The organism is Spirosoma panaciterrae DSM 21099 (assembly GCF_000374025.1).
Lineage (GTDB): Bacteria > Bacteroidota > Bacteroidia > Cytophagales > Spirosomataceae > Spirosoma > Spirosoma panaciterrae.
The window spans coordinates 115,343-173,013 of sequence record NZ_KB893217.1 but is presented as its reverse complement, the minus strand read 5'-3'; the positions used below and the strand labels follow the sequence as shown (position 1 = coordinate 173,013).

At 47.2% G+C, this 57,671-nt stretch carries 46 protein-coding genes (2 of these 46 running past the window's edge); 25 read left to right on the top strand and 21 right to left on the bottom strand.

The window, feature by feature from the left end; translation table 11 throughout:
* A protein-coding gene (locus B153_RS0128240) for a DoxX family protein (RefSeq protein ID WP_040762280.1) crosses the window boundary here: on the top strand, window positions 1-51 show its 3' portion. Its footprint begins 372 nt before the window's first position; 51 of the gene's 423 nt are visible here — the last part of the coding sequence; its start codon lies off the left edge, out of view; the stop codon is at window positions 49-51.
* A 322-nt stretch (window positions 52-373) separates the two neighbouring features.
* Here the strand turns inward: B153_RS0128240 and B153_RS0128235 are convergent, their stop codons facing one another.
* Window positions 374-4,096: an RICIN domain-containing protein gene (locus B153_RS0128235; RefSeq protein ID WP_020600114.1), complete on the bottom strand. Its 3,723-nt coding sequence runs from the start codon at window positions 4,094-4,096 to the stop codon at window positions 374-376.
* Window positions 4,097-4,186: 90 nt separating this feature from the next.
* Entirely contained in the window at window positions 4,187-4,846 is a 660-nt protein-coding gene (locus B153_RS0128230; protein WP_020600113.1) for an ABC transporter ATP-binding protein, read from the bottom strand.
* Window positions 4,847-4,994: 148 nt separating this feature from the next.
* Between B153_RS0128230 and sucC the strand changes: the two genes are divergently transcribed.
* On the top strand, window positions 4,995-6,212 hold the full coding sequence (gene sucC, locus B153_RS0128225; protein ID WP_020600112.1) for an ADP-forming succinate--CoA ligase subunit beta: 1,218 nt from the start codon (window positions 4,995-4,997) through the stop codon (window positions 6,210-6,212).
* Between the two features lie 68 nt (window positions 6,213-6,280).
* Here sucC and B153_RS0128220 read toward each other — a convergent pair whose 3' ends face one another.
* Window positions 6,281-7,114: a M48 family metallopeptidase gene (locus B153_RS0128220; protein WP_020600111.1), complete on the bottom strand. Its 834-nt coding sequence runs from the start codon at window positions 7,112-7,114 to the stop codon at window positions 6,281-6,283.
* A 209-nt stretch (window positions 7,115-7,323) separates the two neighbouring features.
* Between B153_RS0128220 and B153_RS0128215 the strand changes: the two genes are divergently transcribed.
* The 10 genes from B153_RS0128215 (at window position 7,324) to B153_RS0128170 (ending at window position 15,804) form a co-directional block, all read left to right on the top strand.
* Entirely contained in the window at window positions 7,324-7,935 is a 612-nt protein-coding gene (locus tag B153_RS0128215; protein ID WP_020600110.1) for a fumarylacetoacetate hydrolase family protein, read from the top strand.
* 87 nt (window positions 7,936-8,022) lie between these two features.
* A complete protein-coding gene (locus B153_RS0128210) occupies window positions 8,023-10,071 on the top strand; it encodes a M23 family metallopeptidase (RefSeq protein WP_020600109.1) in 2,049 nt (682 codons plus the stop codon).
* Window positions 10,072-10,105: 34 nt separating this feature from the next.
* Window positions 10,106-10,555 carry a thioredoxin-dependent thiol peroxidase gene (gene bcp / locus B153_RS0128205; protein ID WP_020600108.1) on the top strand — a complete coding sequence of 150 codons (450 nt, stop codon included), beginning with the start codon at window positions 10,106-10,108 and terminating at the stop codon, window positions 10,553-10,555.
* Window positions 10,556-10,656: 101 nt separating this feature from the next.
* Entirely contained in the window at window positions 10,657-11,514 is an 858-nt protein-coding gene (locus B153_RS0128200; RefSeq protein ID WP_020600107.1) for a transketolase, read from the top strand.
* A 112-nt stretch (window positions 11,515-11,626) separates the two neighbouring features.
* Entirely contained in the window at window positions 11,627-12,580 is a 954-nt protein-coding gene (locus B153_RS0128195; RefSeq protein ID WP_020600106.1) for an AAA family ATPase, read from the top strand.
* On the top strand, window positions 12,574-13,152 hold the full coding sequence (locus tag B153_RS0128190; RefSeq protein ID WP_020600105.1) for a hypothetical protein: 579 nt from the start codon (window positions 12,574-12,576) through the stop codon (window positions 13,150-13,152). Before B153_RS0128195 ends, B153_RS0128190 begins: the two co-directional genes overlap by 7 nt.
* Before the next feature lie 3 nt (window positions 13,153-13,155).
* A complete protein-coding gene (locus B153_RS0128185) occupies window positions 13,156-14,109 on the top strand; it encodes a transketolase family protein (RefSeq protein WP_020600104.1) in 954 nt (317 codons plus the stop codon).
* Between the two features lie 124 nt (window positions 14,110-14,233).
* On the top strand, window positions 14,234-14,806 hold the full coding sequence (locus tag B153_RS0128180; protein ID WP_020600103.1) for an RNA polymerase sigma factor: 573 nt from the start codon (window positions 14,234-14,236) through the stop codon (window positions 14,804-14,806).
* A 75-nt stretch (window positions 14,807-14,881) separates the two neighbouring features.
* The gene (locus B153_RS0128175) at window positions 14,882-15,346 is read left to right on the top strand and encodes a hypothetical protein (RefSeq protein WP_020600102.1); all 465 of its coding nucleotides are present in this window, start codon (window positions 14,882-14,884) and stop codon (window positions 15,344-15,346) included.
* 8 nt (window positions 15,347-15,354) lie between these two features.
* Window positions 15,355-15,804: a hypothetical protein gene (locus B153_RS0128170; protein ID WP_026262516.1), complete on the top strand. Its 450-nt coding sequence runs from the start codon at window positions 15,355-15,357 to the stop codon at window positions 15,802-15,804.
* Window positions 15,805-15,912: 108 nt separating this feature from the next.
* Here the strand turns inward: B153_RS0128170 and B153_RS0128165 are convergent, their stop codons facing one another.
* From B153_RS0128165 to B153_RS0128150, 4 genes are all read right to left on the bottom strand, one after another.
* On the bottom strand, window positions 15,913-16,944 hold the full coding sequence (locus B153_RS0128165) for a LiaI-LiaF-like domain-containing protein (protein WP_020600100.1): 1,032 nt from the start codon (window positions 16,942-16,944) through the stop codon (window positions 15,913-15,915).
* A 106-nt stretch (window positions 16,945-17,050) separates the two neighbouring features.
* Entirely contained in the window at window positions 17,051-17,515 is a 465-nt protein-coding gene (locus B153_RS0128160; protein WP_020600099.1) for a PspC domain-containing protein, read from the bottom strand.
* A gap of 230 nt (window positions 17,516-17,745) precedes the next feature.
* On the bottom strand, window positions 17,746-18,366 hold the full coding sequence (trpF, locus tag B153_RS0128155) for a phosphoribosylanthranilate isomerase (protein WP_020600098.1): 621 nt from the start codon (window positions 18,364-18,366) through the stop codon (window positions 17,746-17,748).
* A gap of 193 nt (window positions 18,367-18,559) precedes the next feature.
* Window positions 18,560-22,753 (bottom strand): ATP-binding protein, encoded by a 4,194-nt coding sequence (locus B153_RS0128150; RefSeq protein WP_020600097.1) that lies wholly within the window; start codon window positions 22,751-22,753, stop codon window positions 18,560-18,562.
* Between the two features lie 233 nt (window positions 22,754-22,986).
* Between B153_RS0128150 and B153_RS0128145 the strand changes: the two genes are divergently transcribed.
* The gene (locus tag B153_RS0128145; RefSeq protein WP_020600096.1) at window positions 22,987-24,870 is read left to right on the top strand and encodes a cytochrome-c peroxidase; all 1,884 of its coding nucleotides are present in this window, start codon (window positions 22,987-22,989) and stop codon (window positions 24,868-24,870) included.
* A 36-nt stretch (window positions 24,871-24,906) separates the two neighbouring features.
* Here B153_RS0128145 and B153_RS36080 read toward each other — a convergent pair whose 3' ends face one another.
* The 3 genes from B153_RS36080 to B153_RS0128130 form a co-directional block, all read right to left on the bottom strand.
* Window positions 24,907-26,679, bottom strand: a complete 1,773-nt coding sequence (locus tag B153_RS36080; protein WP_083928264.1) for a purple acid phosphatase family protein — start codon at window positions 26,677-26,679, stop codon at window positions 24,907-24,909.
* 115 nt (window positions 26,680-26,794) lie between these two features.
* A complete protein-coding gene (locus B153_RS0128135) occupies window positions 26,795-27,592 on the bottom strand; it encodes a queuosine precursor transporter (RefSeq protein ID WP_020600094.1) in 798 nt (265 codons plus the stop codon).
* A 67-nt stretch (window positions 27,593-27,659) separates the two neighbouring features.
* The gene (locus B153_RS0128130) at window positions 27,660-29,072 is read right to left on the bottom strand and encodes a DUF6427 family protein (protein WP_020600093.1); all 1,413 of its coding nucleotides are present in this window, start codon (window positions 29,070-29,072) and stop codon (window positions 27,660-27,662) included.
* 152 nt (window positions 29,073-29,224) lie between these two features.
* On the opposite strand from B153_RS0128130, the gene rbfA reads away from it, so the two are divergent.
* Entirely contained in the window at window positions 29,225-29,599 is a 375-nt protein-coding gene (rbfA, locus tag B153_RS0128125; RefSeq protein WP_020600092.1) for a 30S ribosome-binding factor RbfA, read from the top strand.
* A 79-nt stretch (window positions 29,600-29,678) separates the two neighbouring features.
* Window positions 29,679-30,908 carry an ABC transporter permease gene (locus B153_RS0128120; RefSeq protein WP_020600091.1) on the top strand — a complete coding sequence of 410 codons (1,230 nt, stop codon included), beginning with the start codon at window positions 29,679-29,681 and terminating at the stop codon, window positions 30,906-30,908.
* A gap of 54 nt (window positions 30,909-30,962) precedes the next feature.
* Here the strand turns inward: B153_RS0128120 and B153_RS0128115 are convergent, their stop codons facing one another.
* The 6 genes from B153_RS0128115 to B153_RS0128090 form a co-directional block, all read right to left on the bottom strand.
* Entirely contained in the window at window positions 30,963-32,057 is a 1,095-nt protein-coding gene (locus B153_RS0128115; protein WP_020600090.1) for a mevalonate kinase family protein, read from the bottom strand.
* The gene (locus B153_RS0128110) at window positions 32,054-32,281 is read right to left on the bottom strand and encodes a type II toxin-antitoxin system MqsA family antitoxin (protein WP_020600089.1); all 228 of its coding nucleotides are present in this window, start codon (window positions 32,279-32,281) and stop codon (window positions 32,054-32,056) included. Before B153_RS0128110 ends, B153_RS0128115 begins: the two co-directional genes overlap by 4 nt.
* Window positions 32,278-32,583 (bottom strand): DUF4258 domain-containing protein, encoded by a 306-nt coding sequence (locus B153_RS0128105; protein WP_245564965.1) that lies wholly within the window; start codon window positions 32,581-32,583, stop codon window positions 32,278-32,280. Before B153_RS0128105 ends, B153_RS0128110 begins: the two co-directional genes overlap by 4 nt.
* Before the next feature lie 11 nt (window positions 32,584-32,594).
* Complete coding sequence (locus tag B153_RS0128100; RefSeq protein WP_020600087.1) at window positions 32,595-33,815, bottom strand: sugar MFS transporter; 1,221 nt, start codon at window positions 33,813-33,815, stop codon at window positions 32,595-32,597.
* A 104-nt stretch (window positions 33,816-33,919) separates the two neighbouring features.
* Window positions 33,920-35,281 carry a Gfo/Idh/MocA family protein gene (locus B153_RS0128095; RefSeq protein WP_020600086.1) on the bottom strand — a complete coding sequence of 454 codons (1,362 nt, stop codon included), beginning with the start codon at window positions 35,279-35,281 and terminating at the stop codon, window positions 33,920-33,922.
* A 79-nt stretch (window positions 35,282-35,360) separates the two neighbouring features.
* Window positions 35,361-36,467, bottom strand: coding sequence for an MBL fold metallo-hydrolase (locus B153_RS0128090; RefSeq protein ID WP_026262515.1), 1,107 nt, complete (start codon window positions 36,465-36,467; stop codon window positions 35,361-35,363).
* Window positions 36,468-36,753: 286 nt separating this feature from the next.
* Between B153_RS0128090 and B153_RS0128085 the strand changes: the two genes are divergently transcribed.
* Together B153_RS0128085 and folE are read left to right on the top strand one after the other, a co-directional pair.
* The gene (locus B153_RS0128085; protein ID WP_020600084.1) at window positions 36,754-37,230 is read left to right on the top strand and encodes a 6-pyruvoyl trahydropterin synthase family protein; all 477 of its coding nucleotides are present in this window, start codon (window positions 36,754-36,756) and stop codon (window positions 37,228-37,230) included.
* Complete coding sequence (gene folE, locus B153_RS0128080) at window positions 37,193-37,951, top strand: GTP cyclohydrolase I FolE (RefSeq protein ID WP_020600083.1); 759 nt, start codon at window positions 37,193-37,195, stop codon at window positions 37,949-37,951. The genes B153_RS0128085 and folE overlap by 38 nt, the downstream gene beginning before the upstream one ends.
* 105 nt (window positions 37,952-38,056) lie before the next feature.
* Here the strand turns inward: folE and B153_RS0128075 are convergent, their stop codons facing one another.
* The 4 genes from B153_RS0128075 to B153_RS0128060 all read right to left on the bottom strand — a co-directional run bounded on the left by B153_RS0128075 (window position 38,057) and on the right by B153_RS0128060 (window position 44,057).
* On the bottom strand, window positions 38,057-38,989 hold the full coding sequence (locus tag B153_RS0128075; RefSeq protein WP_020600082.1) for a sugar phosphate isomerase/epimerase family protein: 933 nt from the start codon (window positions 38,987-38,989) through the stop codon (window positions 38,057-38,059).
* Between the two features lie 103 nt (window positions 38,990-39,092).
* Window positions 39,093-39,719, bottom strand: a complete 627-nt coding sequence (locus B153_RS0128070) for a response regulator (protein WP_020600081.1) — start codon at window positions 39,717-39,719, stop codon at window positions 39,093-39,095.
* Window positions 39,682-41,553, bottom strand: coding sequence for a sensor histidine kinase (locus B153_RS36975; RefSeq protein ID WP_157634930.1), 1,872 nt, complete (start codon window positions 41,551-41,553; stop codon window positions 39,682-39,684). The genes B153_RS0128070 and B153_RS36975 overlap by 38 nt, the downstream gene beginning before the upstream one ends.
* Window positions 41,554-42,044: 491 nt before the next feature.
* Window positions 42,045-44,057 carry a tetratricopeptide repeat-containing sensor histidine kinase gene (locus tag B153_RS0128060; protein ID WP_157634928.1) on the bottom strand — a complete coding sequence of 671 codons (2,013 nt, stop codon included), beginning with the start codon at window positions 44,055-44,057 and terminating at the stop codon, window positions 42,045-42,047.
* 480 nt (window positions 44,058-44,537) lie between these two features.
* Here B153_RS0128060 and B153_RS0128055 point away from each other — a divergent pair, with 480 nt between their 5' ends.
* The 7 genes from B153_RS0128055 (at window position 44,538) to B153_RS0128025 (ending at window position 55,449) form a co-directional block, all read left to right on the top strand.
* Complete coding sequence (locus tag B153_RS0128055; RefSeq protein ID WP_020600078.1) at window positions 44,538-45,431, top strand: hypothetical protein; 894 nt, start codon at window positions 44,538-44,540, stop codon at window positions 45,429-45,431.
* A 350-nt stretch (window positions 45,432-45,781) separates the two neighbouring features.
* Complete coding sequence (locus tag B153_RS36970; RefSeq protein ID WP_157634926.1) at window positions 45,782-46,885, top strand: hypothetical protein; 1,104 nt, start codon at window positions 45,782-45,784, stop codon at window positions 46,883-46,885.
* A 58-nt stretch (window positions 46,886-46,943) separates the two neighbouring features.
* On the top strand, window positions 46,944-47,888 hold the full coding sequence (locus B153_RS0128045; protein WP_083928261.1) for a porin family protein: 945 nt from the start codon (window positions 46,944-46,946) through the stop codon (window positions 47,886-47,888).
* 32 nt (window positions 47,889-47,920) lie between these two features.
* On the top strand, window positions 47,921-49,078 hold the full coding sequence (locus tag B153_RS36065; RefSeq protein WP_063672869.1) for a hypothetical protein: 1,158 nt from the start codon (window positions 47,921-47,923) through the stop codon (window positions 49,076-49,078).
* Window positions 49,079-49,091: 13 nt separating this feature from the next.
* On the top strand, window positions 49,092-50,366 hold the full coding sequence (locus tag B153_RS36965) for an OmpA family protein (protein ID WP_157634924.1): 1,275 nt from the start codon (window positions 49,092-49,094) through the stop codon (window positions 50,364-50,366).
* 13 nt (window positions 50,367-50,379) lie between these two features.
* Complete coding sequence (locus tag B153_RS0128030) at window positions 50,380-52,512, top strand: PKD domain-containing protein (protein WP_157634922.1); 2,133 nt, start codon at window positions 50,380-50,382, stop codon at window positions 52,510-52,512.
* 33 nt (window positions 52,513-52,545) lie between these two features.
* A complete protein-coding gene (locus B153_RS0128025; RefSeq protein WP_020600072.1) occupies window positions 52,546-55,449 on the top strand; it encodes a tetratricopeptide repeat protein in 2,904 nt (967 codons plus the stop codon).
* A gap of 12 nt (window positions 55,450-55,461) precedes the next feature.
* On the opposite strand, the gene B153_RS0128020 is transcribed toward B153_RS0128025, so the two are convergent.
* A complete protein-coding gene (locus tag B153_RS0128020) occupies window positions 55,462-57,279 on the bottom strand; it encodes a sensor histidine kinase (RefSeq protein WP_020600071.1) in 1,818 nt (605 codons plus the stop codon).
* Between the two features lie 235 nt (window positions 57,280-57,514).
* Between B153_RS0128020 and B153_RS0128015 the strand changes: the two genes are divergently transcribed.
* On the top strand, window positions 57,515-57,671 hold the 5' end (the start) of the coding sequence (locus B153_RS0128015) for a hypothetical protein (protein WP_026262510.1). Its footprint extends 785 nt past the window's final position; the window shows 157 of its 942 coding nt (coding positions 1-157); the start codon lies at window positions 57,515-57,517; the stop codon falls past the right edge of the window.

Genomic DNA, 57,671 nt, shown 5'->3' with positions numbered 1-57,671 from the left:
GGACGATGGAGTGTCGACGCTGTACTATTTGGTAGGGGCGGAAATCAGTAAGCTGCTTTGGCTTAAATTGGTTCGCTACGACCAGGAAGACGATGCGTATACGTAATAGTATAATAAACAAAAAAGCCAAGCGAGACACTCTCTTGGCTTTCTGATTTACTCAACGTTATGAAAAACTTTTCTTTTCGACACAATTATAAAACAAAATTGGCAAAAACAAATATACTTAACCCAACTTTTTTTTTGCTAGTAGCCTAGGGGCTTGATAATGAAGCCGATAAATAAATTTTATGAGCAAAAATACTTGGTTATTATTACTGATATTACTCAGAAAAGCCATTTGGTAACAGCTTACTTCGAAATGGACTTATCCCTAACGGGCAATGAGAAACCGTTGGGTCAATTGCCATTTGGAACCAGCATCCACCTGAATAACATACATACCATCTGGCAAGTTCGGTAATACTAAACGATACGTAGTTGATTTGTCAAGTGAAACGTTTTGGGAATGCACTTTCTGACCCATGGTAGTATAAACGTCCATTTGTAGAAGAGTAGGTTCAGTAATGGGCACTTGAATGTCCAGGTATTCTTTTGCCGGATTTGGGAATACAGTAAGCGTAGGGTCAAAATTGACGGCAGTTCGACCCGCTTTTGTTGAGCAACCTACCGACTCCAGTTTCCAGTATTGTACATATGAGCCACTGTAGGCATATTGAATAACCAAGCCATCTTCGTCCTGGCTGGCTATATCCAGCAATTTACCGGAATGTACAGCTTTGAGGGTTGAGTAGCCATCAGAGCTTGCCTGGATTATCCATTGCTGATTGGTTGCATTTCTGTTGGTATCCTGGATAATACTGGCTCGGTCTTGCAGAGAAGCGCTTTGTACGGTAAGTATACGACGGCTATGTACAGCGGCCAGTTGGTAAGAGTTGGGTGTATCGGTTGGACGGAGCTCCCATTTTTGCCAGGGGCGGTCGCTATACGTTTGCTGTCGTACCAGAGCACCGCTGGCTGTGGCACCGTTTTCTACGGCCAATACCCTTCCGCTCACTCGATTGGTTAGTTTGTAGCATAGAGTCGTTGAAGTTGGCGAGGTTGTATTTGAGCAACCTGTTGCTTCAATTTTCCAGTACTGTACATACGATCCACTAGCCGAATATTGAATAACCATTCCGCCTTCATCCTGATTGGCTATATCCAGCAATTTGCCAGAATGGTCTGCTTTGAGCGTTGAATACCCATCACTACCTGTCTGAATAGTCCATTGTTGATTACGGGCATTTGTAGGGACATTCTGAACAATGCTTGCCCAGTCTTGTGTAGATGCATTTTCAACGGCAAGAGCCTGGTTGCTGTGCGATGCGATGAGTTGATACGTATTTGATCCCATAGGTTGAAATTTCCACTTTTGCCAGGCTTGATCAGCAAATGCCCGCTGTCGGACTGGGGCTCCATCGATAATGGCCCCTGATTCTACTGACAGTACTTTGCCGCTGATCCGGTTTGTTAGTGTATAACATAAGGCCGGATCGAATTGGGATAGTGTAGAAGAGGCTGGTCCCGTCGTTAGGCTTACCTCAACCCCTCTGGACCAGGTAGTATCTTTTCGGGTGTAAGCCCGGAAGTAATAGGCTGTTTGTGGACTTAAATTCGTAACAATTGTGGTCGTAGCTGTTCCACGGTATACCACTTTTCCACCTTCCAAAGCCGATCCATTGCCCGTTATGGCAGGATTAGCGGTATAAGTTGTACCCGATGGACGGCCAGTAAAACCGCTGGCAGGCCGCACAGCGATTAATACTTCATCAAAGACGGTAATCGGATTAGTCCAGGTCAGACTGGCGCTGGCAGGTCCCGACAGAGCGGCTTTAAAATTCTGTACTGCAAGCGTAAACCAGGCACAATCGGGGTAAAGGATTACCGAATCGCTAGCCGTTAGCCCCTCTTTATCCGTAACGGTCAGTTTTATGAAATAATACGCTTCGGTATCGCAGCCCACTGCAGAGAGGGTTACAATTGGGGAGGCATCAGCTACTATCGTTTCGACCTGCGTCTGATTATTGCGCCGTAACATGACCTGCCATTTGTACGTAAGTGTACTAATTGATTCGTCGGTAACGGCAGCTTTTAACGAGTAGCTGCTGGGTTTAGTGGATAAGAATGGGCTGTTGGCAAGTGGATTGGTGATTTTTACTGTTGGTGCGGTATTCGTCAGCGAAATGGTAAGTTGCTGTTTTGAGGATAGACCTTCTGGATCCGTGACGGTCAATTGAACGGTGAAACTCTGAGTACCACTTGAGGTGAACGTATGACCTGGATTGGGCATTGTTGACGAACTGCCATCACCGAAATTCCAGCTATAGGCTAACAGATCGTCGTCAGGGTCAGTGGAGCTATCTCCTTTAAATCGTACAGTCAGTGGACTATTGCCAGTCGTTTTATCAGCCGATGCAATAGCTGACGGAGGCTGATTTGTAGCGTAAGTAATTTTTCGAATTTCTCCCGAATTGATATTCGTGAAGTAGAGAGCACCGTCGAGGGGATTAAATTCAAGGTCGACCACGCCATTGGTGCCTCCCGTCGGAACAAATTCGTGAACGGATGTAATGTCCCCGGTTGTTCCCAGGCTAGCTGCTTTTATCCAGTTGGCTCCATAATCAGCGAAATAGTAAAGATTGCGGTAGCTTGCCGGATAGACTGTGCCTGAATAATAGGCACCCCCTGTCGAACAGTTTCCCGAGAAGGGTTTTCCTGGTACGGGCGAGTCGGCTGCCCCGATCAAGGCTGTCGTGGTGGAGAAAGCGGTAAGCTTTGGTACGCGAGCGATATTGGTCGAATGATTCCAGTCGAGGGCTGGAACGCTGTGCACATAGCGACGCTGTAAACCAGGTAGCGGCAATCCACTACAGGGGTTGGAAACAGCAATCGCTTCGTCAGATGCCTGTTTTAGCAGGTCGGCAAAAGTCAGAAAAGGCTTGCCACAGGTATTGGATGGGTTAGGTTCATCTTTGTTCTCCAGGGTTTGGGCGGCCAAGGCATAGACACTATTCTCCAGAATACCTTCGTATATGGGCCAGCCTGCATTCTCGCCCCCTTGTCGAATACTATGCATTTCTTCCCAGTTGTTCCAGCCTACATCGCCAACGAGCAATACGCCGGGATTGGCATCGGCCGCTTTGGGACTTCCGGTTCCGGGTTGTAAGCTCATTCGATATGGGTTTCGTAACCCCAAGGCCCAGACCCGGGAGGCTGCCGAACGAGGATTCGCCGGAATATAGAAAGGGTTGCCAGGAACGCCATCGCCCGTGTTGGGATCAAGACGCAGAATTTTTCCACAGAGCGAGGTGGGCATTTGCGCCCGAAAAGCGCCTACATTTTCATTGGTACGCAGAATGCCCTCATTGACAGCCGTTTGCCAATAGGTTTCGGACGAACTACCCAGATCGGCGCTGATATAGCTGGCATTATCGCCTGTTGAGACGAGTAGTGTACCATCTCGGCCAAATAAAAGCGTACCCCCTGCCTGAGATTCGTGTGTAAGCGGAATTCCTGTCGATTTACTTTCGCCCAGAAGCACTTTTCGACTGGTCAGATCAGCCGATAAACCATCGTTGGTTATGAGCAGTTTATATCGGGCAACCCGGCTGATGGTCGCATTGAAGTACTCATCTTTTGTGGTGCTATAGGCATCTGTGCCAAAATAGAGAAGATGATGACGATCAACCACATAAAGCAGGTAGATCAGGCCATTGGTCGCAAAGTTTGGATCGAGGCACAGGCTTAGCAGCCCAAAATCGCGCCAGTTACCAACTTCCGGGCTGAGGTCCAATACGGCGGTTGTTTGCTTGATGTATTGCGTACCATTCCAGGTCGAAACCCAAACCCGCCCGGCCTTGTCCCAGACAAAAAGTTGTTTGGCATCGGCAGAGAAAACGGTGCCCATAGGCGTACTATAGCCGCTCTGTACCAAGTTATTGTGGAAGTTGGGCGGTAGCTGGGCGATCGCTCCATTTGCCCGAAAAAGCAGATAGAAAAGCAAGGAAAAGGCAAATCGACCGAATGGGCGATTTCCAGCCAGATAGGTAGTCATTGGTTAAATAGAAGTCACTTATGGGTATAGCAATATTAACGATTCTTGGCAGATCGTTAAGCTACTCTTTCACTAAAAATTCGAATAGTATTATGTAAGCACTACACCATCACGAATGGTTAACTTTCGGTCGGCAAGGTCTGCTAAATGTTCGTTGTGAGTAACGATGACGAAGGTTTGGCCGAATTCGTCCCGCAGCCGGAAAAATAACTGATGTAGTTCTTCAGCATTATGGGAATCGAGATTTCCGCTGGGCTCATCGGCAAAAACAATGGCTGGCTGATTAATTAAGGCTCTCGCTACGGCTACCCGTTGCTGCTCACCACCCGATAATTGAGACGGGAAATGAGATTGGCGGTCACGAAGCCCTAGCCGATCCAGTAATTCACTAGCTCGCTCGCGCACCTGCTTTTCGTCTTTCCCCGAAATAAACCCGGGTAAGCAGACATTTTCGAGGGCCGTAAACTCGGGCAGAAGATTATTGAACTGAAAAACAAAGCCAATCCGTTCGTTGCGGAACTGAGCGAGTTTTCGATCGTTCAGGTTGAACACGTTTTGCCCGTCAAGTATAAGTTCACCCGTGTCGGGTCGGTCAAGCGTACCCAGTATTTGCAGGAGGGTTGTTTTTCCCGCTCCCGATGCCCCTACAATCGAAACGATTTCGCCAGGCTCAATACAGATATCTATTCCTTTTAGTACAGCCAGATTTTTATAGTTCCGGCGGATGTTAGTGGTTTGGAGAAGCGACACGGGGTTTTCAGTTTTCAGTTTTCGGTTCTCAGTCGGTGGTTACGCGTTCTTTTTGAACTGAAAACCCAAAACTGAAAACTGAAAACTCTTTTTATTGTTAACTTGCCACGCAAAAATACGATTTCCAATCCTCCTTGTTGCAGTTGTCATGAATATACACGAGTATCAGGGTAAAGAAATTCTCAAAAAATACGGTGTCCGCATCCAGGAAGGCATCGTTGCTGAGTCGCCCGAAAAAGCGGTGGAAGCCGCTAAGCAGATTATGGCGCAGACGAATTCTAAGTTTGTCGTCGTAAAATCGCAGATCCATGCAGGTGGACGTGGTAAGGGCAAAGTTGTTGGCAGCGAACAGCGTGGGGTTGCCTTAGCGAAATCGGTCGATGAGGTACGCGATATTGCTAAAAATCTTATTGGCAATGTGCTCGTTACGCACCAAACTGGACCTGAAGGGAAAAAAGTAAATAAGGTTCTGGTGGCACAGGATGTATTTTATCCAGGCGCATCGGAGCCTAAAGAGATGTACATCAGCATCCTGCTCGACCGGAGCAAAGCCTGCAACGTTATTATGGCCAGCACCGAAGGCGGGATGGACATTGAAGAGGTGGCAGAAAAGACGCCTGAGAAAATCGTGAAAGAGTGGATCGATCCAGCCGTTGGTCTGCAGCCGTTCCAGGCTCGGAAAGTAGCGTTTGGGTTGGGTCTGTCGGGCGAAGCCTTCAAAGAGATGGTCAAATTTGTGACCTCGCTCTACAAGGCTTATGTGGATACCGACGCGTCGATGTTTGAAATCAACCCTGTTCTGAAAACATCGGATAATAAGATTCTGGCCGTTGATGCCAAGGTGAATCTGGACGATAACGCGCTGTACCGGCATCCCGATCTGGCCAATCTCCGCGACATCACTGAAGAAGATCCGCTCGAAGTAGAAGCATCGGCTAATGACCTGAACTATGTAAAACTCGACGGTAACGTAGGGTGTATGGTGAATGGGGCAGGGCTGGCGATGGCGACGATGGATATCATCAAACTATCGGGTGGCGAGCCTGCCAACTTCCTGGACGTAGGCGGTGGCGCAAATGCAAAAACAGTAGAGGCCGGTTTCCGTATCATCCTGAAAGACCCGAACGTAAAAGCCATTCTGATCAACATCTTTGGTGGTATCGTTCGCTGCGACCGCGTCGCAACGGGTGTTGTAGAAGCGTATAAAGCGATTGGCGATATTCCGGTGCCGATCATTGTCCGGTTGCAGGGAACCAACGCGGCCGAAGGGGCTAAAATTATTGATGAGTCGGGACTGAAAGTACAGTCGGCAGTTGAGCTGAAAGAAGCCGCTGAGAAAGTACGTCAGGTAGTTTCGGCACTTTAATAGCAAATGGTAGGTAAACAGAAAAGCCGGAGTATGTGCTCCGGCTTTTCTGTTTGTAAGGTAATATACTAACGCCGTGCGCTGGCGTAATACTTTTGCGCATCGGGCAGCAGTTTCTGCAAGTCAGCAATCCGTCGGGCATCGGAAGGGTGATCGGAGAAAAATTCAGCCGGGGCTTTTCCGCCACTGGCTTTAGCCATGCGCTGCCAGAACGTAATGGCTTCGGCCGGATTATATCCCGCCATCGACATAAAAATCAAACCCAGGTGGTCAGCTTCCGATTCCTGGCTTCGGCTATGCGGAAGGCCACGACCAAACTGATAAGCCAAAGGCCCCACTACACCAAAAGCCTGCTGAAACAATGCCTGCGTTTGTGGGCTTTTAGCGGAGGTGGCAATACCAGTAGCCACCTGACCAGCCTGTAGCAGACCATTGGCAAGCAGGCCTTCGCTCATGCGTTCATTCCCGTGTTCGGCAATGGCGTGCGATACTTCATGACCCAGTACGGTAGCTAAACCGGCTTCGTTTTGCGTATACGGTAAAATACCTGAATACACAACGATCTTACCACCCGGCATACACCAGGCATTCACCTGATTGCTTTGCACCAGATGATATTCCCACTGAAAGCCTTCGAGCCGTTTTGAAAATCCATTGCTGTTCATATAACTTTCAACAGCCTGACGGATGCGGTTGCCTACACGGGTTACCATTTCGGCGTCGTTGTTGGACGTAGGCACCACCCGACTGGTGTCCAGAAAGGCTTTATACTGCGTAAAGCTCATCGCCAGCATATCGCTGGGAGGAACCAGAATCAATTGCTTTCGCCCGGTTAAAGGTACTTTTTCACAGGCCGTAACCGCGAAAGCAAGCGATAGCATAAGAATCAATACTTTTTTCATTTGTGTGTGTTTAATGGTAGATGACATTCTGACGTAATAAGACTGGTAAGGTACTGGAATTGTTCAAAATTTCTGTCATTCATGTGGTCTACCCCTCTTTAGTCGTTAGATTTGCGATATTCTTCTTGGTTTAAACCTACTGCGGCCAGACGGACTAGTATTCTGCTCTACAGCCGCATCTGTGCGGGCGGAATGTCCGCGTTACGTCTATGAAAATTATCTGCGTTGGTCGTAATTACGCCGAACACATTAAGGAACTTAACAACGAGCGCCCTGACGATCCGGTTATCTTCATGAAGCCCGAAACGGCTATCCCCCTGAAAAATGAGCCGTTTTTCTACCCTGAATTTTCCACCGATGTTCACCACGAGGTGGAGATTCTGGTAAAAATCAATCGGGTGGGCAAAAACATCGACGAGAAATTCGCGCATAAATATTACGACGAAGTCGGCATCGGTATCGATTTTACGGCTCGTGATGTGCAGAGTAAGTTGAAGGCGAAAGGGCTTCCCTGGGAGCTGGCCAAGGGCTTCAATGGATCGGCACCCATTTCCGGATTTGTGCCTAAGACGGATTATCAAGATTTACAAAACCTTAATTTCCGGTTAGATATCAACGGCGAAACGCGTCAGCAGGGCAATACCAGCCTGATGCTGTACAAAATAGACTACCTGATTTCATTTGTATCCCGGTATTTCCTATTGCAGCAGGGCGATATTCTATTTACGGGTACGCCACACGGCGTTGGGCCTGTACAAGTCGGAGATCGGCTGACCGCCTACATTGAAGATAAACCCATGCTAACGTTCGACGTTAAGTAGTTTAGTTTGGCGAATCGATCCGGCATTTCGGCTCGCTATCAACTTTCCAATCTTTTGCTTTTGACACGATCACTTTTTTATTGGTCCATGCTGCTTCTGATTGCTTCAGGGTCAGTTTATGGACAGCCGACCAAGCCCGTTTTATCGACTCAGTCAGGTCAGCCCCAAACCGGGTACATTCAGCCGGGAACACTCGTTGATGGTTATTTCCTGTTTCCGATTCAGCCCGGAGCAGCTAATTCACTATCGGGTGGGATGGGCGATTTACGACCGAACCACTTCCATGCGGGCCTGGATATTCGCACGGGCGGTCGTGAGGGGCTGGATGTGCATGCGGCTGCGGATGGGTATGTTTCCCGTATTGCCGTATTTACGGGTGGCTATGGAAATGTTGTGTTTATCAAGCATCCCAACGGCTTGACTACGGTATATGGTCACTTAAAATCCCTGAAAGATACCCTTGGACGATACCTGCGCGAACAACAGTATCAGGCCAAGACCTTCGAAATCGACATCCGCCCCCAGCCAGATCAGTTTCCGGTCAAGAAAGGAGATGTCATTGCTGCATCGGGCAACACAGGAGGGTCGGGGGGACCACACCTGCATTTTGAAATTCGGGATGCGCGCGACAACCTCATCAATCCGTTATTGTATGGGTTTTCAGAAATTCAGGATGAGGTTCCGCCTTATTTTGAGCGCGTCGCTCTGAAAACCATGACGGCCAGTTCACGAATCAACGGCGAATATCAACGGGTAAGTTACGTGCCTGTTCGTCGGGCCGATGGGACGTATACGATCACGCAACCGATTACGGCTTCGGGGCTGATTGGTATGGAAGTACTGGCTTACGACAAAACCAGTGGGTCTCCCTATCGAAATGGCATCAGTTGTCTGGAGATACGGCTGGATGGGAAGGAAGTGTTTGCTTATAACATGAACAGTTTTCCGAATGAGCAGACGCGGTTTATGAACGTTCATGAAAATTATGAAGTCGAGCAAACGAGTGGGCAGCGGTATCATCGGGGGTATATTGCCGATGGAAATATTCTGAATTTGTACAAGCTACAGAGCAATGCCGCTTATCGTGGGCGTTTGCCTTTGCTGGATGGGCGTCCACATGAGGTGATGCTGACACTATATGATGCGTTCGATCATGCGACTCAGTTGTCATTTACCATTCAGCCCGAAGTAGCAGCACCAACCTCCTTCCCGTCGATCGATACCATGGATGCTCAGGTAGCGCCCACTGCACCCGAAGTGTTTCGGGGCGACCCTTCGGCAACCATTACGACCGACGAAAATGTGCTTAAATTAAGTGTCAAAAACGTATCGCTTACCAATCCGCCCAAAGCTAAATTAATTACCGGGCGAACTGTAGTCGAGCAATCTGTTAGCTATGTGCGTAGCAATCAAGCCGTTTATCTTATAGATTTGCGTCAGTATTTGCCCGATTCGGTGCAGTTTGACCGGAGTGTTGTGCGCACTAATTTCAAAAAGCGCATTATTCCGGGTCGAAATGATACTTATATTGAGGGAAATACCCGGCTCGACTTTGGAGCCAAAACCCTTTTTGATACACTTCATCTAGCTGTACGGACACTACCGAGTGGCGGTCTGGAAATTAACCAATCGACGATTCCATTAAATGATTACTTAATGGTTCAGTATACACCGATTGTGCCGATGGCCATTGACACCGCCCGAACGAAGGCTTACTGGACAAGTAATGGCAATCAGAGCTTCCTTGGCGGCAAATGGAATAAAGGTCATCTTGAGTTCAGAACTCGCTCGCTGGGACGTTTTCAGCTTATGACCGACATAAACCCGCCAACGGTTCAGATTTTGAGCGCAACTCCGGCCGGAATTACAGCCCGCATTCGTGACGATTTGTCGGGTATTGCCCAGTTCCGGGCTCTGGTCAATGGAGAGTGGGTATTGATGCAGTACGACTATAAACGGGCTTTACTGTGGTCGGATAAGTTAAACCCTGATGAGCCGTTTGAAGCGGGTGACGAGGTAATTGTACAGGTAAAAGATCAGGTCGGGAACATTGGCTCCGACAGCACAACGATAAAGGAACCCCAACGGGCCGTTCGCCGGAAAGTCACTTCGAAAAGCCATCGGAAGCGACGATAGTTTAGTAACCATCAAACTCGGAACAATAAAGCGTATGGAATTAAAAGTTGGTGATCCTGCTCCCGATTTTACAAGTACCGATCAGAACGGTACGCTGATTAAGCTATCCAATTATCGGGGAAAGAAGGTGGTCCTGTATTTCTATCCTAAAGATGACACACCCGGCTGTACGGCCGAAGCCTGTAGCCTGCGCGACAATGAAGATCGGCTTCGGGCGGCTGGCTATGAAGTGCTGGGGGTTAGTGTGGATGACCACAAGTCGCACCAGAAGTTTATTAAGAAGTACAGTCTGCCGTTTCCGCTCGTTGCCGATACCGACAAGCAGATTGTAGAAGCGTATGGGGTCTGGAAAGAAAAATCGATGTATGGGCGCACCCATATGGGTATTGTCCGGACAACGTTCCTGATCGATGAAGCAGGCATCATTACCGATATTATTACCAAAGTAGATACCCAAAACCACGCAGATCAAATTTTAAAATAAGTACGCAGGGGTTTGGAGCGAGGAGTGCGAATGGCTGGTGCAGGAAGAGCGTACCAGGTGAATTCCCACTCCTAACTCCTGACTTCTAACTCCTAACAAGTATGGAACTCGAACAACTCGAACACATTGCTACCGCCGTACGGCGTGATATTGTCCGCATGGTTGCGGCCGTCAACTCTGGTCACCCAGGAGGCTCCTTAGGCTGCACCGACTTCATGGTTGCCCTCTATTTTGAGATTATGAACCGGAAAAAGGACGACAAGGGCAATCCGATTTTCGATATGGATGGTCGTGATGAGGACATTTTCTTCCTCTCGAATGGACACATTTCGCCGGTATTTTATTCGGTACTGGCTCGGGCCGGTTATTTCCCATTATCTGAATTAGCTACGTTCCGTAAGCTGGATAGCCGTCTGCAGGGGCACCCAACCACAGCCGAGCATCTGCCAGGGGTACGCATTGCATCGGGTTCGTTGGGGCAAGGTCTGTCGGTAGCGGCTGGGGCAGCTTACTCGAAAAAACTTAATGGCGATAAAAACCATGTATACGTCCTCATGGGCGATGGCGAGCAGCAGGAAGGTCAGATATGGGAAGCCGCTCAGTTTGCGCCCAACAAAAAACTGGGTAATCTGACGGCTGTAATCGACTTCAACCACGCACAGATCGACGGTAAAACCGACAACGTAAACAATAACCGCGACCTCGGAGCAAAATATGCCGCTTTTGGCTGGCATGTCGACGAAATGCAGGGCAACGACATGGCCGATGTGATCAAAACGCTTCGGAAAGCGCAGGAAAATCCAGACGTACCGACGTTGATTCTGATGCATACCGAAATGGGCTTCGGGGTTGATTACATGGTTGGTAGCTACAAATGGCATGGTGTTGCGCCAAATGCCGAGCAGCTCCAGCAGGCCTTGAATCAATTGCCTTTAACGGTAGGTATGTCGGATTATTAATTTGTTGTAGAGACACGATCCTTCGCGTCTCATGACCGGATGATTTTTGGCTGACGTGAAAAATAGCTGACGCATAGGAGACGCCAGGGATGGCGTCTCTACAATTGACTCCATGCAAATCAAACGCTTAGTCATCGAAAATTTCAAGTCCATTGAACGGATCGAGCTTATAGAGCCGAATCCGTTCACGGTCTTTGTCGGCCCCAACGGGTCGGGCAAGTCGAATATTTTCGAGGCTTTGGAGTTTGTGAATATATCCTATAATTATAAAGGGTCTGCTAGTCTTAGCTTATTTGGAGGTCTTGATAGCCTGCAAAGACGTCAGGATAAGAGCTCTGAGTTTGGCTTTAGAGCTGAAATTGGAGAATATGCATTATTCTCCAATAGTTTTTCTAAAGTTCAATTGGCTGAGCAATCAACAGACATACCCAGGGGGCCTAAAGGGGATGTTTATAGACAGTTCATGGAAAGATTTAGCCGTTTGTTTGTCAAAAACGAAAGTTTAGAAAAGTTTCGATTGAACGACAGCCTGCGTTTATCGCTTTCTGCGAAAAATCTTGAAAAAGTACTTAAGCGCGTTTTAGCAAACGAAAACTTAAGAGATGAAATCTTCGAATGGCTTGATTTATTTGTACCAGGGTTTAAGTCTGTCGAAGTAGATGATCGAGATGAGTTGCATTGGTTTGAAGATTCTGTTCCAAGCTATTTCACAAAAGACCTGATCTCTGATGGTACATACAATATTTTAGCCATGCTGGCGGCTGTTTACCAGAGCGATGAGCCGCAGTTTCTTTGCATTGAAGAACCTGAAAATGGTTTGCACCCACAGGTTCTGATGACCCTGGTTGACTTTTTTCGTAGTCAATGCAACGAAAAAGGACATTTTATCTGGCTTAATACGCATTCCGAATCCTTGGTCCGATGCCTGACAACCGACGAAATTGTTCTAGTTAATAAAAAGGATGGAGCCACTACTGTAAAACAGATTAAGGATCACAATTTCTACGATCTGCCAACTGATGAAGCATGGCTGACAGGCGCCCTAGGAGGGGGCTTACCATGGTGAAAGTAGGCTTTATTGTCGAAGGCGCGTCCGAAAAAATAGTTTTAAAAGCGCGGGAGTTTCAGGATTACTTACGCTCGAAACAAATTGAACAGGTTGGCGATGTGATCGATATGGATGGTAAAGGCAATTTAAAAGCCAGTAGCCAGCGTATGAATACACAGGTTCAGTTACTGCGGGATGCTGGGGCCAACTGGATCATGGTTCTGCGTGATATGGATAATGTCGATTCATTTTCAGTTGTGAAAAGGGAAGTATACCAGGCTCCGGATACCGTAGTTTGTGTGGCTGTTCAGGCGCTGGAAGCCTGGTTTTTGGCCGATTCCCAGACATTGTCGACGGTATTCCAAACGGCTTTTCACCATGATTTGCCGGAGTCGGTCAGCGCTCCATTTGAGTTATTAGTTGCTTTACGTAAGCAGTATACAGGACGAGGCATAGGGGATAAAAAAGTATTTGCCAGAACCATGCTTGGCTGTGGTTTTACGATTGAAAATGCTGCTCAGCATACCAACTGTCCGAGTGCCACTTATTTTCTAACTAAATTGCAAACCCTCGCTTCGGCGAATCAATAGAATATGACAAAATACGAGTTCACCGAGAAAAAAGATACCCGCTCAGGCTTTGGCGCGGGCATTGCCGAACTGGGCAAAACACATCCCAATGTTGTAGCGCTGACCGCCGATCTGGCCGGGTCGCTCAAGCTCGACGCATTTATCAAGGAAAACCCGGATCGATTTATCCAGTGCGGTATCGCCGAGGCCAATATGATTGGGGTTTCGGCAGGGTTGACCATTGGTGGGCATATCCCGTTTGCTACTACGTTTGCCAATTTCGCAACGGGTCGGGTCTATGACCAGATTCGTCAGTCGGTCGCGTATTCGAACAAAAATGTCAAAATCTGTGCATCGCACGCGGGATTGACGCTGGGTGAAGACGGCGCTACACACCAGATTCTGGAAGATTTGGGCATGATGAAAATGCTGCCGAACATGACCGTTATCAATCCCTGCGATTATAACCAGACCAAAGCCGCTACCCTTGCGATTGCCGATCACGAAGGTCCGGTGTATCTGCGTTTTGGCCGTCCGGTCATTCCGGTATTTACGCCTGCCGATCAGAAATTTGAAATCGGTAAAGCCTGGACCGTGAATGAAGGAAGTGATGTGTCGATTTTCTGTACGGGCCACCTGGTTTGGGAAGCCATTAAAGCGGGTGAAATCCTATCTCAGGAAGGAATTGAAGCCGACATTATTAACATTCATACGATTAAGCCGTTAGATGAAGAGGCTATTCTGGCATCGATCAAGAAAACGGGTTGTGCCGTTTCGGCCGAAGAGCATATGCTGAATGGTGGACTGGGCGATAGTGTAGCACAGGTTCTGTCTCGCCATTATCCGGCTCCGCTCGAATACGTTGGTGTTCATGATACCTTCGGAGAAAGTGGTACACCTGATCAACTGATGCAGAAGTATGGTCTTACTGCCGACAAGATTGTTGAGCAAGTGAAGAAAGTAATGGCAAGAAAATAAGTAGTTAGGAGTGAGGAGCGAGTAGTGAGTAGTGAGAATGGTTGACGCATTAACAGATTTCTTGTATCAGCCAGTCTCACCGCTCCGGCGGCCCGGTCCTCGCTCCTAACTACTGAAAAAAAGAATGACTGACGAAGAACTCCTCGCCAAATTTCGCGATCCGTCGAGCCGGAATTATGCCTTTAATCTGCTGGTGCGCAAGTATCAGCAGAAAATATATTGGCATATTCGGAAGATGGTTATTGATCACGATGATGCCGATGATCTGGTGCAGGAAACGTTCATAAAAGTCTGGAATAGTCTGGAACAGTTTCGGGGTGATAGTCAGTTATATACCTGGATTTATCGGATTGCTACCAACGAGTGTCTTAACTTTCTGAATAAAAAACGTCGACGATTCTTTTTGCCGATTGGGGATGTGGAAGGAGAATTGATGGAAAAGCTCGAAACCAATGCGGCCTATGTTACATCGGGCAACGATCCCAGTGGCGAAGACGTACAGTTGAAGTTACAGAAAGCTTTGCTGAAACTGCCCGATAAACAGCGGTTGGTTTTCAACATGAAGTATTTCGATGATATGAAATATGAAGATATTGCCGAAATTACGGGAACGTCCGTTGGGGCTTTAAAAGCGTCTTATCATCTTGCCGTCAAGAAGATTGAAGATTTTTTTAATAACTCGGATACAGACGATTAAACCTAAGGCGATTGAAGCTGTCAAATCTTAAAATATTTTAAGATACCTGAATTGTGTGAGACACACACCAGAGCAATGAACGATAGTAAACATTTCCGGCTTGATGAATTGCCGCCTGAACATCCACTCAGGCAGCTTCCGTTTACAGCGCCAGACGGTTATTTTGATGACCTGCCTTCGCGGGTTCAGGCTCGTGTTGTCAGAAAGCCAAAACCTGCCTTCCATATTAGCTGGTCGTGGCAACGTACGGCTGCTTCGCTGGCAGGAGCTAGTCTGATCGCTTTACTGGTTTGGCAAACGTTACCACAACGGCAGGAATCGTTGGGCAGCGAAGCCCTGGCAGGAGTAAGTGATGATGCTATAACCGCTTATCTTGAAGATCAGGGCGTTAGCGCGTATGAATTGGCTGATGTTCAGCAAATTCATTCTTCGTTGGGTAGTGATACCACAGCGATTCAGTTTCTGAACGTAGCACCGACCGATATTCAGGAGCTTATTCAGGAACAAAACCCTGGAGACAACGCGAAGGTCGGCTCCTGATTTTACGAATGGTTAACTTTACCAAAATGAGACACGCATGGATTGGTTGGTTGTTTGGCCTGTTAGTAATGACCCAGGTAGCCAACGCACAAAATGACCTAAACGGACGCCAGAAAATTGAATCCGCTAAAATTGGGATGATTACCAATCGGTTGAATCTGACAACCGATCAGGCCCCTCAGTTTTGGGCGATTTACAATGAGTATAATGCCAAGAAGCAGGAACTGAACCGGCGGATTCGGCAATTGAATAATGAACCTAATCGGTTTAATCTGAATGATGACCAACTGAAAAATGGGCTTCGGGAAACGAATGCCACCAAGCAAAAGCTCGCTGATCTTGACGACGAGTATATGGAGCGGTTTCTGAAAGTAATTAGCCCTGCTCAGTTGCGAGAGCTTTATAAAACCGAGCAGATGTTTAATCAGATGCTGCTCAAACGATTAAATCAGGAATAAATAACCGGGCTTTAATGAATGAGCGGATTCACCAGATTTTGTCAATTGCTAAAGGCAACTAAACGCAAAATCTGATGAATCCGCTCATTCATTAAAGCCTGCTCTGGTTTAGTAGCGCACTACTTTGAAGTGCGAGATGCCGCCATCAAAGCGAATGGTCATCTTTTTGGTGGCAGTATCATAGCCGGGGCTTTGGTATTCGCCACCGCCAATGTTTGTAAAGTCATCTAGTTCTTCCAGATTCAGGGCGCCATCTTTTTTGATCCGGCATCCCACTTCTTTCGGAACCCGTACCGTAACTGAAGCCGCCCCTACATCGAGTTTTATATCGGCCTGATCGGCTTTGGCGCCTAGTTTCAGGTCAAGGTCAGCGGCACCAACGCCTAGTTTCAGACTTTTAACGGCATAAGCACTCAAATCCAGATCGCCCGAGCCAGCGCCCAGGGCCACATCCATCGACCAGACAGGCTTGGTATTCAGATGAATGTCAACGCGGTTTTCGTAGTGCCCATCTTTCAGGTCGAAGTGTTGATCTTCATCCTTTGGTTTCAGTTCGATCGTTGGGATGTGGGTGGTTTCGTCCCGGTCAACTGACATTGAATAGAGGCCAACGGTTTGCTTCGTATCTGCTTTGATGAGTTCGCTGGTTGGCTCCCCGATAGTGAACTTTCCGGCTCCGCCTGCGAGTTTTAGGACAGCTTCACGAGTATCAGCGTCCATACTTTCAGCGAAGGTATTTGAATGGACCTCGTCGCTGTCTGCATCCCGGCGTTCACGTTCCGCCCGATAATCGTCTTCGTTATCTTGATCATCCTTGTCGTTATGATGATCATCGTCATCATCGTCGTCGTCATGATGCCAGCGCATATGGAAGCCGTCGTTGTCATCGTGGCGATGATGCGAAAAGAAGCCGAACAGGGTAGTTGGTACAGCCACTGCCAGCATAATTGTCGTAATAAAGGCGGCTGGGTTGGCTCGTCGTTCCAGGATGAGATGTACCCCCGCCAGAATCAGCAGGGCAGGCCACAGATTGACCAGTGAGTGCCAGTCGACGTCGAGCCAGCCTGCTCGCCGGGCCAGGAACAATACGCCCATCGTTAGCAGAAAAATTCCCCAGAATAATCCGTTTCTTCGTTGCATGGTTTTAGATATATGGTGTAGGATATATGATGTATGATGTGTAGTCTAGAGGAGATTTCTATACTCTCCAGAACTACTTCATATATCATATGTCATACATTCAATGTTACAGCGTTCCGTTCGGGTCGTTGTTGTTGGTGTCGTAAGGGGGTCTGATCCGGTCTTTAAAGATCAACCACAAGCCAAGAGCAATCAGCATGAACGGCCACAGATCGCCGAAGTCAATGTCTAAGTAGCGGTCAAGAAGGAACAAAACACCCAGAATGATCAGGACGACACCACCAATGATGCTACGATCCGGAGAGGCAGGTTTGTTGGGATTGTATGGATTCATGGAAAAATAAGGATTAGAAAAAGCGGTTGACGGAGTCACGACACCATCCGAACGGCGTTCGGGTAGAACGATCCACATGATGATGTAAATAATTACAGCCGGAAAATGCGGCAAAAAAATTCCGATTACAAAAAGTATGCGTACTAATGCACGGTCAATGCCAAAATAATCGGCCAAACCAGCGCATACACCCCCAATCTGGGCCTGGTCGGCAATACGTTCTAATCGCTTGTTCATGGCTTCTTTGTGTTTAAAACCGATGTAAACCTAGCCGATTGGACAACACCAGGAAAGCGTATTTGGAAGAATGGACGCGGCTATGGATAGAAGTATGTTTTCAATGATAGTAGGTAATACATAGTAGTGGCTGGTATTCACAGATAGTATTGGGAGTGGGGAGGGCTGACGCACCATAAAGCTTTCGCGTCAGCCCTCCCCACTCCCAATACTATCTGTGAATACTGATTTTACTCTTCTTCAATCGCTTCCAGGATATCCATTAGTTCGCCGAACTCTTTGTTGCCCGGTTGCTCTTCATCGCCACCGCTTAGGGCTATGCCCCGAACGGGTAAGTTGGCCAACAGATCGTGAACATTTTGGGCCGAGATGCCCGTACCGAGTAAGATCGGATACCGAGAGGCCAACTGCTGAAGAGCGGCTTTTAACTCGTCGTCGAAGTGAAGCGGCCCATTACTTTCGAGTAGTATGTAATCGGCGATTGAGGCACTGGTATGAAACAGGGTGTCGAGGTGGTCAAGCGTTAATTGAGATAGATCGACACGGAGAATCAGGCTTTTGTCGAAAGTGGTCAGATAAGGAAGCAAAGCAGCCTCGTCGACTTGCAATATATCAGGCTGATAGGTAGCCAGAAGTTGTTCAATCGCTTCCAGATCAATAGCAGAGGTTTCGCCAACGATCTGTACACCAGCTACCCATCCTCGGATTTCCTCAAACTTACGTGGTTCAATGTAATCGGGGGAGTCTATATCCATCGAGAAGCCGAGCATGTCGACACCCATTCCAGCGCAATAGCGGGCATCGCTCAGATTGGTCACATTTGAGATTTTAACAAGCGTTTTAAGTGGCATGATTGGATGGAGTAGTAATCAGTGAAAAGTCGTCAAAGGTACGGACAACCAGGCATTGTATTACTGACTTTCCTGCCTGATTGTTCATACCTGTCGACCTGCCTCGACAGGCTCCTTTCCTGGTTGCCTTGTAAACTAGCCTCTTCAGAGTCGTATGCGGCCACACCGGCTAAGGTAACGAAGAGCCATTCGGTTAGTTCGGGACAGAACTGGGTATCTGATGAACGGGTATAATAATCTGAAAAGTAGCTCCTTCGCCCGGCCGGCCAATAGCCTTTATGTAACCGTGATGATTTTCAACAATCCGGCGGCAGATGGTCAGGCCAATGCCTGTTCCTTCATAAGTTTCCCGTCGATGCAGTCGCTGGAACATACCGAAAATCTTTTCGACATACTGCATATCGAAGCCTATTCCATTGTCGGTTACATTAATTACTGTATAGGTTTGATCCAATAAACCGAATTCAGTACGCATCTGATCAGTAACGGGGCATCTTTCTATGGTAATCTGGGGTGATCGATTACTAACAAATTTCAGGGCGTTGCTAATCAGGTTTTGAAACAGTTGATGCAATTGTCCGGGAACGCCATCAATAACAGGCAGATTCCCTACCTCGATCAACGCTTCTTTATCCTGAATGGTTATCTCCAGATCGTCCTGAATGCGGGCAATAATGGCGTTCAGATTTACAGGTTCAAATTGAGCATCCAGTTTCGAAAGCTTGGAGAGCCGTAATACATCATCGACCAGCGTTTGCATGCGGGCGGCTGCCCGAACAATCCGTTTAAAATGGTCCTGTTCGGATGCTTCAAGTTTGCCATCGAGCGAAGTCTGCAATAGGGTGCTGAAGGCCTGAATTTTACGAAGCGGTTCTTTCAGGTCATGGCTGGCTACCGAAGCGAACTGCATTAAATCCAGGTTGGATCGTTCGAGTTCCATATTCAGGCTTTTCAATTCCCGTGTTCGATCGGCCACCCGGCGTTCAAGTACCTCATTGGCCAATTTGCTGTCGTGTATATCTGTACAGCCACCAATATACCCCATAAAGGTGCCATCGGGGTCGAACCAGGGCTTACCTCGTTCGGCAAGCCACCGATACTCCCCATCGTGCCGACGAAGCCGGTATTCCATATAGAACTCCTGACGGGCATCGAATGAGGTACTGTAAATAGTTATACAGCGCTGAAAATCAGCGGGATGGACCCCCTCACTCCACCCGTTGCCAACTTCCTGGGCCATTGTACGGCCTGTATAGTCCAACCAGCCTTTGTTGAAAAAAGTACATAGCTTATCGACGCCCGAAATCCAGATCAATACCGGAGTCGTATCGGCAATGGCCCGGAATCGACTTTCGTTTTGGCGAAGAATGGTTTCGGCCTGTTTTTGATCATTGATATCCGTAGCCGAACCAAACCATTTAACGATGGTACCTTCCGAATCCCGAACCGGTACAGATCTGCCCAGAAACCAACGATACTGACCCGGCTGTCGGTAATCGGCAAATCGGTATTCCATCTGAAAAGGTTCGCCGGTGCGTATGCTATGCGTCCATAAGTCCAGGCAGCGTTTCTGATCGTCGGGGTGCAGCACATGGAGCCAGCCGTCGTTGCCATACAGATCATTTTCTAAACCCGTGTAGGTGTACCACTGCTGGTTATAATAATCGGAGGTGCCGTCGGGCCGGGCTGTCCAGACAATTTGTGGAATCAGATCGGCTAGTTGTTTGAATTGTTGCTGGCTTTCTTCAAGCAACTGGCGAGCCTTTACTGACTCGGTGACCTCAGAAGCCACCATGATGATGCCCGTAATTTGCCCGAGCGAATCGGTCAGTGGCTGAAACGAATAGCTGTAATAGCCAATCAAAAATTGGCCGTGCCGGTTTAGTTCAACGGCTTGCTCGGCTACGGCAAACGGTTTGCCCGACTGAAAAACCTGGTCCAGTACCGAACCAATGCCTTGAGCGATCAACTCGGGAAATACGTCGAGAAAAGGCTTGCCAACCACCTGGCTTTCCTGACGGTCGGTCAAAGTCAGGTAAAGGTCGTTGGTGAGGGTAAGAATGTGCTGGGCACCTTCAACGATGGCAATGGCAACGGGGGCCTGTTTAAATAAATGTCTGAGTTTTTGCTGATTATCTCGTCGGGCCTGTGAGAGTTTCAGTTGCGATTTTACACGAACCAGCAGCTCATTGGCCGAAAACGGCTTGGTCAGGTAATCGTCGGCTCCGGCAGCATAGCCATCGATCGTCGCTTCTTCACCGGCTCTGGCCGACAGAAGCATCACCGGAATATGAGCCGTTTGTGGATTCGTCTTAATAATTTTCAATAGTTCAGCCCCGTCCAGATTCGGCATCATAATGTCGGATAGGAGCAGATCCGGTTGTTGCCGCTGAATTGCTTCCAGGGCTTCACGACCGTCGGTAACCATTTCTACAGCGTAATGCGGACTAAGCAACCGATGAATATAGGCACGCATATCGGCATTGTCGTCGGCTAGCAGTATGCGTTTATCCGTCTGGTGGGCTGTGGATGAAGAAGGCTTGGGTTGGGATGGTCGGCTATCTGGCAATGCAGGAAGCATCAAATTGGCATCGGCAATAAATAAGTCGGCACTGCCTGTCGATAATCGCTCAGGAGCCAATGACCGATGCGCCTGATGAATCGGGATTTGTATGCTGAATGTACTTCCCTGATTCAGTTCGCTGCTGACCTGGATGGTACCTCCGTGTAACTCGACCAGTTCATGAACGAGTGCCAGTCCGATGCCCGTACCTTCGAACGACCGCCCCTGCGCTCCGTCGACCCGGTGAAATCGTTCGAACAACCGAGGCAAGTCAGCGGCTGGAATCCCTACACCCGTGTCGGCTACGGTAAGTTGGATCCGGTCGTTTTTCAATTTCACCAGTCGAACAGTGATCGTGCCTTTCAGGGTAAATTTAAATGCATTCGATAAGAGGTTCAGAACGATTTTTTCCCACATATTCCGATCCACATCCACGCGTTCAGCTAAGGATTCGGTGTCAACCACTAACTGCATGCCCGCCTTCTCGATAACCGACCGGAAGTTGCTGGCCAGATCCGTTGTAAGCGTTGGGAGGTCGGTGGGGGTAAAGGTAGCCTCTAATCGGCCACTTTCCAGGCGGCTAAAATCAAGTAACGCATTGACCAGCCGAAGTAATCGTTGCGCGTTGCGGTGGGCTGCTTCGGCCTGCGTTTGCTGGTGGGCAAGTAACGGTTGGGTGCCATCTTGAAGCAGTTCCTCCAAAGGCCCCAGTATCAGCGTAAGGGGGGTACGGAGTTCGTGGCTTATATTGCTGAAAAACAGAGTTTTGGCTCGATTGAGCTCAGCGAGCTGCTCAATTCGCTGACGCTCTTCTTCGGCTGCCTGACTGTGCTGGATAGCGGTAGCTACCTGATTGGCCACCAACTCATAAAATGTCTGATAAGCTGAATCAAGTGGTCGGGTCGGGTTGATTCCTGCTACCAATAGACCGATTGTTTTATGCTGGCCAGGTGCAATAAGCGGCAGCACTATTACCTGGGTAACGGGCTGCCCGGCCGGACCAGGGATCAGTTTCTCGTTGGTCGTCCATGAACCTACCACCGTTTTCCCCTGCTCTACAGCCTCTGTCAGCATACGGTTTAAAGAATCGGTAGTAGAGTTGTGAGGGGCTGATAGCGAATGGCTTACAAGAGTGTCGTTCGTTGGTAAGCGAACGGCTTGTTCTAGCTGAACGGCTTTACCTTCGGCAGTGGTCAGGTAAAGCAAGGCAAAAGGAATATCGTCAGGATTCTGATAAATGGTTTGTGCGGCAGAAGCACAGGCGCTTCGCGTGGTACGCTCGGTAAGAACATTACTGGCCAGAGCCGACAAGGTAGCCAGTCGGCGTGTATTCAGGTTTTGGGCTGTTACTTCAGTATTAGGACAGTATAGGCCACTTACCTGACCCGTTTCATCACGGATAGGGCTATACGAGAACGAATAAAACGTTTCTTCCAAAAAGCCCCCCCGGTTCATAAATAAGCGCACATCATCAACAAAGGATGATTCGCCCTGATGGAAAACCTTGTCGGCCAGCGGCCCGCAGAAGTCCCATATTTCTTCCCACACGGTTGCTGCCGGTTTGCCCAGGGCCCAGGGGTGTTTGGCCAGGCTCAGTACAGGAATGTAAGCATCATTGTAAAGAAAAGTGGCTGAAGGGCCCCAGCCGATCCAGACCGGCTGTCGGCTGTTGAGCATCAGGTTCGTAGCCGTTTTAAGGCTTTGCGGCCACTGATCGATCGGGCCCAGTGGAGTTTCTGCCCAGTTGAAGGAACGAATAAGAGCGGCTGTTTCACCACCTCCGGCTAAGAAATCAATTTCTACGGTACTCGGAGGTGCTGTCATCGAAAAGTAAGGTTAATCGATTGAGTAAAATCAGTTTGTAAAAATACACTATTTGGCTTCTCTTTCGGCAATAAAACTACATGTGATACTATTCGTTCATAATCAGCTTGTTATGTGTAAATCTTTTTAGCGCTAACTTGATTGGATAAGCTACAAAGCCGAATCGGCGTAGTAACTGCACAGCCCTGCTTTTCGGGAAAGGTATTATTTTGCTTACGGATCGGGAATAAACTATGCATCAAGTCGTTCGTTTACTGGTTTTGTTCGTCATTTTGGCCGCTTTTCTGCCAAAAAACCGTGCTGATACGGCGGATGGACAGGTAATCTATAACCAGTTTTTGGCCGATAAGGTACGCTTTCATGAACAGGTAACAAGATTGGCCAGGTATGTTCAGGCCAGAGCACCAGCCGATTCGCTTCGGCTGGCGTTCAAACGAAGTCGACTGGCGTATAAACGGATCGAATGGTTACTCGAATACTACCAGCCTGCGCTGGCAGGGCGTGTCAATGGACCCCCAGTGGTTGAAGTAGAAGATGATGATCCCGCTCAGACTCCCATTCGGCCAGTTGGATTACAAGTTATTGAACGCTACTTGTTTCCTGATTATGATTCGGCCCAAAACGATAGCCTGTTCCATGAACTGAATCGACTACAGAGCTATACATCCCGACTGGAGCAAGGGATACCGGCCAATCAGCTAACGGATGCGGCTATATGGGATGCCATTCGTCAGCAACTCTTTCGGATCCAGACCTTAGGCATAACCGGATATGATGCCCCTGAAGCCCAAACGGGAATTGCCGAAGCGCTTGTTTCTTTACAGGTACTTCAGGCCGCTATGCAGCCTTATACTTTACGCCTTTCTCAACCAGTAGCGGCTCAGTTGAATGAGCGATGGCAGGTTGCTGCTGGCATGTTGCAACAAGCCACCGACTTTGTCGGTTTTGATCGGGTTTCGTTTACCCGTAATGGCTTGTACCCACTTTGCCGGGCCGTGCAGCAGGCTCGTCAGACATTAGCTATTCGACCCGCTTCCAGTGGTCGGTTCCTATCATCCCTGGCTGTTACATTGTCGGATTCCGGGGCCTTCCGAACGGATTATTTAATCAATTTCGGTGATTTTGCTACTAGCCCACAGAAGGTGGCATTAGGGAAAGTACTGTTTTTTGACCCACTGCTATCGGGCAATAATTCCCGGAGTTGTGCATCCTGCCACCAGCCTGAGCGTGCCTTTACAGACGGAAAACGGAAAAGCCGGGCTTTGGGTAGCTTTATGAAACTTGTAAAACGAAATGCGCCGACGTTGTTGAATGCTGGTCTGCAAAATACTCAGTTCTATGACTCAAGGGTTACCTATCTTGAAGACCAGGCCCACGATGTGCTTACCAATGCGGATGAGATGCACAGTTCGTCAGACCAAGTAGCGCAGAAGCTAGGGGCTAGCTCAACGTATAAGAAATGGTTTGCTGCCGCTTTTCCGACAGGTTTGACGGGACATAATGTGCGTAATGCGTTGGCTTGTTATGTGCGGAGTCTGACGAGTCTGAATGCCCGGCCAGACCGCTATCTACGTGGCGAGCCCGTAACATTATCGACAAATGAACGGGCCGGGTTTAATCTGTTTTTAGGAAAAGGGCGTTGTGCAACCTGCCATTTTTTCCCGATTTATAACGGCTTCATACCCCCGCATTACGAAAAGACGGAGAGCGAAATTATTGGAGTTCCGCAAACGCCCAGAATCCGTAAGGCTAAGCTCGATGCTGATCTGGGGAGGTTTGCTACGTATCAGAAGAACATCCATCGGTATGCGTTCAAAACCCCGACCATACGCAATGTTGCCTTGACCGCTCCGTATATGCATAATGGTGTCTATCGAACCTTGGAGGAGGTGGTTGATTTTTACAACCGTGGAGGAGGGCAGGGAATAGGCATTCAACTGGAAAGTCAGACGTTGGCCACTGATTCGCTTCGCTTAACGGGTGGCGAGCAAAAAGCCCTTGTGGCATTTATGAAGGCACTGACTGATACAGCCGGCCTTACCCAACGGCCTGTACACCTGCCAGTTGTTGAGGGAGCTAAGGCGCTGAACCGTCGGAAAATCGGAGGGCGATATTAATTCCCACTGTGGCCACAATGCCGGGTAAGGAGAACGTTATTGATTGAGCCAAAGTTTTGCCTGATTGCCTAACTGCACCTTACTGCCCGGATCGTACGTTATTTTCTGGGCATGTACCTCTGTATTGTCAGAGATGCTCACCGAATGTTTGAGCTGTAGGATGTCGGCCCTTGTAGGGAGCCGGTTGCCTGACCAAACCGATGGGTCGTTCCAATTACCCGCTTTCGTGGTAAACATCGTGGCCGTACCAACTACCGTAAATACATCCTGAACGCAGTTTTTGCTATCATGGACTATGTACGTAGCTGTTGTACCCGGCGCTGGCGTGATCGTTACCGAACGACCGGAAGCTGAAAATGTTCCATCGGCCGGGTTACTCCATTGGTAGTCACTAATAAATGAGGCTGTGAGTGTTGTGGATTGGCCAGTCGGAACCGTTATAGTCTGTATACGATCTACATCTTTCATCACCGTAAATTGATCGCTGATGATATACGTAGAGGCATTCGGCTGAATAAATTTTGCATCGAGTCGATTGTCTTCCACCTCAAAATAGAAAGCTCCGCCCTGGGTTCGCTGGCTCGAAACCATGACGGGATGTGGATTGAGTGCCGTATTATACCCCAATGCCCCGGATGAACCGGCTACAACATAAACGGTTCCCTGTTTCTTCCTGGCCGATGTGCTTTTATAGACACATGAATTGGCAGAACCGTCGTAACGACCTGTGCTATTATCTTTAGGGTAAATGTAGCTGGATGGACTCGCTGTAAAGTCACTCATGGGGCCATATTGATCGTGGAGCGGGTACGATCGTTCATACACATGGCTGTGACCCAGCAAGACCATGTCGACCCCAAACCGTTCGAGAATAGGGTTTATGCGCTGGCGAATGGCAATCAGATCTGCTTCGGTTTCTGAATTATGGTTTCCCTGTGTATAGGGAGGAAAATGCATATAGACAATTTTCCATTTCTGCGTAGTAGTCGCCAGGTCCTGCTTTAGCCAAACCACCTCCGGATGATTGGTGGTATCGGCGTAAAAACGACTGTCATTTCCATTCACATTGCGGGTTCCGTATCCATCGAGCATGACAAAATGGATGGGGCCATAATCGAACGAATACCACTCTTTAGTGCCTGATGGAATACCCCCACTTTCGGCTTTGGTAGGCAGGCTGAAAATGGAAAAGTAAGGAATCGCATGCGAGGCTTGCAGGGTTGAGTTATTGCTGTAATCATGATTGCCGGGTACGGCATACAGCATGGCGTTTTTCATCAGGCTGGTTTGGTAGGCAGCAAAGAAATTCGCCTGATACGATGCGTCGTCGCCGTCGTATGAATTGTCGCCAATGAGCATCCAGAGATCGGTAGGGGTAGTTCCTCGGAAATTCAGAAAAGCGTCGCGAACGTTCGTTTGGTTATTATTGGGGTTCATACCACAGTCTCCAAACGAAATAACCCGAATCTTACGCTTTGTGGTTTTGGCGGGAGCTGTCAGAAAATAATTGTCTGTTCCCTGTTGCAGTACCTGCCCTGTGGTACCAATGCTATAAAAGTATTGTGTATCCGGGGTTAGTCCGGTCAGCCGAATTTCGTGCTCGGTCGTACTGATCGACTCTGTTGAACTATTGGTAAGGTTGCCTGCCGAAAGCCCATACATGACTCGGCCCATAGTGGGTACGTCGGTGCGCCAGCGAATGGAAATGGCTGTTTGGGTGCCTAGCTGCAAATAAGGCCCACGCGTAAGGGACTGTGCTATTACTGATGGCCCTATCAGACATAGCCAACTAATTAAACCTATTCTCATACACTAACCTTTTGGGTAGCCATGCGAACAGGCTACTCCTGAATTTGTTTCGAACGTATTTACAAACAGGAGAGGAAGGGTGTGCTGATAGGTGAGTTCGTTGGCTGCTTCGTGCTTACATAAACGAGCTCATGGCGGATTCATTGGCCAGTTCTTCGGCGTGTTCTTTACCTAAATATTGGTCAATGAAATAATGCGCAACATATAGGATTGGGGTCAGTACTACGGCCGAAGTCGCTTTGTAAATATAGTTGATTATACCTACTGCCAGTACCTGCGTCAGAGACCAATTGCCAAAAATATAAAAGGCAATCCCCAGCACCACAAATGAATCGACCAATTGAGATACCAGTGTGGAACCTGTAGCCCGCAGCCATATTTTACGGCTTCCCGTAATCCGGCGGAGTGAGTGAAATACGTACACATCAAGGATCTGACCGATCAGAAAGGCCGTCAGCGAACCAATAATGATGCCTAATCCCTGCCGGAAAATCATCTGGAAAGCATTGTTGATATTGATTGGGTTCCCGGCTCCATCTTTGGCATTGACGTCAAGCCAGAACTGAGCGGGCGGCAGCGTCGTAACCACATAGATAATCAGGAAGCTATACGCGATAAAACCGGCTGTCAGAAACGAAATACGACGGACACCGGCCTTGCCAAAATATTCATTGATAACATCGGAAGTGATGAACACAAACGGCCAGATGACTGCCCCCGCAGTGAGGTTGAAATCCAGGATAAAGTCACCAAACAGGTGAATCTGGGCTGGCTTCGTGCCTAGCAGTGTTTCGACGGAGAAGATTTTGACGCCAATAATTTCGGCTACCAGTGCATTGGTCAGAAAAATTGCACTCAAAAAGATGTACAGATTTGTACGTTTATTGGTAAATGAGTAGGAAGAGGAAGGCATACCGGGAATGATTAGTAATCAGTATGGCAAGATACATCACGAAGCACGGATGCCTGTTCGCTGAAGGTTAATTTTTTCGTTTATACACATCCGCTACCGACGTGGGCTCATATTGACTGGCCAATGCAGGGGCGCGCTGGAATAACTTTTCCACTACTTTTTCGCGATCAACAATATAGTCGGGTGGGTCTTTCCGAAAGTGATCGAATACATTGATGACCGCTTCGTAATTGTCCAGGTTTTTTAGGTCATACTTGGCCAGGTCCCAGTTCAGGTAGGGAGTAGCCAGTCGGTTGTAGCGGTAGGCGCTCAAATCTTCCCCGATAATCAGTACATGCCGGTTTCGAATGTCGCCGGGAAGCGGAGAAGGCTGCACCTGAAGGCTACTCAATCGCCCTAGTTCGGCACCGGGAATCAGGCCAAGTGCACCCTGATAAAAAAGCAGTAACACCAGCACAAAGGCAATCAGAAAGGTGAGTTCGGCCAACCAGACCCGACGGATTCCTTCAAAGTAAAAATAAGTGAAGTAGGCCATCGGCGGCACAAAACTTAAAAAGAACATGGGGGCCAAAAAAGGCATCAGACCGATGGTCAGAACCGCAATAACAAACCAGAGAGCCATGATCTGCTGAATTCGCTGCTGAAAATTGACATAGCGGTTTCCCCGGTTGAACAAACTTAAAAAGCCCAGAATACCTAATCCCAGAGGAATCAGCAACGACGCCAGTAAGGATTGGAAATCGGATAACGAATACTGCCGAACCCGAAAAACCGAAGCCAGCAGGTTCCGGTTGAAATCATCCAGACTATCGTAGAGATAATAAAATAGAACGGTGGCCGCAACGGGAAACAAGAACCCGAAAAACGATAACGAATACTGGCGAAACGATGCCCCCGTATAGAACAATAACGACAACATCATCCAGATGATGAACAGGGCCGAGGGTAGATAAAACAGGGCGGCTATGCCGATATAAAACCCAACTTCAAACACTTCGTCGGTAACTCCCCGGCGGTCCATCTGCCGAATGAGTGTGCCAAATGCCAGCAATAAAAAACTAGTCGACATAAGTACTGGAGACAGCGTCAGACAGTCGTAGGAAATATGCATAAACAGCATATAGATCAGGCCGGGCCAGAACGTGCGGTCGGGGTAAAGATCACGATTGTTGCACAGGTAGTTGAAATAAACGATCTGGAATACCGACACCAGCAGGGCGGCTGCATGAAGGGCTGTCGTTGATCGGCCAAACAAACTATCGATCCCCCAATAGACCAACGCCGATAAGGGGCTGACGCTATCCCAAATGTCGCGATAAAGCAAATCGCCCTGATTAATTTGTTCGCCTACAATCATCCAGTTCAGTTCTGGCGTTAATAGAGGGAACGAATTGAGCAGGAGCGGCATTCGGATCAGAACCAGCAGCCCCAACAGCGCAACATACAGATAGGAAAAGTACGATTGGAAAAAACGAAGCAAGACAAATAACTGTTTATAGCCGATAGTAGTTAGTTGGCAGCCACCAGCTCTACAGACCGTACCTGCCAACTCATCCTTGTAAAATTACGGCCATTTTCGGCAGAATGGAAAAATGAGTGGATATTTGCAAAATAGATTAAGCGCCAAGTAATATGGAATCGAAACGACAGCAGAAGGTAGCCCGGCAGCTTCAAAAGGATTTGAGCGAGATTTTTCAGCGTGAGGTGCCGCATTTGTTTGGTGGGGCGTTTATCACCGTCACAAATGTGCGTGTTTCGCCCGATCTGAGTGTGGCGCGTGTGTATTTGAGCTTTCTGGCCACAAAGAATAAAACCCTTTTACTGGAAACGATACAGGAAAAGGGCAAAGTGATTCGTCAGCATCTTGGTGAGCGCGTCCGTCATCAACTTCGCATTGTACCCGATCTGGCCTTTTTTATCGACGATACGGCCGAATACGCTGATAAAATGGACAAACTCTTTGCCGGGCTTGATATTCCGCCCGCGCCGGAGGAGGATGAAGAGTGAACGAGTGAACGGGTGAAAGAGCGAATTGAAAGGGCCGCTTTTTCACTCGTTCGCTCTTTTGCTCTTTCGCTCGTTAAGAATGAACCTCCCCATCTGGATCGCCCGTCGGTATTTTTTCTCTCGTAAAAAACGCAGTTTTATTAGCTGGCTCTCGATTATGTCGATGCTCGGTGTGGGTGTTGGCACAATGGCGCTGGTGGTAGTGCTGTCGGTATTTAACGGGATGGAGGAACTAAATCGGCAGATTTTTAAGTCCTTCGAAGCTGATATGACGATCTCCCCAAAGCAAGGCAAACGGTTTATGGCGCCCCCTGCTTTGCTGAAGAGCTTGAGTAAGGTACCCGGGGTTCATCTGTTGTCGGCTGTGGCACAGGATAATGCACTGGCCCGGTATGCCAATGCACAAACGGTTGTCAGACTAAAAGGCGTCGACGAAAACTATCTCCAACGACAGCAACTTGACTCGGCTCTGCTCGAAGGACGGCTGGTATTGCGTCAGGACGGGGCTAACTTTGCCATCGTGGCCGACGGGGTCCGGCGGGATTTAAGCATTTCTCCGGTCGACATTCTGACCCCTTTGGAGGTATTGTATCCACAGAGTGGCCAGGCGTTTAATGTGCTTAATTCAGAGGCATTTGCCAGAGAACGGCTGACTGTTTCGGGGGTTTTCTTTATAGAATCCCGATACGATAACTTCGTTCTGGCTCCATTGGCAGTTGCCCGTACGCTATTTGGCTATGGGCCCAACGAAGTGACAGGGCTTGAAATACAACTGCAACCGGGTACGGATGAGCAAATTGCCAAACAGGCCTTGCAGGAGGTTGTTGATAAATTGGCACCCGGTGTTAAGTTGACGGTACAAAGCCGTGATGATCTGAATGTGGATCTTTACCGGGCTATCTACGTCGAAAAACTGTTCGTGGCTATCACGCTCTCGTTCATTATTCTGGTTGCTTCGATCAACATCTTCTTTTCGTTGTCGATGCTGGTCATCGAGAAAAAGGCCGACATCCAGATTATGTTTGCCTTAGGAGCAACGAAGACCATGGTCCGACGCATTTTTCTGGCCGAAGGGGCTATCATTGCCTTAACGGGAGCTGTAGGTGGCTTAGTTCTGGGCGTGTTGCTCTGTCTGGCTCAGGAGCGCTATGGAATGATAGGCATGGGCCTGATGGACTCCATTATCGATGCATACCCTGTGCATTTACAGATCGGTGATATAGCCCTCACCGGTGTTCTCGTTGTTCTGATCACCGTCCTGACATCCTGGTTCCCGGCTCAGCGGGCGGCCAATCTGGAATCGGCTTAACGGATTCGCCCCTAACCCGTTTCCAACCTTGGAGAAGGGGTAGGGGCGAATCCGTTAAGACAGCGTTGTGCCCTTATCGATCGTAATCACGTAGGCTTTGCCTCCTTCCCGCTCAATAGCCTCAGCCACGCGCTCAGGCTGGTTGGGGGCATAGGCAAACATACAGCCCCCTCCGCCCGAACCATTGATTTTACCGCCCAATGCACCGGCTTTAAGGGCGGCATCCAGCATACGGTCTATTTTGGGCGTGCTGATGCGCTGGGCTTCCCGAAGATTGGTTTGATGGTCGGTCAGTAGTTTGCCAAACCGAACATGATCTAACCCATTCGGATCGTTCAAAACCGTCAGCGCTTCGCGTAAAATATCACGATTTGATAGATTCCCTTTCAACAGAATGTAATCATCCTTGCTCAGAAAATCCCTGAACTCACTCACAGCGGTACTCTCGAAGTCGGTTAGTGAAAACGCCGGGTTAATCGATTTAAGCCTTTGAATGATGTCGAGCATGCCCAGTTTTACCCGTTTCAGAATGCCGATGGTATCTTTGGGTTCCTGCGAATCACCAAGTACAAACGTCCCTAAAGTAGGGTGGAGCTTTTCCAGGTGAATCTGGGGTTGTGATTCCAGATAGATCACATCGCCAACGGCCGTTGAGTAATGGTCCATCATACCGCCCGGTTCGCCAAATTCCAGCACTTCGGCTACATAGGCCAGTTCGGCCAGATGCTCCTGCGAAAGTTGCCGGGGCTGGTCGGCCAGTTGGGTTAGTACGTGGAGCCAGGTAACCAGCAGAGCCGACGAACTCGACGTGCCCGAATTGATGGGGATATTTCCCCGAACTTCGCCCGCAATGCCTTTCGAAAAGGTGAACCCTTCCCGCAAGAGCACATTTACACCCGACCGAAAATAATCCCGGATTTGCGGGTAGGGCAGTGGGTGGCCGTCGAATGGAATGTCGATCGATGACTGGATGTCGGGCAATTCCAGCCGGAACCCTAACGTGTCAGTGTTATGCGCTGATACCTGAATCCGACGTGAAATAGCAGCTGCTATGACGGGTAATCCCAGATAATCCTGATGTTCGCCAAACAGGCAGATACGCCCAGGAGTGGATGCCGTAATTTGGTCGTTATGAGTTGATAAAGTCAAAGTGATAATACCTCTAACTGATGTTTCTTCTGACGAGCCTCGTCAATAATAGTTTCTAATTGCTGTGCGGTCGAATTGTCAATCCATTCTTCTCCACATTGATTACAAACTGTGGCAGGCACATGGCGAACGACAACCAACCCATCGCCAAGGTCAACACTGAATGTTGTATATCCGGCTTCTTTATGCCCCCCACACATTGAACATTTTCCTAGGTTTGTCATGATCGTCTGGTTTTAAAATCAGGCTCAAATACATCCAAAGATGGCTCGTAAACGGTGATTATATAAGCTTTGTCTTCAGCATCATCATACGAAGCCACTACATGGATAGGGCGGCTCGCTATCCAACCAAACACCAATACACTCGGAAAAGGTCGATCATCTACATAATCGCGTATCACTTCGCCAGTGAGCAAGATAGACACTATGTCCTTTTGAGAAATCTGCCGTTCAACTAATCGCAGCAGTGTATGTTTACGCCACTCAATACGTTTATTTATAACGGCCTGCCTCAACTTAAACATGTCGACCAACATTACCAGCTCGTTTTCTTATACCCTAGTGTGGCGTAATAGAGAATATAGCCGAAAAGTGGTAATAGTAACGCATAGGCCATTTTAGGGCTGATGGCATCGGTCAGGTAGCCATGTAACAGCGGCAACAAGGCCCCACCCGCAATCGCCATGATGAGTAAGGCCGAGCCGAGTTTGGTGAATTTACCCAGTCGGTTCAGGGCCAGTGGCCAGATAGCCGGCCAGGTTGGGGCAATCGCAAAGCCCATCAGCGCTATACAGAGTACGGAGGTAAACCCATCGGTTACCAGAGCCCCAACGGTCAAAAGCAGGGCCAGGATCATACCATAGCGCAGGGCGTTCTGCTGGGAAATCCAGCGGGGAATAGCAATGATGCCCAGCAGATACCCTACCAGCAACCCAATCAGTGTATACGTTGTGAAATGTTTCGCTTCGTCGTTACTAAAACCAATGGCATGTCCGTAGCTGATGATCAGGTCACCTGTTAAAACCTCTGCACCTACATAGCAGAACAACGCCAGAACCCCCAGTACTAGGTTGGGGAACGCCCAGACACTGTCATGAATGGCAGTTTTGTCGGCAGGGGCGTCGTCCTGCTCTTCCGATACTTCGGGTAGATTAGAAAATCGAATCAGGCCAGCCAATACAACCAGAACACCGGTTAGAACCATATAAGGGGTTACTACTTTTTCGAGCGAAGCAGCTCCCACAACTTCATTGGCGCCTGATAAGAGCAAACCTCCAAAAATAAACTGGCTACAGATACCAGCCAGTTTGTTGGCTATTCCAAGAAAACTAATTCGTTGAGCAGCGCTCTCGCGAGGGCCAAGGATGGTTGCATACGGATTCGACGCTGTTTGCAGAACCGTCAGACCGATACCGATGATGAATAAACCAATAAGAAATAAAGGATAGGAGACCGATTTGGCGGCCGGAACGAAGATCAGCGTGCCGACGGCCATTACCAATAAGCCCAGCGACATTCCGTTTTTAAAACCCGTACGTTTCAGTACTGCCGACGACGGAATGGCCATCACAGTGTATGAAATAAAAAAGGCAAATGCTACCAGTGTCGATTGAAACGATGTGAGGCTGAACGCCTGCTTAAAAAAAGCAATCAATACGCTGTTGACCCACGTTACGAAGCCAAAAACGAAGAAAAGAGCCCCAATAATAAGCAGAGGGCCCGTGTAATTCTGGGTTTTAGAAGGTGCCTGAACCAAGATTTCTAAAAGGTTTTAAAGATTGCAGGATTTTGTTTTTGTGAAATGGATTCCAATGTTAACAAAATCCTGCCAATCTTTTCAACCCTATCTGAATCCTGAGGTCAGAAATTATCCGTCAAGCCAAAGATCGGCTTGTTCGTTTTCCATTTCCCTCGTGTGAAATCCGGTATTTCGACGGACTTACTGCCGCCCGCAATACTCTGTTCCGATAAGGGACTGATCGCACTCCAAACGGCGGCATCATATACGTCGATGGGCGGTGGGGTTTTTGCTTTGACCGATTCAATGAACGCCCTGAGTACAAAAAAGTCGATACCCCCGTGACCTGCGTTTTCGGCCGTCTGTGCGTGCCGTTTCCAGAGCGGGTGATCGTATTTTTCCTGATAAGCCGCGAAAGGCTCCCACGTATGAGGTTTGGGGCTGACGCCTTCCAGATAAATCATGTCGTTGTCGTCCATCCAGATGCCCTGCGTACCCTGCGCCCGGAAACCCAGTGAGTAGGGGCGGGGGGAGTTAGTATCGTGAATGATTACGATGTTCTCTCCGTTGGCGCATTGAACCATCGTCGTCACCACATCGCCCAGTTTGAAATTAACTTTCGCGTTTGGGTGATTAGCCCCTCCTTTGTCGACAACGTATTTGTGTAACCCCCGGCTTTTTGTTGCCATGGAAGTCAGACGGACGAACTGATTGCCCCGGTTTATATTCAGCCAGTGCGCTACCGGACCAAGCCCATGTGTAGGGTAGAGGTCTCCGTTCCGATCCACCGAATGTTGCGTACGCCAGTGCGCTTCGGAATAGCCTTTAGCGCCAAACTCTGCCCCAACACCGCCAATGGATTTGCCATCGTTGAATTTTATGTTTCGCAGGTCGTGCTGATAGCCACAGTGAGCGTAAAGCATCTCCCCAAACATACCCTGCCGAATCATATTCAGTACAGATAGTACATCGCGTCGGTAGCAAACATTCTCCAGAATCATGCATGGCGAACCCGTTTTTTCGAATGTATCGACCAAATCCCAGGATTCTTTTAGCGTGACCGTTGCCGATACTTCCACGCCCGCATACTTGCCTGCTTTCATGGTGGCAACAGCCATAGGCACGTGCCATTCCCAAGGCGTAGCAATCACGACACCGTCGATGTCGTCACGTTTCAGCATATCCCGGAAGGCCTCGTCGCCCTTGTTATAAACGGCAGGTTCTTTCTTCCCGGCTTTAGCGATCATCGCTTTGGTACGGGTGATGGCTTCTGGATCGGGGTCGCAGATGGCTGTTATATCTACATCATCACGAAACAAAGCCTGGGCTACGTGGCTACGTCCTCGGGCGCCAACGCCAATAAAGGCTAGCCGAACTCGGGTGTCGGCAGGTTTGGCTCCGGTAAGAATGGTCGGAAAAACGGACGCGGCCGTTCCGGTGATGGTAGCGGTTCGGATAAATTGGCGTCTGGTAGGGTTCTGCATGCGAAAGGGTTGCAAATGTCGGTTAACGACTCAAAGAAAGCCGTTTTAGTCTAAAAAAACATACGCAACGTCTGCCGAATCAGAAATTCCACCAAACGATTCGTGGATAAGAGGCATTCAGAACCACGGGTTCGCCAATGTGCGGTGTGGTCACATCCATTCCCTGTTGCTCCGATTTTTTAAGAAGCCGCTGAATCGGTTCATTCCAGGCATGCATGGCCAGCGAAAACTTGGCCCAGTGAACCGGCAGAATGGTACGGGCACGCAAATCCTGAGCGGCTGTCACGACTTCTTCGGGAAACATATGAATATTCGGCCAGTCGCGCCCATATTGCCCACACTCCAGGATCGCCAGGTCGAAGGGGCCGAATTTATCGCCTATTTCCTGAAAGTGTTTTCCATACCCGGAATCTCCGCCCACAAATAACGTATACCCGTGTAGCTTGAGCACAAAACTCGTCCACAGCGTTTTACCGCGTGCGAAACTCCGGCCCGAAAAATGACGGGCTGGCGTAGCCGTAAGTTCAATATCAGGTGTAACGGACTGCTGTTCCCACCAGTCGAATTCAACGATTTGATCAGGCTTCGCACCCCAGCGTTCGAGGTGAGCCCCCACACCCAGGGCCGTATAGATTTTTTTTACCTTCGGAATCAATTGGCTGATGGTTGGGTAATCCAGGTGGTCGTAGTGGTCGTGGGTAAGAATCAGATAATCAATGGGGGGCATGTCCTCAACGTGATAAGCATCGGAGCCTGGGTACGATTTGCCAAAAAAAGACACAGGCGATGCATTCCCACTAAATACCGGATCGACCAGTATGCTAACTCCTTTTGATTTGATCAGATACGACGAATGGCCGAACCAGACAATCGTTGGTTTCTCGTCGGTAAGCGCTTTTAAATCGGTTTTGACGGTGGGTATTGGGCGAGGAGGAACATTGTCTTTGGGCTTGTTCAGATTTTCCCACATCACAGCCATGTATGAGGCTCCCTCGCGCAGGGTAGGGGTCAACTCCAGATTCTGAAAAGCGCCGTCGCGGTAGTTGGGGGAGTGCTTAATACGCTCAAGCCGGGCTTCGGCGGGGTCGCTGCCAAACGGGCTTTGTTGCATGAATATAACGGTGGAAGCTACTAAACCAAGAATAATAAGGGTGATGACTAGCATGGTGGTTCGTAAACGTTTCATGGGGACAAAACGGACATGGTCAGGTGGAGGTTCCCGCTTTGATAAAGGGAAAGGAAGAGCGGGAACGATACCGGATGGGCGGATGTTATGCTGTCGAAACGGCGTGATGGATGTTTGTTTTGTTTAAGTTTTATTGATAAACGTTGAACAAAAATCGCCCGGTGCTGGTTAATTAGTTATCAACTGCATACGAAAGAGCGTCCTGGCTACACGCTCTGCTGTCTGCCTGTGTTGTACACATACTTTGTAACGACAGGTTGATTGATAGTTTTTCGATTGGTCTTTTATGGAAACTTCCAACATAGATGTTCCTGGAACGGCGGTTCCCCGAACGGACATCCACAGGGAAAATACTCCCCGGGTGGCCGTGTTCCGGAAAGAACATTTCAATGCGGCTCATCGTCTGAACAACCCAAATTGGTCGGACGAGAAAAATGCCCGGGTATATGGCAAATGCAACAATCCGCATTTTCATGGGCATAACTATGACCTGATTGTGCAGGTAACGGGGCCGATCGATCCCGAAACAGGCTATGTCATCGACATGAAATACCTCGGTGATCTGATGAATCAACTCATTATTAGCCGTTTCGATCATAAAAATCTTAACCTCGATACCGAAGAATTTGCTGACCTCAATCCATCGGCCGAGAATATTGCCATTGTTATTTATACCATTTTGCGTCCCCATCTGAGCGATAGCTTAGACCTTAAAATCAGATTGTATGAAACTGAACGGAACTTCGTCGAGTACCCCGTCTAATGGCCGAGCTTTAGAGGGCATCCATCAAAATGGTCATGGCTTAAACGGGCATTCGCACGACGAATTAGTGGATGAAATCGGTGATGCACACGGTGCTGCGGCCATCGACACCCCTATGCGACCCGATGCGTTTGCCCTGGACGATGACTTTAAAATCGATCTGATTGAAGAGCATTTTCGGGAAATTATGAACATTCTGGGCCTGGATCTGACCGACGACAGTCTGAAAGGATCGCCCCGACGTGTGGCCAAAATGTATGTAAAAGAAGTGTTTAGTGGCCTGAATCCGGCCAACAAACCCGACGTGACTTTATTCGACAATAAGTTTCGGTACAATGAAATGCTGGTCGAGAAAGACATCACGGTTCAGACCTATTGCGAACACCATTTCGTACCGATTATTGGTAAAGCACATGTGGCCTATATATCGAGCGGTAAAGTGATCGGGCTATCGAAGCTAAACCGGATTGTGGAGTATTTCTGCAAACGCCCGCAGGTTCAGGAGCGGCTAACGGTTCAGATCGCTGATGAACTGAAGCGGGTATTAAAGACGGACGATGTGGCCGTCATCATTGATGCCAAACACCTTTGTGTGTCGACGCGGGGCGTCCGCGATGTAAATAGCTCGACGGTTACTTCATCGTATAGCGGTAAGTTTGCCGACGAAGCTACCCGGCAGGAGTTGTTGCGCATTGTATCGCAGCCGAGCGTAAGCATCTAAGTTAACACGGCAGGAAAATCAGGAAGCCGACGCCTAAGGAGTAAAAGCAACAACTGCTACTACCCTTAGGCGTCGGCTTCCTGGCTTTCCTGCCGTGTTACAGATTTATACAATTGGTCCTACGCGCTCCAGCAAGGCTTTGGATTTACGGATACCATCGTACTCATCCAGTGTATTGCCCTCATATTCAATGCCTACGATGCCTTTGAACCCGCTGCCTTTCACGATTTTCATGATGCGGTTGTAGTCCGTTTCTACGCAGTTGCCACTGGCATCGAAGTTGTAAAACTTAGCCGATACTCCTTTGGCAAACGGCATCATTTCCTGCGTACCCTTGTAGCGGTCGTATTCTTCAATGCAGGAAAAGTCTTTACCTGGGCTGTGCTTCATGCAGAAATTCCCGAAGTCAGGTAAGGTACCCACATTTTTCATATTCACCTGCTTCATCACGTTCGCTATCCATTCGCCATTGGAGGAGTAACCACCGTGATTTTCAACGATGACGTTGATGTTCATCGTTTTGGCAAACTCGCCCAGCTTGCTCAGACTCTCTATCGCTCCTTTAGCAACCTCTTCGGCCGTACCTTGTCCGGCAGCGTTGACCCGGATGGTTTTGCAACCCAGATACTTGGCACATTCGACCCATTTGTGGTGGTTCTCGATGGCCTTGTCCCGTTCGGTGGCATCTGTAGCACCCAGGTTGCCTTCGCCGTCGATCATGATCAGGTGGTTGCTAATGCCATTGTCTTTACAGCGCGTGAGCAGATCATTGAGGTAGGTTTTATCCTGCGCTTTATCTTTAAAGAACTGATTGACGTACTCTACGATGCTGATATCGAACTCTTTACGAGCAATAGCCGGAAAATCCAGATTGGTTATCTTTTTGCTAAACAGCGCCTTATGGAGCGACCACTCGGCCAGCGAAATGTCGAAAAACATCTTTTTGGCAGGGGCTTCAGCAAAAGCCTGGGGCAACAGAGCCATACCGGCCAGAGAGCCAGCAGCTTGTTTCAAAAACGAACGACGATTAGTGGTCATCACGCAATAGGTTTTACAGGTTGATTGGGCGATATTGAGCCCCTTTCTGCGTTGAAAAAGCAGGCTGTAGGATAGAAATACTTATTTTGGCAGGCGAGGAAGTTTATTCAGACCAGCCCTGAGCACGGCTTATACGAACGAGCTCGACAATACTGTTGATGCCCAGCTTAAGGTAAATGTTTTTACGATGACTTTTTACCGTTTCATAGGCAATACATAGTTCATTGGCAATCTGCTCGGCACTTTTTCCCGATACCAGACCTTTAATAATCTCTTTTTCGCGTCGGGTCAGCAGAAAGCTTTTGACAAAATCATCGGATAATTCGGGCATCTTCTGAAGCTTGGGGTCGAAAAAACGATTTCCGTCCAGAACTGTTTGAATTCCGTTTATCAGTACTTCAGAGGGGGAGTCTTTCAGCAAGTAACCCTCCAGGCCGAGGGTTTGGGCTTCGGTCACAAAATGGGAGTGGTTATACATGGTTACCAAGATAATTTTCAGCTTGGGCACTTGTAGGCGAAGCGTACGGGCGGCTTCCAGCCCATTCAGATTTGGTAAATTGATGTCCAGCAAAAGCAGATCAGGCGAGTGAGTCTGGATGGCATACTGTAGGTCGAAACCGTCGAAAACCTGCCATACCAATCCGAAAATGGGCCGCAGCATACCAGCTACAGCATCGTTGAACATTCGGTGATCATCGGCGATGAGTATACTTCCCTGAGAGGAATTCATATGGAATTTCAACAAGCGTGGTTGTCCCCTGCTCTGATGCATCAGTCTGCCAGCGGGCGTTGAGATAATTGACCCTTGAAGATATATTTTTCAAACCAATTCCGGTTTGTTCGCGATGATTATTTGCTAATCGGTTACCAATACCATCATCTTCCACCAGTAGCGTTAGGCTATCCGTATGGAACAGTAACTGGACTTGAACATGACTAGCCTGCGCGTGTTTTTGTACGTTATGGATGAGTTCGGACAGGATGCGGTAGATATTCAGTTCGAAGTCGGGAGACAAGCGTCTGGGTGCGCCGAACACAGCAAGCTGAAATCGGGCATCGTTCAGTGAACCCACCAGTTGTTGTACACTTTCGATAAGCCCGATTCGCTCAAAATCGGGTGGCATCAGGTTGTGGGCAATGCTTCGGATTTTGTCGCCTGCCTGAGCCGCCACCGGTTTAATAGTAGCTAGGTTTCGCTGTAGCTCCTGAAGGGAGTCAGCCTGGAGGCTTTTAGTAATCTGATGGTTGATCGTGGCAATTACGCCACCCAGATCGTCATGTAAATCGGCGGCAATGCGCTGTCGTTCGGCGTCCTGAGCGGCAAGGACCTGTCGGTTTGTTTGCTGTTTTAGTTGGGAAAGAGCTAATTGCGATTGCGCCTTTGCTTTTAGGAAGCGATACACTAGGCCCATCGTTATGAGCAACAGGACAATTAAAGCCAACAGGAACTGATTAAACTGTTGTTCCTGTTGGCTTTCGCGTTGTAATATTGCCTTTTGCAGGCTAATCGTTTTTAGTTTTTCCTGTTCAGTTTGATATTGTTGTTGAAGCACTTCATACTCTTTGTCTAATTCATCGGTTATCCACTTATTGCGCTGTTGCTGTGCTAATTCGTGGTACCGTAAAGCCTGCTGGTAGTTAGCCTGCTCTTTGTGTAAATTGTACAGAGCCAGGTACAGATCAGTTTGAAGCTTACCTGCGTCGGCTGGTGAAACGGTACCTTTGAGGGTATCTAAATACTGTTGAGATTTATGTAGGCTCTGATGAGCCAGGGCATATTGTTTTTTCTTTCGGTAATGCTCCGATAGTATAGAATAAATACCTTGAGCTAAGTAAATTTTCTGGGATGCCCGGGTTATGCCGACATAATGCATGGCTTTGGCAAAGTAAGTATTGGCTTCTGCTTCCTTATTTAGGCCCAGGTAAGCAGCTCCCATGTTGGCTAAAATAGCCCAATACTGTCGAACAGCCCTTCCCTCTTTATCCGCTAAAATTAGCTGTTCTGCTTCCTGCTGGGATGTGATAACTGCCTTGTAATTTTTCTGCTCCAGATAGAAATCGCCTATATAACTCATCGCCCTGACCATATGCATCAATTCTTGGCCTTGCCGGGTAAGTTCTACAGCACGACGATAATAATATATGGTCTCAGCGCGATGTCGTTTGGTTTGATGCATTTTCCCTACAATAGCTCCCATCCGTAAATAACCCATAGCTGCATAATTGACTTTATGAAGCCGTTCTAAGGCCTGAGTAACTGTTAACAACTGGCTGTATCCCTGCTTGAATGATCCGGATTGAGCCAAGCTGTCGGCCTGATGCAATCTGCATAATAATTGGCCATATCGACTGTAGGGATGCTGAGAGGCATAGTACAGCGAGTCGATCCATATATGCTTATCCTGAGGCTGCCGATGGGTGGTTAATTCAAAAAATAGCTCCAGTATTTTGTTCTGCCGTTGTTCGGAGGGGGATTGTTGGCGGGTTGTTTTCAATAAAGTATACAGGCTATCCGGGAGCGATAGTTGCGCATGAACCGACGAAGTAATAAGGAGAGCTATCAAAAGCCCGCTTAGTCGTCTATACTGGAGTGTGGCATGGGAAAGCCGTATCAAATTCATTTCCGATGAGCCTGTAACAATAAAAAATCCGCGTTGATGATTTCATTGATCAGGAGCTGTATATCAATCGTTTAACCAGCTACAGTAGGTGAGTGCACCAGAACAGGTGGAAACGATGAAAGGCCTCCTAATAATAGGGCAGGAGTTTCTACAAAGCAAATCAAACGGAATTTATAAAAAAATCCCCCTTGAGGGGGATTGGTCGGGATAGACGGGTGATGATTTCTGTGGGAATTAAATAAGTATGTATGCATGCATCAGGTTGTGAAGGAAAGTATAGCTTCCCTTGGCCATTAGTAGATCTATGAAAACTCTGGCCGCCAACTTTCAAAATGAAAACGATGAAGCGGAGACCTCCCTCCAGGTTTAAGCATTTATTCTTAACAAAAGAAGTATTGAGTCATAGAAGAAAAAGTCGATGGCTTGTGCTTTAGCTATTGATTTACGTTAAACGTATAGGGAATCTCGATGAGGGTTGTGGTGCCCTGCTCACTGGCATCGGTCTGCCAGTGGGCATGAAGGTAATTTACTCTTGCTGCTATATTTTTCAAGCCTATTCCTTGACTCTTTATCTTCTTCAGAGGTAAGCTATTGCCAGTGCCATCGTCTTCCACTACCAGACTGAGCCGGTCTTCGTGAAACAACAACTGCACGAATACATGTTGAGCCTGGGCGTGTTTCTGTACATTGTGTATCAACTCCGACAGAATCCGATAGGCATTTAATTCTACATCGGAGGGGAGCCGTCGGATCTCTCCAAAACTAGCAAACCGGAAGCGGAAATCGTTCAGGGAATTAATGAGTTCCTGCACACTCTCAACCAGGCCAATTCGCTCAAAATCAGGGGGCATCAGATTATGAGCAATAGTCCGTACTTTAGCACCGGCCTGAGTGGTCACCTGCTGAATTCGCTGTACTTTTTGCTGGAGTTCTTCCAGCGATTGAGTTTGCAGACTTTGGGAGAGCTGGTGGCTGATAGTAGCAATGGCACCGCCCAGGTCGTCATGCAGATCGGCGGCAATACGCTGTCGTTCGGAATCCTGAGCGTTCAGGATTCGGACGTTTGCTTCGGCACGGGTTTGAGTTAATTGAAGAATGGCTTCGCTCCGGCGTTTTCGAAGTTGCTGGGTATACAGCAGTAATACCAGTACGCCAATCAGAAATAAGGAAGTGCTACCTACGTAGAACAGGCGATTGCGTTGCAACTGAGTTTCCCGGTACAGACGTTCCTGCTGAAAATGATTCTGTAATTGTTTTTGCTGACTTTGCTGACGAGTCAGGAGTAACTGTGCTTTCTGGTTGTCGATACGCCGTTGTTGTTCAGTCAATAATGCTTTTTTCGTCAGTGCATCAGTGTGTATTTTAGCCCGTAATCGATCTAATTCGGCTTGTTTTTGTAGGGTAAATAAACGTTGTGCCTGTAAGGCTTGGGCTTGTTCGTGCAGGAGCGTTTGCCTGTCTAGTTCATTCTGTTTTTGAAGGGCTGCTAATTTATTGGCTTCCAGGTTTTGAACGGCTGTGTCGCGCAGGGCAATGTATTTCTTAAAGCATAGTAAGCTGTTACCCCAGGCTTGCTGATGTTCGTAAATCTGGTATAGTGCCTGATAAGCTCGTTGAAGAGCGGGTTTAAAGATTTTTTTATTCTGAAGAATTTTTTGTGCATAAACCATCGCAAGGCTATCCTGCCGCAGACCCGCGTATGCACAGGCTAGTACTGACCAGTTATTAATTATGGTGGTGGGCGAACTATGACTAATCTGACTCCAGATTTGCTCGGTTTTTCGGGCATAGATCAGAGCGTTACCATAGTATTCATATTTTATGTACAATTCGGCCAGATCGCCATATACATACCCGAAATTAGACAAAGGCTGATCTCTGGTTAATAGTGCCTCAGCGGCCAAGTAATGCTTTTCGCTTTCTGCAAAATTATTTTGACGGTTGTATAGTAGACCAATATTTTGTTCTATATCGACCTTGAAGCCGATTGTTGGAGTAGGTGGCAGGCCACTCCCTTTGGCAAGCCGGGCTTGCGCCTGCTGAAGATAACGTAAGGCTCCATCATAATCGCCAGCCAGACTATATAATGTACTAAGATTCAGGTCAACTCGCCAGCCAATGAAAGGGTCCTGGTTTCTCTTTTCGAGTAGTGCCAGGATGCCAAAATTGATGCGGAGAGCCTGGGTATTGTCTTTTTTGACTGTTCGGTAATAATCTTCATGAAGCAACGTCCCTTTAACCTGGTAAAGTAGATTCTGGCTTTTTTGGGCCTGCTGGATTAAGATATTTCCATAGTAATAGACACTGTCGTAACGTCCTGGCCACCATCGATATATCCTCCCTAAAAGGAGCAATGTTTCAAAGCGTAAGGTGTCGTTGTGGGAAGATTGCTGATGATTGGTCAAGCTGTTGTACCGTCGCTTGGCGAGACGAGATATACTATCCATGTACTGTGAATCGCCCCGCCGATCAACTGTAAACGAAGGTAACGAAACGAGCTGTGCTTCTACAGGTAGGTATAGTCCCAAACATACTATGAAAGCAAGGTAAGCTTTTACGGACCCCATGGATAATCAAGCTTGTTATAATAAAAGGGACTTGAAGTAAAGCATAACGGAATCGGTTAAAGAGAAAGCATCGTAGTATTGATCATTCTGCTGACGCAATGAAGAAGTGGTAAGGTACTGTCATTCATTTGTTACTACAAAATAATAAGCAGTAAAGGGATAAAAAAATCCCCCTCGGGGGGGATTGTCTGTTGGTAATCAGGCGGTGAACTTTGCCCCGTTCAATATAGACTATTCACTCCTCAACGTCATGGAATAGTATAAACGCTATACTGATGCAAAGGCAGGGTCTCAGATTTAATAGCTGGAAACCCAATCGAAAGACTACATCTGCACCATTTAATTCTGATCATACAGACTATGAAACGCAAACGATTGCTTAGTTTATCAATTGGCTTGGCAAGCAAAATCCGGTTAAGTATCGTGCTGGTAGCGCTCATGGTTTGGCAAGGGTGCACGAAGTCGGGCGATGGGGTTACGCCTGGTAAAGACCTGACAGATTCCAAAGAAATTTCAAAAGTGATGGTCTTTCCGGATGCTACCCGTGAAACGGGTACTCCTCCAGCCGAAACCAAAACATCGACTACACCGGTCATTACAAATACTACACCGGAAATTACGGGAGTTAGTGGTCTGGAAATGGGCCTGACTATGAAGTATTCAAATGCCGTAGGGAACATAAACTATATCTATGTTCAGGTGAACGGGGCCAGCGATTATTTTAAAATCCCTGTCAAAAGCACATCCGGTACTAGTGGTGTAATTACCGTGCCTTTTAAGATTCCTGATAATGTGAACATTCCGAGCTGTTCGGGCAGTCAGCTCACCATCTGGGCTACAACGTATAATGGAGCCTGTAAGCGGATAGACAATACTACTTGCTTTACCTCGAAAGTGCCACCAGCGCGTGGTCAGGGCAACGCAAGCATCGGTGGAAAAAACTACAATACAACGGCCGTCTGTGACATAAAACTCCCCGGCTATGGAACTGGGTATGGTATTCTGATCAATGATACACAGATGATCGTACTGTTTAATCTCAAACAGGGGTATACGTCTCTGGTCGATCTTGTCAATGGTAATTATGATCCCTCATCTGGTGTTCCCTGGGCAGGGTATCTTAATGAAACGGACTTGTACTTTTCAACATCCGGTACTGTCAGCTATAATGGGAAAGTGATTTCTGTTTCGGCCAGTTTAGAGAGTTTCGAAGGGAAACGCCTGAAAATAACGGCATCGGGAAATTGCCAGTAAAACGGGTCTATTTTAGTCTACGTGCATTCGTTTTCAATCGTTATAGATCGAATACTCGTATTCCATTTCTACTTCTGAATACATACAATACGGATAGATGTAATTTCTTCTTAGTTCACACTTTTCTCATGATACTCCTTCGTACAAGCCTGGTTTTATGCTTATTGTGGATTTCTGCTTGCCGATCCAACGACGTAGATCTATTAGCGTCGGTGGATATGTTTTGGCAACAAAATACACTACCTGGCTCCTCTAACCTTTATACACATTCTGTGAGAGGTAATACTGATACGTACATCTTTGGAACGTATGACTCGCAAAAACGCCCCAGTGGTATAACATCGGTTATCTTGAAGCAACGTAACAGCGATACTGTTCAGGTAATCCTGTACAAAGACAAAAAACCAGCATTTCTGTATTGTGTTCTTGCCAAAACAGGAGAGAAACTTAATGCGATCATTGAACTGCAAGAAAAAACGCCTACACGAGTTGTGATGCGAACGTATAATTACGACTGGAAAACGCGCACAGGTAAAACACTTTCTGAGATTGCGTTTGAACAGACAGCTCAGGAAATAACGGCGCAACAACAGTTTATCGCCGGGCAAAATGGGGGGCGTCTGGTGGCCAATGGCGAGCAGCCTAGCGATGATGTAGGGAAGCGAATGCAGGAGATTTTTAATGATCGGGTTCGTCAGGATAATAACTCGCGTGGTGCCCGTATAGCTGCTCTGGCAGACGACGATGATATTAATCCCTATGAAGGAATACAGCAGCAAATCAGTGAAAGCGTAGAGTCATTTCAGAATAAAATTATAAGTATTGGTAAAGTCGCACTTACAGGAGGAGTATTATACTGGGCGATAAATAATCCGGATACGGCTATCAAAATAGTTGGTGGAGCTGCTCGGCTAATTGTAGGAGTGGGTAGTGCAGTTGGAGCAGCTTTGCCTTATGTAGCCATAGGGGTTTTGGCGGCACTGGCCTTTAATGAATTCAAGGAAACAGTTAAAGCCATCGTTCAGTGGGGCAAGCTTTACTATCAGGACTATAGGCTAAGGCACAGTACTCAGGAACTGCCAACCTCATCGGATGAGCTTGCGAATTACCAAACGATCAATACGGATAATATACTCCTTAATCAGCCTACCGCTTGTAATATTCTGGCAAGGTCGGGTGGTACAGGAGTTACCAAAATCAGCTACAACGTCGGTATGAATCCTGGTGTAGTAACAATCTCCTACGAAATGTACACGGTGCCCGACAAGATGGAAGTCTATTATAATAGTGCCACGCCCGTTGCTTCGACTGGTGGTTTTGTGAGTGGGTCTGGAACCGTATCGTTCAAATATATCCGTACAAGGGATACGGATCCTACCGAAATCTATATCGTCATGACAGGGAATAGCCAGAGTAGTACCCAGTGGGATATTACGGCTCGTTGCCCTCAATAATGCCTGTTGAAAGACGACAGATTTCTTAACCGATGTTAACTAAAAACCTATTACTCAAATGGAACAACGTTTATGTATTTTAATCAGTCTGTTGCTTATGGCTGGTTTTACCTTCGCTCAGACGGCCAGTAAGCCTGATGTTCTCTATAAAAAAGACAAATCGACCATTCAGGTGATTATTGAAGAGGTAGGCGACAATGAAATTCAATATCGGAAAGCTTCCAGCCCAACCGGCCCATTATATGCAATTTCTAAAGTCGATGTGCTTAAAATCGTTTATAACAATGGAGATGTCGAACAGATCAGTAACGAATCGGCTACACCTTCTACTGCCCCAAAAGTAACCTCGACTAAGCCAACTGTCAGTAAGCCAGTGGCGGCTTCGCCAGCAAAAGAGGCTCCAGCCAAGGCACAAAAGTCGGCGGTTGTTACAACGTTGCCCTCGTCTTACTTTGGGATAAAGGCTGGTGGTAATCTGTTTACAAGGTCGGTGCCTAGTGGCTACAATACCCCGGGTTTTAATGTAGGTTTTCACGGAGGGGTGTTTGCGGGATTTGGCGGGAAACGACTCACGTTTCAGCCTGAAGTACTATTTACCCAACTGAGTACAACCTATACCGTTGCCGACGCAACTACCCAAACGACTAACCAACTTATCACGGTACCATTACTAGTCAAATACGCCATTGGCGAGGGGAAGTTGCGCCCGTTTTTGCAACTAGGTGGTTTTGGACAATTTCTGCTGAGTTCAAGTTATTCGACTACAGTAGCCGGGCAAAGCCAGGGAACACAGAGTCTGAAGTTTGAAAGCCTGGAGGGGCGTATCGAATACGGAGCCATTGGCGGAGCTGGCGTGGCCTATTCGTTGGGCCGCGTGCAGGTTTTATTAGACGCCCGGTGGTATCATGGCCTGGGAGTCAATCTTAGTCCCCAGCCAACGTCAGGCTTCATTCGGATGGGTGCCGTTAGCTTGGGGATGGCATTCCCATTGGGCCAGAAATGATAACACTATCCATACGCTAAATCGGTACGATCATGTCTATTCGAGCAAGTTTATTACCTGTTTTATTCCTATGTACTTCATACTTAGTGAGTGCCCAGGAAATGATCTATCTGGCTGATGGAAGCCAGCAACCTTATCGGTTAGTGGAAGCTAGCGATGGGCAATTAAAGTACGGGGAGCCCAAAGGGAATCGAATTGTTAAACGGCCATTTCAACGAACCGACTTCCTGTTTGCATTTAATGCACAAGGTAAGTACTTACTGCCGGATGAGATAAGTACCGATCCTGAGCAGGCTCAAAAGCAATTCAATGAATTTTACGTAGCATCGGGTTCTACCTATGATTTGCTGATCAAGGCTAATCCCGCTAAACTTATTCAGGGCACTATCTCATACAATAGCAACGAGGTAATCAATTATAAAACTCCTCAGGGAGTGCCCGGTTCGTTTAAAAAAGCTGATTTAATCGCTGTTATTTATCGAAATGGCCAGCACGAACTGATGGCGTCAGCTGCTGAGGTAGCACCAGTATTAGTCGCGTTAAAGCCTCAACTACAGCAACAACGAGCTAAAACACCAGCTCCTAATCCATCACCCCAGGCCGGATGGAATCCAGTCCCTGTCAATCCGGAAACTCCTACAGCCACGAGTAAGGTGGCCTCCCAGCCAACGACTTCAGGTAAACCGGGCCTTTCGGATGATGAACTGCTTAGTTACCGGGATAAGGGGATACGTCGGGTAGAGGAATTTGTTCAGTATCTGAATATTATATCTGATAAAAGTATATCGCCCGACGAAAAAGATAAAGCAATTGATCAGGCGTTGACGTTATTTTTGCCAGGTGCCACTATCGAGGTCAATTCTGTCAACCGGCCTGGGGTTCGGCAATTGAAGATCAAGGATTATCTAACCCGCTTAAAACTACTACCCTACACATCTGTCAGGATCGAATGGAATGAAGTCAATTATGTAAAAGAACTGACGCAGGCTGCCGATGGGAATTACTACGGGGTTATTTCAGGGCAACAGAAGTTTGTTGGCTATGGGTCGGATGGTCAACATGTTAAATATCAGGATGTGACACAAAAGAATGCTAAAGTCATGCTACAATCCTATCAGAAATTGGTAGAAGGCCAGGAGCAGGTGAACTGGGCTGTATTGCTGGGTAATATCGGTGTAGCCGTGAATTAAACGAAGTTAGCGTGTGAAAAGTTGGGTCATAGTGGTAGCACTACAGATGGGCTTTTCTTCGTATGCTCAGTGTTTGCGTATAGAGGGGATCGTTAGAAATGTTTCTACTGGACAATCTATTGATAAGGCAACTATTTACATCCACAAGCGCACAGAACGTACTGCCCTGGTTGAGCAGGTTGTTACAGGTGATTTTTTACTCGATCAGCATTGTAACGTTAAGGAGTTAGAGATTCGGGCAGTGGGCTTTTATCCGTTGAAACTGCCATTACTTGCCACACCGACAACAAATGGCAGTTATTTTGTTCCGCTGCTCCTAACGCCTGTAGACCGTCAATTGACTGATCAGCCTTATGCGCAAAGTGCCCAAAAAGACTATCTTATGACGGGTAAAAATCAATCGACTGCTAACCGGGCAACGCGACTTTTCAAGGTAGTTGATGCGATTTCGGGTAGTAACCTGGCTGCTAGTCTGAGTTTCTATTTTACAAAATCGGGTATGAAAAAGCACCTGTTGATTCACCAGGGCCAGAAAGCGGTAACAGTTGTTTTCAAAGAAACCGACATTATTGCCATAGAAGTAAACGCAACGGGATATGACGCCTATCGTGGGAATCTGATTCTGGATCGATTGGATAATCGTACGCAGACATACGTGCTTCGTCTCAGCCGTGCTCAGACAATTTTATCGGTCTATCAAGTTGATTCGACCCGGCAACTGCGCGCAGTTTGGCGGCCAGGTATCGGCCAAATGGTGTCTTTTCAGACGAAAGGTGCTCAATATCAATACTTAATCGTACCTGCTGGTAGTTCGGGCCAAATAGAAGTTCGGGATCACGAGAACCGATTAGTCAATGTGTGGAATGTGGCACCAGCGCCGGGATTATTTTGCTATGCGACTGATGCACAGGAAAAGCCATTTTCATCGACTTTTGATACTCCTGCCGACTGGCCTGTCATTTACTTCGATCAGAGTGAGTACAAACTGCGCCAGGATATGCGTCCTCGTCTGGATTCGCTGGCTTTCTGGCTTAAGCATCATACAGATACAATTGTACGTATTACGGGCCATACGGATAATGTAGGAAACGCGCAACTCAATCAGACACTGTCTGAATTCAGGGCGCGTGTAGTAAGCCAGTACCTACAAAATCAGGGTGTTCAAGCCCACCAGTTGGTTTGCCTGGGTATGGGCAATAAAAAGCCAGCGGCCCTCAATGATAAAGAAGTGAATAAATCCCTAAATCGACGAGTTACGGTCGAATTGGTGCTGTCTGGTAATGATTGAAAAGAGAACTGTCATGAAAAAAGTACTCATTTGTCTTCTGCTCCTGCTCCCGTTCTCCTGTAAGCATGAAGGCGTTTCCACTACACCCAATCTGGCTGGGGGCGGATTTATGCTTTCGAAAACGATAGCCCAGCCTCTCGAAATTCTGACCATAGTGCTCGATAAACCATCATCTACGCCCAATCTGGATGTTCGGTTAGGCACAACGTCGCTTTCAACCATAAAAATAGATGATAAAACCTATGCCTTTCAGGTACCGGAAGCGACCCAGCCGGGCAATTATGCCTGTCTGATTCCAACAATTAATCAACTTGTTCAGGTCACTATCCAGCAGCCTACCCCAATAGCCGATCCGGTAACGTATACACAGGCGTATCTGAAATTGGCAGCTACGCAGTTCGAAAAAGCAAAGGCTGTCCAGGATAGTCTCGTCAAGTATAATTTGATAACGGCAGCCACCCGGACTCAGGAGCAAAAAGCTATGGGGCAAAAATTAGATGACGCTATAGCCCAGTTCAACGCTCTAACAGAAAAAGATAAACGGGCCTGTGCTCAGTTTATTGCCGCTAACCGGGCTCGAATCGACTCGCTTCATAGCCAGATCATGACGATGGGAACCATGCCTTCGCTTAAAAATGGTAGAGTAATGGCGGATTGTCCAGTAAGTCCCATTGATACTTATACAGAGTGTACAGCGCTGAAGCTAAAGAAATTGAACGCTGAAATGCGAAGCGAGTTGTTTTTTCTGATTGCTAGTCTGGAAATTGGTCAGCCTGTGTTTGCTGCTGCATTCGGAGTGTTGTTTTTGATGGATTTATACACGCTTTTTGAAATACAAAGCTCATTTGTTAATTTATTAAGCGTGTATTCAGGAGAAGATCCCGAAGCAACCGTTGAGGCTAAATCGACAGTCAAAAATGGTGATAGCCGAATAGTGTCCTATCTGATGCCGTTTATTAATATTCACAAGGATATTGACAAGAAATTAGTTAGTCAAAGTATTCAGGAGTTTATTGCTTCGTTTGAATCGATAAAACAACTTGTTGATACAAAACTTGGGAGCCTTATTCCACTAAAGATTGCCCTTCCTTCGATACGAAAAGGAAAGAAACTGCCCGAAGCACTGGAGAAACTATCCGTTAAAATACTAAATAATCCGAAAGTGAGTGCAGTTCTTAGTGATTTTAAAAATGGTCTATTTCGTTTGTCGTTTAAAACAGATGAAAAAAGTAGCCAGCAGTTTGATTATAAGCTTTCCTATCAATATGCAGGAAAAGAGATAACAAAAACAATAGAAAGCACCACCTTAGTGGTTACAGGGACACAAGTAGACCTAACCGACTGCCAGATAAAAACCAGCGATGGTATTCCGATAATAACCCCTGGCGAAGCAGGGAAAGCGTATACTTTTTCGCTGGAAGGAACCTGCAAATTTCCGAGAGCTACCCTCTTTTCCTGGAACTTTGGCGATGGCACAGCCGATGTAGTCGATGCCGATATTAATCAGGTAAAGCATACGTATAAAACGGCTGGAAACTACACGATTAAACTCAGGGTGCTAACCCAGGAACCCGGAACCGATTATATCTATTTTGAAAAAGCTGTATCTATTAAAGAGCCTGATAAGCCTAATTTATTATCAGATTACTACATCACATTTACGATGAATAATACCGTTTATACGGCCGATGTACCACTAACTACTGAAGGTAGTCTTGAGTTTAGTTCACTAGGTGCAACAGTACAAAATGGGGTGAAAATGAGCTGGGTATCTCTGATAGGTCGCTGGTATTTGCTCAATAATAGATTTAGAGATCTAATGCATATTGAGTTCTTTAACGGAGTATTTAAAGGAATAGGAACGTATATTACTGGAGATCATTTAGTGACAGAGTTTTTTACTGGTACACAAGATACATATTATAATGCAATTTTCAAAAAAGGTCCCTTCATTAGCCCGGAACTACGAATTAATGGTGTGTGGTATTTAGGTAAAAATGGAGGAGAAGTAATTGTCTCGAAATATGAGAAAGGGAAACTAATTGAAGGGACGTTTAAGTATATGGTTGATGAGTACATCAATAATCAAAAAACTGGAAAATCTTACGAGGTCGTGGGCGTATTTAGAATTGCGAACCCATCCTAAACGCAATTTAGTTATGCCTGGATCTATGGTTTTATGTTAGAGGAACTGGTAAATCAAGACTATAAGATGTTTGTTGTGTATAAAAATTATACGTTAGCCATACTGACGAAAATCAATATTGGCTTTGTATTCTTTTTGATATTCATAGCGCTGGCTCATTCTACAAGTGCTCAGGATACACTGCGTCAGCGCGATGCCGAAGAAATTAAACTGCTCGCCCAGCGAAAAATAGAGAAAGGTTTGAATGACTTGCTGAATACACTGACCTTCGACGAATTGGGGGAAGCCGAACGAAAAGCAATTATTGTCAATAGCTATTCTACAGGTAGTATAAATCGTATATTTTACGACAACAAAACGATTGTGGAAGATGATATTTTACCTACTCATTTTTCGGGGCAAAATGCCCAGGATTTTCCCGTCGATAAATACCTGGCGAATCTCGATTTGTTTTACGTGAAAACTGCCGAACGTTCGATTGATTTTCAGAATATTTCAGTTTCTAATCTTAAAAAAAGTGGTTATATGTATGTGAAAGTTTTTTTTACGTCACTTTTTAGAGGTAAACATACGCAGGCAGCAGAATCGTATCGTCCGACAAGGCGTGTGGCGGAGGTAAGAGCTGAAAAAGCAGGTAGAAAATGGCTGGTAAGTATTTCGCGGATTGCCTTTTGGTCGGAGCGGGATTCGCTAAATGCAATCCAAAATGATATAACGCTTATGGCGGCCGATTCCTCCCAACTTTTGAGCGATGAAGCAACCCGCTTGGAAAAGCTGCGTAATCAGGAACGGGAACAGGAGCAGAAAGCATTGTCAACCTACAATTCCTGGCTCACAAAAGGTGAAAAGGCGTTTCAGAAAAAAGACTATGAGGCTGCCTTTGAGGCTTATACACAGGCTGAAAAGCTCAATCAGTACGACGATTTATTGCCTAAGCGCAAGTTGTACCAGCTTAAACTGGCGTTTGAAAAAGCGCGCCAAACCGAAGCCGATCAACTTCGTGAGTATGCTATTAGTGCACAAATGGCTCGTAATCAGCGTGATTATGCCAACGCTATTCGCTATTATCACCAGATTCTGGACAAAAAACCTGACTCAACGGCACTTCTGGCAATCATTCAGGAACTGACGGTAAAAGCCAATGCGAAGGCAGAGTATGATGAAAAGTTTGCGGCTGGTCAGTATAAAGAGTTAATCAAAAACTACGACCGCATTCTAAAGAAAGATAAAGCCAATCCTGACTGGTATCTGGGGCGGGGGCGGTGTTATGCAAAATTGAACGATGACGATCAGGCGCTGAAAGATTTTAATCAGTCTATTACCCTCGATTATGCCAATCTGGCGGCCCTCTGGCAGCGGGCTGAATTATATACCCGCCGAAAAGATTATCCGAAAGCTATTGCCGACTATTCGACTTATCTGACTATAAACCCGAAAAGTGCCGATGCGTATGCCCAGCGAGCCCATTTGCGTACATTAACGAATAATCTCAGGAATGCATCCGACGATTACGACAAGGCCGTTTTGTTTGGCTCCAATAATGCGCAGCATTTTTTAGATAGGGGCATATTTCGTCAGCAGGCTAATGCGCATCAACAAGCTATAGACGATTTCTCTCAGGCGGTTAGGCTCCGGCCCGATGATCCCTATGCGTACTTCAGGCGAGGCTTGTCGTTGGCTAATCTGAAACAGTTTGCCGAAGCAGGTGCTGATTTCGACAGGACTAAACAGTTGAAACTGCCTGTTCAGCAGGTTACCGCAATTGATTCGGTTGGTTTCCGTCTGTATGACTTGGGCGTATCGCTTAGAGAGCGGAAACAATATACGGAAGCCATTGAACAACTGACGAATGCTATTTATACCCGTAAAGATTTTCCATTAGCCTACCACGAAAGGGGAGTTTCTTATCTGGCAATAAAAGACTATCCGAAAGGAATCGATGATTTCGTTGCCGCTACCCGATATGATTCCAGCCGAACCGACACCTATACCTATCTGGGCGATGCCTGGGCTGCTTTAGCTACCTATGATAAAGCGGCTGAAGCTTACCAGAAAGCTCGGAAGCTAGCTTCTGATAACTACCCTGCCTATATGGGTGAAGGCGATGCATTGATGCGTACAGGACGATTTGAGGATGCTATTGCTGCCCTTATACGAGTGAAATCGGCTCAGCGTAAAATCGAAAAAGCATATCCTAAAGTATTCTTTCGGGATATGAATTTTCGCTTAGGACGCAGCCAGTACGAAATTCACCAGTATAATCAGGCACTCGAAAGTTATGAGGCTTGCCTGGATATTGACCCGGCCTATAGTGATGGGTATTTGAACCGTGCGCGTGTTTATGAAGCACTTACAAAATTTCAGCGGGCCATCGATGATTATCAGCGGGCTATCGAATTAAATCCAGGTGTTGCCTCTGTTTACTTCGCTAAAGGAATGGCTTTAGAAAAAAATAAGGAGTATGAAAAAGCCGTACGTACGTATAGTGTTGTTCTGAATAATAAACCCAGGTCGTTGCTCGCCGATAGTACAATCGCTCGCCGAGGTATCTGTCTGTATCAAATTAGTAAGTATGCCGATGCCTTGCAGGATTTGGGGCAGGTTGCCGAACAGGCAGATACAGCCATTTGTGGGTATGATTGTTGGCAGATGGCAGGGATAGCGGCTATTTATGGTGGTAAAGCCGATAAAGGAATCGATTATTTAAAAAAATGTTTGACCTCTGCCTCTTATTCGGGTGTAGCCCAATATGGTATTGCCTGTGCTTATTTGCAAAAAGGTAACGAGGCCGAGTCGCTTCATTGGTTCGAGCAGGCGTTTAAAGAGCAAAGCCTTTCGGCCGCATTTGTTCGTAAAGACAAATTAATAGATGCAATTAGAAAGGATTTTCGGAAACGAAAAGAATTTCGCCAACTTCAGGAAACATACTTAAAGTGAGAACTTGGCAGTTTAGTTCTCATACGGAATTTCAACAAGGGTAGTAGTTCCTTGGGCGGTAGCCTCGGTTAGCCAGCGGGCATGCAGATAATTGACTCTTGAGGCTATATTTCGTAAACCGATTCCTTCGCGTTCTTTCTTCTTTTTGGGTAATCGATTACCAATACCATCATCTTCTACTACTAGAGTCAGTGTATCTTTATGATATAAAAACTGCACTAAAAAGTGCTGAGCCTGAGCATGTTTTTGTGCATTGTGAATCAATTCTGATAAAATACGGTATATATTGAGCTCAATATCCGGCGAAAACCGTTTGGGTTCACCAAACACAAAAAAGCGGAAACGAGGATCATTCAACGAATGGACTAATTGTTGTGCACTGTCGACTAAACCAATCTGTTCAAAGTCTGGTGGCATCAGGTTGTGAGCTATAGTGCGGACTTTATCTCCGACTTGTGTAGTAACTTGCTGGATATGTTGCAGCTTCTGCCGCAATTCCTCGAAGGAGTTAGCTTGCAGGCTTTGGGTAAGCTGGTGGTTAATAGAAGCAATTACCCCACCTAAATCATCATGCAGGTCAGCGGAAATGCGCTCCCGTTCAGAGTCCAGAGCCATTATAATCGCTTTCTTTGTTTGACTCAGTTTAATAAGTGTTGCTTCGCGTTCTCGGATTAGCTGGTTAATTACACCGACACCCAGCACAATAATCTCGGATAGGGGGGCATAATAGCGGAGATAATAATGCCAGTCTTGGGTGGCTATCAGGTTAGCACTATTTAGTACGCGAACTACCACAATAAACAAAAACGGAGCAATGGCTAGCAGATATAAGCGGGCTTCATAGCTTCCTCTCGCCAAGCAGCTTAATAAGTAAATAAAGGTGAAACTGGCGGTTATACCCGTAATAATCAGTGCGATGTCTGCGGTTCGTTCTTGGAAGGGAGTGAACAGTACATATAAGAACCAACAAGACTGAACGCCAACGGCGGCATAGCAGGCCCATTTTAGCCACTGAATGGGTTGGGGGAGCCGCCTATAAACGTATTCTTGCGTAAAAAGTAGATTAGCAATGAAACATACCGAAGCCCCCAGCGCATAGCCCTTGATCTGGTTGAAGGGTTCGGGGGCATAGTGTGCTAGAACACCCTCGATGTTCAGATTGTAAACAGCTGTTCCTAAGGCCTGTACAGCATAGAAAAACCAAATACGTTTGTGGGAAGTTAAAAACAATACAAAGCCAGCCGTTGCAATAAACAGCAGAATTACAGCGGGCAGAATCAGAATCGTAGTTTCGGTAGCATAATAATATTCATAAGCGGTTTTCTCCCAGATGCGGATAGGAGTAATCAAGGTACCACTGCTTTCCTGAGCGCGAATAAATACACGTACGACTTGGTGTGGCTGTAAATTCAACAAAAAAGCGAAATAACGTGAGGGGATTTCCCGATTCCAGAGCGGTACACGCCAGCTATCGTGCTCAATTCGCTTGATGATGGTTGCTCCATCCATTACATACAAGCTCATTTCATCAGCATACACAATATCAACCTCTATCACAAACTGTCTGGCCAGATTAGGCTTATTCTGGCAGGTAAACGTGAGCCAGTGGGTAAGCCCATCGGTACCAAAATTTGGGTGAGATGTACCAGTAGGGCGAAAATCGGCTAGTCTCAACTGATCGATAGTGCGTGTGCCTGCCGAGTCGGTGAATGCCATCAGGCACTCCGGTAGGTAAGAGCCGTTCGATAGGCTATCCAGATACAGACAGGGCTGCGCCTGGCTACTAAAGAATAGTAGAAAAAAAAGCAGGCTTAAGATAATCCTTCGCATGCAAGTCAGCGGTAATGGATCGTCATTCATTCGCTATTACAAAACAACGGAAGAGAAGCAGATAAAAAAATCCCCCTTGAGGGGGATTGTCAGAGGGGGATTTCCCAACGGAACTTTGTCGTGTTCAAGTCGCTATTCACACCATTTTAATTTGTCAATCACATTTTTTATTGGGTTAGTGTATCAATCATCGAAATACATGGCAGATAGATCACCATTTCTAATTTTTTGACTCATGGAGATTTTTTTACATACCTTCTTTAAACAACTCAAAAACAATCGGATAATAGCCTACCAGAGGCAAAATTATACTACACTGCTGGTTATAATCCTAATGATGCTGGTGATTGATGGCTGCAAGAAAAACGAAGTAGATATATCGACCGAACTTA

Excerpts from the sequence above, each read along its gene's own strand:
- B153_RS0128235 (WP_020600114.1), bottom strand. The coding sequence starts at position 4,096 with ATGACTACCTATCTGGCTGGAAATCGCCCATTCGGTCGATTTGCCTTT.
- sucC (WP_020600112.1), top strand. The coding sequence starts at position 4,995 with ATGAATATACACGAGTATCAGGGTAAAGAAATTCTCAAAAAATACGGT.
- B153_RS0128220 (WP_020600111.1), bottom strand. The coding sequence starts at position 7,114 with ATGAAAAAAGTATTGATTCTTATGCTATCGCTTGCTTTCGCGGTTACG.
- B153_RS0128215 (WP_020600110.1), top strand. The coding sequence starts at position 7,324 with ATGAAAATTATCTGCGTTGGTCGTAATTACGCCGAACACATTAAGGAA.
- B153_RS0128210 (WP_020600109.1), top strand. The coding sequence starts at position 8,023 with ATGCTGCTTCTGATTGCTTCAGGGTCAGTTTATGGACAGCCGACCAAG.
- bcp (WP_020600108.1), top strand. The coding sequence starts at position 10,106 with ATGGAATTAAAAGTTGGTGATCCTGCTCCCGATTTTACAAGTACCGAT.
- B153_RS0128200 (WP_020600107.1), top strand. The coding sequence starts at position 10,657 with ATGGAACTCGAACAACTCGAACACATTGCTACCGCCGTACGGCGTGAT.
- B153_RS0128195 (WP_020600106.1), top strand. The coding sequence starts at position 11,627 with ATGCAAATCAAACGCTTAGTCATCGAAAATTTCAAGTCCATTGAACGG.
- B153_RS0128190 (WP_020600105.1), top strand. The coding sequence starts at position 12,574 with ATGGTGAAAGTAGGCTTTATTGTCGAAGGCGCGTCCGAAAAAATAGTT.
- B153_RS0128185 (WP_020600104.1), top strand. The coding sequence starts at position 13,156 with ATGACAAAATACGAGTTCACCGAGAAAAAAGATACCCGCTCAGGCTTT.
- B153_RS0128180 (WP_020600103.1), top strand. The coding sequence starts at position 14,234 with ATGACTGACGAAGAACTCCTCGCCAAATTTCGCGATCCGTCGAGCCGG.
- B153_RS0128175 (WP_020600102.1), top strand. The coding sequence starts at position 14,882 with ATGAACGATAGTAAACATTTCCGGCTTGATGAATTGCCGCCTGAACAT.
- B153_RS0128170 (WP_026262516.1), top strand. The coding sequence starts at position 15,355 with ATGGTTAACTTTACCAAAATGAGACACGCATGGATTGGTTGGTTGTTT.
- B153_RS0128165 (WP_020600100.1), bottom strand. The coding sequence starts at position 16,944 with ATGCAACGAAGAAACGGATTATTCTGGGGAATTTTTCTGCTAACGATG.
- B153_RS0128160 (WP_020600099.1), bottom strand. The coding sequence starts at position 17,515 with ATGAACAAGCGATTAGAACGTATTGCCGACCAGGCCCAGATTGGGGGT.
- trpF (WP_020600098.1), bottom strand. The coding sequence starts at position 18,366 with ATGCCACTTAAAACGCTTGTTAAAATCTCAAATGTGACCAATCTGAGC.
- B153_RS0128150 (WP_020600097.1), bottom strand. The coding sequence starts at position 22,753 with ATGACAGCACCTCCGAGTACCGTAGAAATTGATTTCTTAGCCGGAGGT.
- B153_RS0128145 (WP_020600096.1), top strand. The coding sequence starts at position 22,987 with ATGCATCAAGTCGTTCGTTTACTGGTTTTGTTCGTCATTTTGGCCGCT.
- B153_RS36080 (WP_083928264.1), bottom strand. The coding sequence starts at position 26,679 with ATGAGAATAGGTTTAATTAGTTGGCTATGTCTGATAGGGCCATCAGTA.
- B153_RS0128135 (WP_020600094.1), bottom strand. The coding sequence starts at position 27,592 with ATGCCTTCCTCTTCCTACTCATTTACCAATAAACGTACAAATCTGTAC.
- rbfA (WP_020600092.1), top strand. The coding sequence starts at position 29,225 with ATGGAATCGAAACGACAGCAGAAGGTAGCCCGGCAGCTTCAAAAGGAT.
- B153_RS0128120 (WP_020600091.1), top strand. The coding sequence starts at position 29,679 with ATGAACCTCCCCATCTGGATCGCCCGTCGGTATTTTTTCTCTCGTAAA.
- B153_RS0128110 (WP_020600089.1), bottom strand. The coding sequence starts at position 32,281 with ATGACAAACCTAGGAAAATGTTCAATGTGTGGGGGGCATAAAGAAGCC.
- B153_RS0128105 (WP_245564965.1), bottom strand. The coding sequence starts at position 32,583 with ATGTTTAAGTTGAGGCAGGCCGTTATAAATAAACGTATTGAGTGGCGT.
- B153_RS0128095 (WP_020600086.1), bottom strand. The coding sequence starts at position 35,281 with ATGCAGAACCCTACCAGACGCCAATTTATCCGAACCGCTACCATCACC.
- B153_RS0128090 (WP_026262515.1), bottom strand. The coding sequence starts at position 36,467 with ATGAAACGTTTACGAACCACCATGCTAGTCATCACCCTTATTATTCTT.
- B153_RS0128085 (WP_020600084.1), top strand. The coding sequence starts at position 36,754 with ATGGAAACTTCCAACATAGATGTTCCTGGAACGGCGGTTCCCCGAACG.
- folE (WP_020600083.1), top strand. The coding sequence starts at position 37,193 with ATGAAACTGAACGGAACTTCGTCGAGTACCCCGTCTAATGGCCGAGCT.
- B153_RS0128075 (WP_020600082.1), bottom strand. The coding sequence starts at position 38,989 with ATGACCACTAATCGTCGTTCGTTTTTGAAACAAGCTGCTGGCTCTCTG.
- B153_RS0128070 (WP_020600081.1), bottom strand. The coding sequence starts at position 39,719 with ATGAATTCCTCTCAGGGAAGTATACTCATCGCCGATGATCACCGAATG.
- B153_RS0128060 (WP_157634928.1), bottom strand. The coding sequence starts at position 44,057 with ATGGATAGTATATCTCGTCTCGCCAAGCGACGGTACAACAGCTTGACC.
- B153_RS0128055 (WP_020600078.1), top strand. The coding sequence starts at position 44,538 with ATGAAACGCAAACGATTGCTTAGTTTATCAATTGGCTTGGCAAGCAAA.
- B153_RS0128045 (WP_083928261.1), top strand. The coding sequence starts at position 46,944 with ATGGAACAACGTTTATGTATTTTAATCAGTCTGTTGCTTATGGCTGGT.
- B153_RS36065 (WP_063672869.1), top strand. The coding sequence starts at position 47,921 with ATGTCTATTCGAGCAAGTTTATTACCTGTTTTATTCCTATGTACTTCA.
- B153_RS0128030 (WP_157634922.1), top strand. The coding sequence starts at position 50,380 with ATGAAAAAAGTACTCATTTGTCTTCTGCTCCTGCTCCCGTTCTCCTGT.
- B153_RS0128025 (WP_020600072.1), top strand. The coding sequence starts at position 52,546 with ATGTTAGAGGAACTGGTAAATCAAGACTATAAGATGTTTGTTGTGTAT.
- B153_RS0128020 (WP_020600071.1), bottom strand. The coding sequence starts at position 57,279 with ATGCGAAGGATTATCTTAAGCCTGCTTTTTTTTCTACTATTCTTTAGT.